Source organism: Kitasatospora sp. NPDC058046, from assembly GCF_042885595.1.
Classification (GTDB): Bacteria; Actinomycetota; Actinomycetes; order Streptomycetales; family Streptomycetaceae; genus Kitasatospora.
Map to the genome: position 1 here is coordinate 1 of NZ_JBHVRS010000008.1, position 55306 is coordinate 55306.

Here is a 55306-nt window from a genome sequence, read left to right on the forward strand (position 1 = left end):
CCACCCCGAAGGGCTTCACCGTTCGACTTGCATGTGTTAAGCACGCCGCCAGCGTTCGTCCTGAGCCAGGATCAAACTCTCCGTGAATGTTTACCCGTAATCGGGTCGACACCCGCGTTGAGCGGCACGGCAACCACCGGAATAAGGCGGCCCCGCGCACTGCGTCCTCGCTAGTGTTTGTTTCAAAAGGAATCTCCAACCCCAGGAAACCCTGAGGCCGGGGATGTCAACATATCTGGCGTTGACTTTTGGCACGCTGTTGAGTTCTCAAGGAACGGACGCTTCCTTCGGACCGCCTTCCAGCGGACCCTCCGGGCTTCGTTCTTTCGTGTTTCCAGCTTATCAGATGTTTTCCGCTCCGTTTTCCGGAGTTTCATTCATCCGATTTCCCGAACTGGCCGGGTCCGCTTTTCGCGACGTCCACCACATTACCGCATTCCGAGTGTCACTCGAAATTCACACTCACCCGTAGACGGCAATGCCGACGAACCCATTTTCATGGGAATCAGAGTGGGAGTGGGTCTTGCTGAGTGGGGTGGCCGCTCCAGCGACTCGTTCAACACTAGGCCACCTGGACGACATCGTCAAACGTCGAGGGCCGGATCTGTCCAGATCCGGCCCTCGGGGCTCGAAGCCGCAGCTCAGAGCAGGTGTGCTTTCAGCCAAGCCTCAACCGGCAGCCTCCGCCGGCCCGGCTGGCGACCGGCCGTCAGCCGGCGGCGACCAGCTCCGCCGCCGCCAGGTTCCGCTTGCCGCGCCGCAGCACCAGCCAGCGGCCGTGCAGCAGGTCGGCCTCGGTCGGCACCGCCTCCTCGTCCGTCACCTTGACGTTGTTGAGGTAGGCACCGCCCTCCTTGATCGTCCGACGGGCGGCCGAACGGCTGGGCGACAGCCCGACGGCGACCAGCAGGTCGACCACCGTCTGCAGTTCGGACACCTCGGCCTTCGGGACCTCGGCCAGGGCGGCGGCCAGGGTCGGGGCCTCCAGGTCGGCGAGGTCGCCCTGGCCGAACAGCGCCTTGGACGCGGCGACCGCGCGCTCGTACTGCTCCGCGCCGTGCACCAGCGTGGTGAGCTCCTCGGCGAGGGCGCGCTGGGCGAGGCGGGCGGCCGGGCGCTCGATGGTCTCGCGCTCCAGCTCCTCGACCTCCTCCTTCGAGCGGAAGCTGAAGATCCGCAGGAAGGTGGGGACGTCCCGGTCGTCCGCGTTCAGCCAGAACTGGTAGAAGGCGTACGGGGTGGTCAGCTCGGGGTCGAGCCAGACCGTGCCGGACTCCGTCTTGCCGAACTTGGTGCCGTCGGCCTTGACGATCAGCGGCGTGGCCAGCGCGTGGACGGACTTGCCGTCGGCCTTGCGGATCAGGTCCGTGCCGGCGGTCAGGTTGCCCCACTGGTCGCTGCCGCCGGTCTGCAGGGCGCAGCCGTAGCGGCGGTTCAGCTCCAGGTAGTCCATGCCCTGGAGGATCTGGTAGCTGAACTCGGTGTAGCTGATGCCCGCGTCGGAGTTGAGCCGTCGGGCGACGGCCTCCTTGGCGATCATGTTGTTGACCCGGAAGTACTTGCCCACGTCACGCAGCAGGCTGATCGCCGACATCCCGGACGTCCAGTCCAGGTTGTTGACCATGCGCGCCGCGTACGGGCCCTCGAAGTCGAGGAAGCGCGAGATCTGGCCGCGCAGGCGCTCGACCCAGCCGGCCACCGTCTCGGGGTCGTTGAGCACGCGCTCGGCGGTGGGCTTCGGGTCGCCGATCAGGCCCGTGGCGCCGCCGACCAGCCCGAGCGGGAGGTTCCCCGCCTGCTGGATGCGGCGCATGGTGAGGATCTGCACCAGGTTGCCGAGGTGCAGGCTGGGGGCCGTCGGGTCGAAGCCGCAATAGAACGTGACCGGGCCGTCCGCGAACGCCTTGCGCAGTGCGTCCTCGTCAGTGGAAAGGGCGATCAGCCCGCGCCACTGCAGCTCGTCGACGATGTCCGTCACGGTCACGCTTCTCCTTCGATCGGGCGTCCGACCAGTGCTGGCCCGGTTCGGTCGGGCTCCGGGTCGGTACGACTCCAGCCTGATAGAGCCTACGCGGTTCCGGCCAGCGAGTTTCCCCGAGGCACCCCTCCCGGTCGGCCGGTCCGCCGTCCCGGGCCCCTCCCCGATACCGGAAATTCCGTTGTTCGACGGCTACGGGCCCATTCAGAGTGGTTCCACCGCCGTGCGGCGGCAGTGACGTGTGTGGAGACGGTCGTGCCGCCGTGGCACGCCCGCGGGAAGGGTGTGCCGAGTGCGCAACACGCTGGTTCTGAACGCGAGCTACGAGCCCCTGACGACGGTGTCGCTCCAGCGCGCCGTCGTCCTGGTGCTCCAGGACAAGGCCGTGGTGGAGCAGGCGCATCCGCTGCGCTCGATCCGGGGGACGGGCATTGCCGTCCCGGTGCCGCGGGTGATCAGACTGCAACGGTACGTACGGGTGCCGTTCCGACAACAGGCTCCGTGGTCGCGGCGCGGCGTCCTGGCGCGGGACCGGCACCTGTGCGCGTACTGCGGCCGGCGGGCCACCACGGTGGACCACCTCCAGCCCAGGTCGCGCGGAGGTGCCGACAGCTGGATGAACACCGTGGCCGCGTGCGCGGAGGACAACCAGCACAAGGCGGACCGCACGCCGGAGCAGGCCGGGATGAAGCTGCTGCGCCGCCCGTTCGAGCCGACGCCGCAGGCCAGCCTGATGCTGGCGCTCGGTCTGCGCGGCTCGGAGGTCCGGGACCTCGCCGACTGGCTGCCGGCCGTACCGGGCCGGCCCGTCTCCGCGGCGTAAGGCGGCGTAAGGCGGCACAAGGAGGCCGGAAACCCGGGCGGAGGGCCTCAGTCCTTCGCCCGGTACCCCGCCGCCGTACCGTAGTTCGTCGAGTGCTCGGGCACCACGACCACCTGCCCGCCGCCGATGAGCACCCGTCCGGAGATCAGCAGCGAGCCGGTGCCGGCCGGGAAGTTGCCCCCGGTCGCCTCCCGGCCGCCCGCCAGCGGGAACCGGCTGAGGCGGGCGGGCTGGTCGCGGCGTTCGTCGGCGGCGAGCACCAGCGACCCGCCGTCGATGCCGACCGCCCGGACGGCGCCCTTGGCGGCGGTCGGCGTCTTCCAGCGCTGCTTGCCGGTGTCCAGGTCGTAGCCGACCGCGGCCACCGGCCCGCCGCCGTTCGGCGGGGCCAGGGTGGTGACCATCGTGCGGCCCTCGAAGTACACCTCGGGAGTGGCCGAAAACGTACCGTGGGCGACGTCCAGCCGGCCGCCGTCGACGGCCACCGGGATCTCGGCGGCCGGGTCGCCACCCGCGCCCCAGGCGAACACCCGGTCGTCCTCGGGCTTCCCGCCGGTGGTGAGGACCACGGACGGCTCGGCCGACAGCACGGTCACCGTCTTCGGCTGGTTGTTCAGGCCCCGCCACCAGCCGACCTTGCCGTCCGCGGTGTTCAGCGCGACGGCCTGGTCGGCGGGGGTCGAGTCGGCGCAGGAGGAGGCGACGAGCACGGTCTTGCCGCTGACGCCGCCGGACAGGGTGCAGAACTTGCCCTGCCCGGTGTACTGCCAGACGTCCTTCCCGTCGGCGGACTCCCAGGCCAGCACCCGGTCGTCGCCGACGGCGATCACCTTGTCCTCGGTGACACCGACCCGGGCCGAGTAGGCGCCCTTGGCGTCCGAGAGGCTCTTGGTCCAGACGGTCTTGCCGGTCTTGGTGTCCACGGCGGCCACCAGCGTGCAGGGGCTCTTCGGATCGGCCTGCGGACGGAACAGGGCCGCGCCCAGGCCTGCCGGGTTCACCCCCGCCGACAGCCCGCACGGGACGGCCCCGGCGGCCGGCGGCTCCACCGACCAGGTCGCCTTGCCGCCCGCCCGGTCGTACGCGTGCACCCCGGAGCCGTCGGCCCGGACCACCGCGTCGGCCAGCAGCCAGCCGCCGATCAGCGTGTCGTCACCCCCGGACGGACCGGCCGCGGCCGGCTGCGCGGCCCACACCCGGTCGTGCGCCACCGCGAAGCCCGGCTCGCCGCCGCTGCTCGCCGCCGCGCTGCCGCCGCCCTCGGCGCCGACCATCAGCCCGGCCGCCACCAGCACTCCCAGCGCGGCCACCCCGGCGCCGGTCCGCACCAGCAGGGCCTTGCGGCTGGGCATGTGCTCCCCGGTCAGCACCGCGTCGGCGGCCTTCCGGGCCTTGGCGGAGAGCGAGGAGCCGGAGCCCTCACCCGTGCCGGAACCGCCGCCGCCCCCTCGACGGGCCGCGGCCCTCGACCGCGGGGCCGGCTCGGCCTGCGGCTCGGGGGCCCGCACCGGAGTGGTCGCCGCGGGCTCCTCGGGGACGGGCGCCGGCCCGGCCTCCTCGATGTGCACGTAGCCGTCCGCCGAGTACTCCGCCCCCGCCGGGACGTACAGCCCCTCGTCGGCGGGCTGCTGCGGGGTGGCGTACGGCGCGTAGGGCTGGTGCGGCTGCGCGTGGTCCGGGTACTGCGGGTACGGCTGGTACTGCTCCTGGCCGCCGTACGGGTCCTGGACGTAACCGCCCTGGACGTAACCGCCCTCGACGTAGCCGGTCGGGCCGACACCGCTCTGCTCGTAACCGGCCTGGTCGTACCCGCTCCGGCCGTAACCGGCCTGGTCGTACCCGCTCTGGTCGTAGCCGGTGGGCCCGTAACCACCCTGGCCGGACTGCGGCTGCTGCTGCCCGTACTCGGCCGAGCCGTAGCCCTGCTGCGGCGGCCACTGCGACGGCTGCTGCTCGGCGTACCCGCCGTACCCGCCGCTCTGCCAGTCCGGGTGGCTCTGGGGCGGCCACGGCTGCCGGTCGTGGGCGTCTCCGAAGGGCTCCTGCGCCATCCGTTCCGTCCCTCCCGAGCCCCGCCCGCCTGCCGATGCGGCAGTCAGCATCTCACGCCCGCCCGGGGGCGCGGCCCGGGCCCTCGCCCGTACGGTCCCGGGCCGGCCGGTCCTGCGGCGGCGTCAGGAGGCCGACTCGGCGCGCAGGGCCTCGTCGATCCGGGCGGCGAGGGTGAAGTCCAGACCGGTGAGGCCGCCGGCGCTGTGGGTGGACAGGACGAAGCGCAGGGTGCGCCAGCGGATGTCGATGTCGGGGTGGTGGTCGAGCGCCTCGGCCTGCTCGGCGACGGCGACGACCACCCGGACCGCCGCCGGGAAGTCCGGGGCGTCGGCGGTACGGGCGATGCCGTCGCCCTCCCGCGTCCACCGGGGCAGCGCCGCCAGGGCCGCCGTGATCTCGTCCTCGTTCAGCCGTGCCCTGCTGCTCATCGCCGCGCTCCTGCTGGATGGTCGGTCCGGGGTGCCGGAGTTCCGGTGCGTCCGGGTTTCCGGGACGTCCGGGGTTCCGGTGTCAGGCGGCCTTCCGGCGCGGACGGGTCACCAGCTCGCCGCCGCAGTTGGGGCAGCCGCCGGCCATGGCCTCGGTGCAGTCCGGGCAGAAGGTGCACTCGTAGGAACATATCGAGGCGCCGCCGTCCGCGGTCAGCGACACCGCGCAGCGCTCGCAGCTCTCACGCATCTCCAGGGCCATGGCGTACTCCTCCGACGTTCCGATGTTCCGACGTTTCGATGCTCCGACACCCTGCCGGGCCCGACGGCCTGACGGCCCCTCAGCTCAACAGCAGCTTGGCGACGGCCACGAGGCCGACCACCACGATGACCCCGCGCAGCGCCGTCGGCGGGAGGCGGCGGCCGACCTTGGCGCCGACCAGGCCGCCGACCAGCGAGCCCGCCGCGATCAGACCGGCGGCGGTCCAGTTCACCGTCGAGGTGAAGAGGAAGAAGAGCGCGGCGACGGCGTTGACGATCATCGCCAGGGCGTTCTTCACCGCGTTGATCCGCTGGAGGTCCTCCTGGAGCAGCATGCCCATCAGGGCCATCAGCAGCACGCCCTGCGCGGCGCCGAAGTAGCCGCCGTAGACGCCGGTCAGGAACACCCCGACCAGCAGGACCGGGCTGCCGTCCGGATCGCCGCCGGGGCGGCGGCGGGCGGCGACGGCCTTGGCCACCCGGGGCTGGATCACCACCAGCACGAGCGCGAGCAGGATCAGCACCGGGACGATCGCGTCGAAGGCCCCGCTCGGCAGCCTGGTCAGCAGCAGCGCGCCGACCAGCCCGCCGAGCAGCGAGGCGGTGCCCAGGCGCAGCACCCGGCGGCCCTGGTCGGCCAGTTCGCGGCGGTACCCGATCACGCCGCTGAGCGAGCCGGGGACCAGGCCGAAGGTGTTGGAGACGTTGGCGGTGACCGGCGGGAGGCCCACGGCGAGCAGCACCGGGAAGGTGATCAGGGTGCCGGAGCCGACGATGACGTTGATCATCCCGGCGCCGACGCCGGCCACCAGGACGGCGATCGACTCCCAGAGCGTCATGGGTCACCTCTCCTCTCGGTCCTGTCCGAGGGGATCATGCCGGACGGCCCCGCGGCTCTACCAGACCCGCCCACGATTCGGGACGCACCTCACAACGTGCGCACGCTCCACCGCCGCCGCACAAGGCCGAGGGCCCGCCACCTCTCGGCAGCGGGCCCTCGACGGAACTCGGTCCGACCGGCCACTCCGGCTCGGTCACTCCGATCCGGTCATTCCGGGTCGGTCACTCCGGGTCGATCTTCGGGTACTCCCGGGCCGGGTCCACCCGGGGACGGGCGGCGCCCTTCTCGGTGTCCACCGGCCGCGGGCCGGAGGCCGGGTCCAGCGGCACCTGGGTGGCCGCCGGGGCCGCCTGCGGAACGGTGGGCGCCGCGACCGCGCCACCGTTCATCCCGCCGGTCAGGCCGCCGAAGGCGCCACCGAGGCCCTTGAGCGCGTCGCCGACCTCGCTGGGGATGATCCAGAGCTTGTTGGAGTCGCCCTTGGCCAGCTCGGGCAGCGTCTGGAGGTACTGGTAGGCGAGCAGCTTCTGGTCGGCGTCGCCGTCGTGGATGGCCTCGAAGACCGTCCGGATCGCGGCCGCCTCACCGTCGGCGCGCAGGACCGCGGCCTGTGCCTCACCCTCGGCGCGGAGCACGTCGGCCTGCTTCTCACCCTCGGCCTTGAGGATCTGGGCCTGGCGCTGGCCTTCGGCGGTGAGGATCGCGGCGCGCTTGTCACGGTCGGCGCGCATCTGCTTCTCCATCGAGTCCTGGATGGAGGTCGGCGGCTCGATCGCCTTCAGCTCGACGCGGTTGACCCGGATGCCCCACTTGCCGGTGGCCTCGTCCAGGACGCCGCGCAGACCGGCGTTGATGACCTCGCGCGAGGTCAGGGTGGACTCCAGGTCCATCGAGCCGATGATGTTGCGCAGCGTGGTGACGGTCAGCTGCTCGATCGCCTGGATGTAGCTGGCGACCTCGTACGTCGCGGCCCGGGGGTCGGTCACCTGGTAGTAGATGACGGTGTCGATGTTGACGACCAGGTTGTCCTGGGTGATCACCGGCTGCGGCGGGAACGGCACGACCTGCTCGCGCAGGTCGATCCGGTTGCGGACCCGGTCGATGAACGGGACGACGATGTTCAGCCCTGCGTTGAGCGTCCGGGTGTAGCGGCCGAAGCGCTCCACGATCGCGGCGCTGGCCTGCGGGATGACCTGGATCGTCTTGATCAGCGCGATGAAGGCCACCACGACCAGGACGACCAAAACGATAAGGACGGGTTCCACGGACTCTCCCCTAGACGACCAGGGCGGTCGCGCCCTGGATTTCGACGACGTCGACCTGTTGTCCAGGCTGGTACACCTGGCCCGGGTGGAGCGCGCGGGCCGACCAGATCTCGCCGTTCAGCTTGATCCTCCCGCCCTCCCCGTCGACGGTTTCCGCGACGACCGCGGTGGCGCCCTGGAGCGCCTCGATGCCCATCTTGACCTGCGGCCCGCTACGGAGCTGCCGGTAGGCGATCGGGCGGACGAAGACCACCAGGGCGACCGAGACGGCGACGAAGGTCACGGTCTCGAGGACCACTCCCCCGCCCAGCGCGGCCACGCCGGAGGCGGCCAGCGCCCCGACCGCGAACATGGCGAACTCCGGCATCGCGGTGAGCACCAGCGGTATGCCGAGCCCTGCGGCGGCCAGGAGCCACCAGATCCAGCTGTCCACATGTCCATCCTAGGGAGCGAAGGCCTTCGAAGCGGACAGTTCCCGCAGGTCGAGGGGCGGAAACCGGTCGCGCGTGCGACCGGTTCCCGACGGCCGTCCGGATGAACGACAGGAACGGGCGGACGGGGCCTCAGCCCAGCGGCAGACCCTGCGCCGACCAGCGGTCTCCGTGCCGCTCCAGGGTCAGCGGCAGGCCGAAGCACTTGGAGAGGTTGCGGGCGGTCAGCTCGGTGTCGATCGGGCCGGCCGTGAGCACCTTGCCCTGACGGATCATCAGGACGTGGGTGAAGCCGGGCGCGATCTCCTCGACGTGGTGGGTGACCATCGCCATCGCCGGGGCGAACTCGTCCTGGGCGAGCGCGCCGAGCCGGCGGACCAGGTCCTCGCGGCCGCCGAGGTCCAGGCCGGCGGCGGGCTCGTCGAGCAGCAGCAGCTCGGGGTCGGTCATCAGGGCGCGGGCGATCAGGGTGCGCTTGCGCTCGCCCTCGGAGAGGGTGCCGAACTTCCGGTCGGTGAGGTTGGCCATGCCGAGGCGGTCGAGCAGGGCCAGGGCGCGGGACTCGTCCGACTGCTCGTAGGTCTCCTGCCAGGTGACCGTCATGCCGTACGCGGCGGTGAGGACGGTCTGCAGCACGGTCTGCTCGGCCGGCAGCTTGTCGAACATGGCGGCGCCGGCCAGACCGATCCGGGAGCGCAGCTCGAAGACGTCGATCTCGCCGAGCTTCTCGCCCAGCACCGTGACCTTGCCCGAGGTCGGGAACAGGTACGAGGAGGCGATCTGCAACAGCGTGGTCTTGCCGGCGCCGTTCGGTCCCAGGATGACCCAGCGCTCGCCCTCGGAGATGGACCACGAGACCTGGTCGACCAGCGCGCGCCCCTCCCGGACCACGGATACGTCAACCAGCTCCAGCACGTCGCTCATGCCTATGCCTTCCCCAAAAAACAAGATTCTCGGCCGTCGGTGCGGGCGGCGAGCCTACTCCGGCAGCCGGTGGGCACGGGGTGGGTGCGCCGCACACGCATGGGCAAACCTACGCCACGCGGATGACCGGCGATTCCGTAGGCTGGCCGGATGCTCGTGACTCCAGCCGACAATCCGTACGAAGAGCCCCGTTCGGGGCGGCTCACCGCATGGGGCAACGCCCAGCTGGCGGGCCTGGTGCCGCCGGACGACGCCGCCGCGGCCGTCCTGGGCGCCGACGAGCGCCACCGGGTCACCGGCCTGCCCGGCGACGGGCCCGGCGAGCAGCACGGGCTGACCTGGGCGCTGGGGCGGCTGCGGGTGCTCGGCGTGAAGGGCCTGCGCCTCGCGCTGCCCTCGGCCGGGCACCCGCTCGGACTGACCGGCCCGAAGGCCTTCAACGAGCAGGCCATGCGGGCCGGCGAGGCCGTCCTGGCCGTCGGCGCACCGCTCGGGCTGGTGCCGGAGGTGGAGGTGTACGGGCCGGCCGGCGACCGCTCGGCCACCGTGCTGTGGCGCTGCCATGAGGTCAACGACACACCTCCGGCGGACGTCCCGTCGCTCCACGAGGCCGAGCGCGAGCTGGCCGAGGGGCTGCGGGAGGCGACCGTCCTGCTCACCCGCCTCGACGTGGCCGGTGCCGGGCCCGAGGCCCTGCGCGCCCTCGACGCCTACCGCCGGCGCGGCCACAGCGAGCCGCTGGCCCCCGGCTATCCGCCCCGGGCCGTCCGCGTCCTGGAGTCGGCCCGTCAGGTGTCCGCCCTGCTCGCCATCGCCTCGGGCGGGCACGGCGCCGCCGTCAGCGCCTCCGAGATGGCGGCCCGGCAGTCCGCCCTGGCCCCGCTGCGGCGCACCGCCCGGCGCGCCCAGGTGGCCGCCTACAACGCCCTCGTCGACGAGCGGGACGACCGCTGAGCGGAGGGGCACCCCCGGCGCGTTACGCCTCGCGGGTCTCGCCGTGGCGGACGGCCCAGAGTGCCGCCTGGGTGCGGTCGGCCAGGTCCAGCTTCATGAGGATGTTGGACACGTGGGTCTTCACGGTCTTCTCCGACAGGTGGAGGCTGCGGGCGATCTCCCGGTTGGAGCGGCCGTCGGCGATGTGGCCGAGCACCTCGCGCTCGCGCTCGGTGAGCGTGCCGCCGCGGCCCTGGGGGGCGCGCGGGCCGTCGTCGGAGAGCAGGGCGGCGGCCAGTTCGGGCTGGAGCAGGACGTGGCCGGCGTGCACCGAGCGGATCGCGCCGGCCAGCGCCTCCGGGTCCACGTCCTTGTAGACGTACCCGGCGGCGCCGGCCCGCAGCGCGGGGACCATCGTGCGGTGCTCGGTGAAGCTGGTGACGATCAGGATCCGGGCCCGGCTGCCCTCCCCCTTGAGGGTGCGCAGCGCCTCGATGCCGTCGACGCCGGGCATCTTGAGGTCCATCAGGACGACGTCGGGGTCGAGTTCACGGGCCCGTTCGACGCCCTCCGCCCCGTCGGCGGCCTCCCCGACCACCTCGATGTCGTCCTGGACCTCCAGGAAGGTGCGCAGCCCGCGCCGGACGACCTGGTGGTCGTCGACCAGCAGGACGCGGATCGACGGTGTGCTCTCAGGCACCGGGGACCTCCATCTCGACGAGCGTCCCCCGACCGGGGGCCGACTCCAGGGTGAGCGTGCCGCCGACGGCGGCCGCGCGGTCGCGCATCGAGGCCAGGCCGAGGTGGCGGCCGGCCCGTCGGACGGACTCCGGGTCGAAGCCGCGCCCGTCGTCGTGCACCCGCAGCACGGCGCCGCGCTCGGGCGTCCCGGCCAGGGTGACGGTGACCCGGCGGGCGCCGGAGTGGCGCAGCGCGTTGTGCAGCGCCTCCTGGGCGACCCTCAGCAGCGCGGCCTCCTGGGCGGGCGGCAGCGCCCGGACGCCGTCGGCGGCGAAGGCGACGTCGGCGGTGTGCGCCCGGTCGAGGACCTGCACCTGGGAGGCGAGGGTGGCGCTGAGCCCGTCCTCCTCCAGGGCGGCGGGGCGCAGTTCCACGACGACGGCGCGCAGTTCGTCGGCGGCCTCGGCGGCCAGCCGGGCGACCTCGGCGAGTTCGGCGCGGGCCCGGGCCGGGTCGCGGTCGACGAGCTTGGCGGCCGCCTTGGCCGTGAGGCGGAGCGAGAAGAGCTTCTGCGAGACGGCGTCGTGCAGGTCGTGGGCGATCCGGGCCCGCTCGCCGGCCAGCGTGAGCTCGCGGCTGCGCTCGTACAGCCGGGCGTTGGACAGGGCGAGGCCGGCGTGCGCGGCGAGGATCCGCAGCAGTTCCTCGTCGTGGTCGGTGAACTGGCCGCCGCCGCGCTTGTTGGCGAGGAAGATGACGCCCATCACCTGCGGCTCGTCCTCGGCCGCGTCGGTGTCCAGGATCGGCATGCCGAGGAAGGCGTCCATGTCGGGGTGGGCCTCGGGCCACCCCTCGAAGGCGGGCGCCTTGCGGACGTCCACCAGCCGGGTGGGGCCGGTCTCGTGCAGCATCGCGGCGAGCACGCCGTGCTGCCGGGGCAGCGGGCCGATCGCCCGCCACTGCTCGTCGGTGACGCCGTCGACGACGAACTGGGCGAAGCCGCCGTGGTCGTCGGGCACGCCGAGGGCGGCGTACTCGGCGCCGAGCAGGCCGCGGGCGGAGGCGGTGATGCGGCGCAGCACCTCGCGGACCTCCAGGTGCCGGCTCATGGCGAGCAGCGCCTGGCTGACGGCCTCGATCCCGGCCAGGCACGGTTCGCAGGCGGGCAGCGGGCCGTGGTGGGCCGCGTGGTCTCCGGTGGTGCTGGGCATACGGTCAAACTACCGCCGCCGTGACGGCCGCCGCGTCCGTCCCCGGCCGCCCCGGGCCCGGGTCCGGGGACCTAGGACCCGCGCCCCGGGAGGGCCCGTCCGGAAACGCGGAGGGGCGGCCCTCCCGGGTGGGAGGACCGCCCCTCGGACTGCCGTCCGCGACGTCGGGGGAGGGGTCAGCCCTTCTGCATGACCTCGGGCTCGTGCCGGCGCTGGAGCCGGGTGACGAGGACGCCGATGACGACCGAGATGGCCACCAGCACGCCCGCGTCGATCGCCCACTGGGCGACGCTGTGCTTCCAGAGCGGGTCGTAGTTGGGGTTCTGGAAGTCCTTGTTCCAGGGGCCCATGAGCGTGGACAGGTCCAGCGTGGTGGACACGATGCCGGTGCCCCAGCGGGCCGGCATCAGCCAGGCGACCTGCTCCAGGCCGGGCTTGCTGAAGATCTGGAAGAGGCAGCCGGTGAAGACGACCTGGACGATGGCGAACATGACCAGCAGCGGCATGGTCTTCTCGGCGGTCTTCACCAGCGCGGAGATCATCAGGCCGAACATCATCGCGGCGAAGCTGAGCAGGATCATGCCGACGGTCATCTCGACGATCGGCAGGTTCTTGACGAGCAGGCCGTGCTCGGGGAGCTTGCGCGGCAGGAAGCCGACGGCGGAGATGATCGCGCCCTGGATCACGCTGAAGAAGCCCAGCACGATGATCTTGGACATCATGTACGCCGAGCGGGAGAGCCCGGTGGCCCGTTCCCGTTCGTAGATCGCCCGTTCCTTGATCAGCTCGCGGACCGAGTTGGCCGCTCCGGAGAAGCAGGCGCCGATCGCCAGGATCAGCAGGATCGTCGCGGCCCCGTTGTTGAGGTGGAGCTGGGTGTTCGGGTTGGGCGCGAGCCCCGGTTCGTTGGGGATCAGCACGCTGACCGCGCCGATCACCGCGGGCAGCAGCACCGACAGCGCCAGGAAGCCGCGGTCCGAGGCGAGCACCGACATGTAGCGGCGCATCAGGGTCCACAGCTGCGAGCCCCAGCTCTGCGGCTTGGGCGGCTTGACGGCCTCCTGGGCGACCTGGACGTGCTGCACCTCGCCCGCCTCGACGGTCGGGGCGGAGTACTGCTGGTAGTGCACCGAACCGCGGTAGCGGCCGGCCCAGTCGTGGTCCGGGTAGTTCTCGAAGGCCTGGAAGACGTCCGCCCAGGTCTCGTACCCGAAGAAGTGCAGCGCCTCGTCCGGCGGGCCGAAATAGGCCACCGAGCCGCCCGGCGCCATCACCAGCAGCCGGTCGCAGAGCGCGAGTTCGGCCACCGAGTGGGTGACGACCAGGATCGTGCGGCCGTCGTCGGCCAGGCCGCGCAGCATCTGCATGACCTCGCGGTCCATGCCCGGGTCGAGGCCCGAGGTGGGCTCGTCCAGGAAGATCAGCGAGGGCTTGGTGAGCAGCTCCAGGGCGACCGAGACGCGCTTCTGCTGGCCGCCGGAGAGCGCGGTGATCTTGTTGTCGGCGCGCTTGTCGAGGCGCAGCTCGTACAGCACCTCGTCGATCCGGGCCTCGCGCTCCTTCGCCTCGGTGTCCCCGGGGAAGCGCAGCCGGGCCGCGTACTTGAGGCCCTTCCGGACGGTGAGCTCGCGGTGCAGGATCTCGGACTGCGGCACCAGGCCGATGCGCGAGCGGAGTTCGGCGAACTGCTTGTAGAGGTTGCGGCCGTCGTACAGCACCTCGCCGCGGTCGGCCGGGCGGTAGCCGGTGAGGGCGCGCAGCAGGGTCGACTTGCCTGAGCCGGACGGGCCGATGACGGCCACCAGGGACTTCTCCGGGACGCCGAAGCTGACGTCGTCGAGCAGGACCTTCTTGCCGCCCTTGTGGTCGACCTCGACGGTCAGGTGGCGGGCGGAGAAGGAGACGGCGCCGGTGTCGACGAACTCCTGCAGCTGGTCGCCGACCAGGACGAAGCCGGAGTGGCCGACCGTCAGCCGGTCCTGCGGGCCCATCAGCTGACGCTGCACCCGCTGGCCGTTGAGGAAGATGCCGTTGTGGCTGCCGAGGTCGACGATCTCGTAGCGGCCGTCCGGGAGCTGGCGCAGCTCGGCGTGGTGGCGGGAGACCTGGAGGTCGGACACCACGATGTCGTTGTCGAGCGCGCGGCCGATCCGGACGGTGCGCATCGCCGAGGTCAGGTTGCGGATGATGGTCGGCTGCGGCCCGCCGTCGTGCGGCGGGGGCGGGAAGCCCTGCTGCGGGAAGCCGCCGTGCTGGGGCTGGGGCTGCTGCTGTGGGGCCGGCCGGTCCTGTGGCGGCGCGTACTGCTGCTGCGGGAACGGCGGCTGGGCCTGCTGCTGGCCGGGCCAGGCCTGCTGCGGCTGCTGCTGGTACGGGTCGTGCTGCGGCCAGCCCTGCTGCGGGGCGGGCTGCTGGGGCGTGGGCACCGGGCCGCGGCTGGTGGCGGCCTCGTGCATCGGGGTGGCCTGCGGAGCCGCGGCGTGCGGGGCGGCGGCCTGCGCGGGCGCGGAGAAGCCGAGCCGGGGGCCGTTCTCCGGGTTGCCCAGGTTCACCACCGCACCGGGGAACAGCTGGGCCTGGAGGGTGCGGGCGCCGGCCACGTACGTTCCGTTGGTGCTGCCGTGGTCGTCCAGCTGCCAACCGCTGCCGTTGAAGCCGATGGTCCCGTGCTGCCAGGAGACCCTCGCGTCGTCGAACGTGAAGTCCGACTGCGGGTTTCGCCCGATGGTGTAGGACCGCCCGGGCTCCAGAGTCCGCTGCTGTCCGTTGATCTCGATGACGAGTTGCGGCACTGCTCGCCTGCCCCGCTCTCTCGGTTCCCCCGAATTGTGGCCCCGGCCGGGGCCGCGATGTTCCTGTGACTGCCGGGGGAATCATTCCAGCCCGCCGACCGCCGGTGAAAGTCGGCCCGGGCGACTGTGACCAGGCTGCTACCGAGCCCGGACCTGCGGCGTCCCGCGAGGTGGGACGGGTGCTCCCGGGCCCTCGGGCGCCCGGTAGCGTGGGAGGCACCATGAACGCATCGCCCCTGGCCGCTGAGCCCCTCCCCGCCGCCCAGCACCGGACCGCGGACGAGCGCACCCTGCTCGTCAAGGTGTTCGGCAAGGACCGTCCCGGCATCACCGCCGGCCTCTTCACGACGCTGGCCGGTTTCGGCGTCGACGTCATCGACATCGAGCAGGTCGTCACCCGTGGGCGCATCACGCTGTGCGCCCTGGTCACCCCGCCCACCGCACCCGGCGCCGAGGGCGGGCTGCGGGCCACCGTCCACCGCTGGGCCGACGAGCAGAAGCTCCAGGCCGAGATCCTCTCCGGCATCGGTGACAACCGGCCGCGCCGTGAGGGCCGTTCGCACGTCACGGTGCTCGGCAACCCGCTGACCGCCGCCGCCGTCTCCGCGCTCACCTCCCGGATCACCGCCTCGGACGGCAACATCGACCGTGTCTTCCGGCTCGCCAAGTACCCGGTGACGGCGGTCGAGCTGGCCGTCTCCGGTGTGGCCACCGACGAGCTGCGGGCCGCGCTGGCCCAGGAGGCGGCCACCCAGCGGGTGGACGTCGCGGTGGTCGCCGCCGGTCTAGAGCGCCGGGCCAAGCGCCTGGTGGTCATGGACGTCGACTCCACGCTGATCCAGGACGAGGTGATCGAGCTGTTCGCCGCCCACGCGGGCTGCGAGGAGGAGGTCGCCGCGGTGACGGCGGCGGCGATGCGCGGGGAGCTGGACTTCGCCGAGTCGCTGCGGGCCCGGGTGGCGCTGCTGGCCGGGCTGGACGCCTCGGTGACCGAGAAGGTCCGCGCCGAGGTCCGCTTCACGCCGGGCGCGCGCACCCTGATCCGTACGCTCCAGCGCCTCGGCTACCAGGTCGCGGTGGTGTCCGGCGGCTTCACCCAGGTCACCGACCACCTGGTGGAGCAGCTGGGGCTGGACTTCGCGGCCGCGAACACCCTGGAGGTGGTGGACGGCCGGTTCACCGGCCGGGTGGTCGGCGAGATCGTGGACCGGGCGGGCAAGGCCCGCTGGCTGGCCCGCTTCGCCGAGCAGGCGAAGGTGCCGCTGGAGCAGACGGTGGCGATCGGCGACGGCGCCAACGACCTGGACATGCTGAACGCGGCCGGCCTCGGGGTGGCGTTCAACGCCAAGCCGGTGGTGCGGGAGGCCGCCGACACCGCGGTGAACGTGCCGTTCCTGGACACCGTGCTGTACCTGCTGGGCATCACCCGCGAGGAGGTCGAGGCCGCCGACGCGCTGCACGGCACCCCGACCGAGTAGGGCCCGCCCGGCGGCCGATGGAGTGAGGCGGCCGCCCGGAGAGGGCCTGTGGACGTACCAGAGGGGCGCGCGGATTCGATCCGCGCGCCCCTCGTGTACGGTCCCGCGGTCAGTCCTGCGGCGTGTGGTACGAGACCAGCTGGGCCACGCCCGGCTCGACGCCCTTCCAGGAGCCGCTGAAGCTGAGCACCGCGACCGCCGCCGTCGGGAAGCCCCCGAGGCGCAGCCGCTCCAGCGCGTCCGGATCGCCCGCGTCCCCGGCCAGCACCTGGGTCAGCCCCAGCACGCCCGGGTTGTGGCCGACCAGCACCACGTCCGCGTACTCCTCCGGGGTCTCCTGGAGGACGGCGATGATCTCCCCGGGGCTGGCCTCGTAGACCCGCTCCTCGTACACCGTCCGGAGCGGCCGCTGCGGCAGCTCGTGCACCGCCAGCTTCCAGGTCTCACGGGCGCGCAGCGCGGTCGAGCAGAGCACGTAGTCGGGGCTGATGCCGGAGTCGACCAGCCAGCGGCCGGCGTCCGGGGCCTGGTGACGGCCCCGGTCGGCCAGCGGCCGGTCGTGGTCGTCCACGCCGTTCGGCCAGTCGGCCTTGGCATGGCGGAGAACGATGATCCTGCGGGGCGTGTCGGCGCTCATACCCAGCAAGCTTGGCAGAAAAGCGGCCCGGCGGCGCGATGCCCCGGGATGCCGCCACTCCGAGGGACGACCCGTGTCACCATGCCCCGTTCACCGGGGCGTCAGCCGGCGTACGGCCGTCCGTCAGCCCATCGTGGCGGCGACGGTGGCGATGATCGACACCAGCACCGCGATGGCGGCGAAGGCGAGGGCGATGCGGCCGAGCTGCTTGCGGCCGTCGGTGGGGTTGGGATCGAGAACGGGCATGTCCGGAAGTCTCCCACTCCGAACACGCCCGCCGTCCGCCGACCCCGCCCCCTTGGCCGGGTCTTGACCCGCCCGTCGGGGCCCGGCCCTCCCCGCGCGTCCTCACACCCCCGGCGGGGGCGTCACGCCGCGGCCCGCTCCACCGGGTGCACCGCCTCGTCCTCGATGTGCCGGGCCCGCGCCGCGCGCAGGCCGAACAGCATCTGCGGCACCAGCAGCAGCGACAGGAAGCCCAGCGGCCAGTACCACTCGCCGGTGGCCCCGTAGAGCCAGCCGACCAGGATCGGGCCCGGGATGGACACCAGGTAGCCGATGCCCTGGGCGAAGGCGGAGAGCTGCGCGACCCCGCCCGCGGACCGGGCCCGCAGTCCGATCATGGTCAGCACCAGCGGGAAGGCGCAGTTGGACAGGCCCAGCAGGACCGCCCAGAGCCAGGCGCCCCCGGCCGGGGCGATCGCCAGGCCGGCGTACCCGGCGATGCCGCAGCAGGCCAGCAGCACCACGAACAGCCGCTGGTCGCCGCGGCGGGCGGCCAGGTTGGGCAGCACGAAGGAGACCGGCACGCCGATCACCATGGTGACCGCGAGCAGCACGCCGGTGGTGCCCTCGCCGATGCCGGCGTCCTGGAAGATCTGCGACATCCAGCCCATGACCACGTACGCGCCGGTGGCCTGGAGGCCGAAGTACCCGGCCAGCGCCCAGGCGGTCCGGCTGCGGGTGATCGGCAGCCGGACGGGGGCGGTGGCGCCGCCGGCCCGCTCGCCGCGCTCCCGCTTGGCGATCAGCACGAACAGCCAGAGCACCAGGGCGAGCGCCCCCAGGACGGCCCAGACGCCCAGGCCGTAGCGCCAGTCGCCGCCGAGCGACTTGGTCAGCGGCACGGTGACGGCGGCGGCCAGCGCGGTGCCGGCGGACAGCGCCATCGAGTAGAGGCCGATCATCGGCCCGACCCGGTCCGGGAAGTACCGCTTGATCACCACCGGCAGCAGCACGTTGGAGACCGCCACCCCGGCCAGGGCGAGGGCGGTGAGCAGCAGGAACACGGCGGTGCCGCCGGCGAACGAGCGGGCCAGCACGCCCGCCGTGATGGCGCCCATGCCCGCCGTGACGACCGCGATCGGGCCGATCCGACGGGCCGCCGCGGGCGCGGCGAAGCCGAACAGCCCGAAGCAGAGCGACGGGACGGCGGTGAGCAGCCCGGCGAGCGTCGGGTTCATCCCGAGGTCGTCGCGGACCTGCTTGAGCAGCGGCCCGAGGCTGGTGACCACGGGGCGCAGGTTGAAGGCGGCGGCGGCGATCGCGACGGCGAACAGCACGCCGAGGTACTTGGCGGAGCCGGAGGCGGCGGGCCGCTCTTCGGTCGGCGGCCGGCTCTCGGTCCGGGAGGAAGCGGTGGTGTCTGCTGCGGGCATAGAGAGCATCATAGAATGATGGGATGAATTGATGCACCTTGGAATTGGCATGATGTGCCGACCGTTCATCCACCGGCCACCTCCCACCCAGGCCCCACCCGAGCCGTAGCCGCAAGGAGTCCCCCGTGGCGCTGTCCTCGCCGAGGCGCACCCCGCTGTCCGACCAGGTGATCGCACAGCTGCGTGCCCAGATCACTTCCGGGGAGTGGCCGGTCGGCTCGCGCATCCCCACCGAGGCCGCCCTGGTCGAACAGCTCGGCGTCGCCCGCAACACCGTCCGCGAGGCCGTCCGCGCCCTCGCCCACAACGGGCTGCTCGACATCCGCCAGGGCTCCGGCACGTACGTGCTGGCCACCAGCGAGCTGGCCGGCGTGATGCACCGCCGCTTCGCCGACGCCGGCCAGGACCAGGTCGCCGAGCTGCGGGCGGCCCTGGAGACCTCGGCCGCGGGCCTCGCCGCCCACCGCCGCACCCCGCGCGACCTGGAGCTCCTGGACGGCGCCCTGGCCCGCCGGGAGGCCGCCTGGCACTCCGGCGACGCCGAGGACTTCGTCCAGGCCGACGCCGCCTTCCACCAGGCCGTGGTGGCCGCCGCCCACAACGACGTCCTGCTCGCCGTCTACGCCGACCTCGGCGAGGTCACCCGCGAGCACCTGCGGCACGACGTCGGCCCCGAGCTGATCGCCGAGCGCTACATCGGCCACCACACCATCCTGGAGGCCATCCGGGACGGCGACGCCCAGCGCGCCTCCGTCGAGGCCGGCCGCGCCATCGGCGCCTGCGGCACCGCGGACGTCTGACCGCGCCGGCGTCCACCCGGAACGCCGCTGCCCGGCACCCCCCGCGAGGGAGGGCCGGGCAGCGGCGTACGGGCGGAGCGTCAGGCGCCGATGGCGTGCAGACCACCGTCGACGTGGATGATCTCGCCGGTGGTCTTCGGGAACCAGTCCGACAGCAGCGCGACGATGCCGCGGCCGGCCGGCTCCGGGTCGCTCAGGTCCCACTTCAGCGGGGAGCGGTGGTTCCAGGTGTCGGCCAGGTCGCCGAAGCCCGGGATGGACTTGGCGGCCATCGAGCCGATCGGACCGGCCGAGATCAGGTTGCAGCGGATGTCCCGGTCGCCCAGGTAGCGCGCCAGGTAGCGGTTGGTCGACTCCAGGGCGGCCTTGGCCGGGCCCATCCAGTCGTACTGCGGCCAGGCGTACTGCGCGTCGAAGGTCAGGCCGACCACCGAACCGCCGTCCTGCATCAGCGGCAGCAGCGCCGTGGTCAGCGACTTCAGCGAGTACGCCGAGACGTGCATCGCGGTGGCCACGGACTCCCACGGGGTGTCCAGGAAGTTGCCGCCCAGCGCGTCCTGCGGGGCGAAGCCGATCGAGTGGACGATGCCGTCCAGGGTCGGCAGGTGCTCGCGGACCTGGTCGGCGATGCCGGCCAGCTGCTCCGGGTTGGAGACGTCCAGCTCCAGCACCTTGACCGGCTTCGGCAGCTTCCGGGCGATCCGCTCGGTCAGGCTCGGGCGCGGGAAGGCGGTGAGGATGATCTCCGCGCCCTGCTCCTGCGCGAGCTTGGCGGTGTGGAAGGCGATGGAGGACTCCATCAGCACACCGGTGATCAGGATCCGCTTGCCTTCGAGGATTCCACTCATGATCAGTGACCCATGCCCAATCCGCCGTCGACGGGAATGACGGCTCCAGTGATGTACGCGGCCTCGTCCGACCCGAGGAACCGCACGGTGGAGGCGACCTCGGCGGGCGCCGCGTAGCGGCCCAGCGGCACGCCCGCGACGATCTCCGCGCGGCGCTCGTCACTGAGCACGGCGGTCATGTCGGTGTCGACGAAGCCGGGGGCGACCACGTTGACGGTGATGTTGCGCGGGCCGAGCTCGCGCGCCAGCGACCGGGCGAAGCCGACCAGGCCGGCCTTGGAGGCGGCGTAGTTGGCCTGGCCCGGGGAGCCGGACAGGCCCACCACGGACGAGATCAGCACGACGCGGCCCTTCCTGGCGCGCATCATCAGCTTGGACGCGCGCTTGACCACCCGGAAGGTGCCGGTCAGGTTGGTGTCCACGACGGAGGTGAAGTCCTCCTCGGACATGCGCAGCATCAGCGTGTCCTTGGTGATGCCCGCGTTGGCGACCAGCACCTCGACCGCGCCGTGCTTCTGCTCGATCTCGGTGAAGGCGGCGTCGACCTGCCCGGCGTCCGTGATGTCGCAGCGCACCGCGAGGACGTCGTACTTGGCCAGCGCCTCGGGCACCTCGCCCGAGCGGCTGGTGATGGCCACCTTGTCGCCCGCTTCGGCGAAGGCCTGGGCGATCGCGAGGCCGATGCCCCGGTTTCCTCCGGTGACGAGAACCGAGCGGCTCAACGATCCACCTCTCTCCGTGAGTGAGCGCGTACGTCGGAATGCGTACGCAGTGTGACGCTATCGGGCGGTCGGCGACGGCGGCGCATCGGTCTCCCACAGCGCCGCCCCGGCGGATCTGTCGCAATCCGACAATCCGTACCCGTCCGTGCCGTCCCGGCGACGGAGACCGCCCAGGCCCGGGCGCTGCCCGGATCGGGGCGACTGTACGGGAACAACACGGGCGGGCGCACCCGTTGCCCCCGTGGTGCAGGGCCGGCCCGGGACCGGCCGTACCGATCCCCGACCATCCCGGCGAGCGACGAAGGCAGAGCGGATGACCAAGGCACGGCCCGGGAGCACCCACCGACGCGGACGACTGCTGGCCCTCACCGCCCTGGCGGCCGGCCTGGGCGCGACCGCCTGGTCGCTGCGCGACCTGCCGGCGGCGTTCGGGCGACGGCCGGACGGCGAGCGCGAGGAGCGGGTGCGCAACTCCCCGCAGTACCGCGACGGCGTCTTCCACAACGCGCCCTCCGCGCTCGCCCGCGCCACCGGCGCCCCCGGCTTCGACGGCGCCACCGCCCGCCGGATGCTGTTCGAGCGGGCCGGCCGCGTCCCCGCCCACCCGGTGCCGACCGTCCGCCCCGCCACCCCGCCCGGGCCGGCCGCCGAGGGCGTGGAGGTCACCTGGTACGGGCACGCCTCCGCGCTGGTGGAGATCGAGGGCTTCCGGGTGCTGCTCGACCCGGTCTGGAGCGACCGCTGCTCCCCCGCCGCGCACGTCGGCCCCAAGCGGCTGCACCCGGTGCCGGTCGGGCTGGAGGAGCTGCCCCAGGTCGACGCGGTGCTGATCTCGCACGACCACTACGACCACCTGGACATGGCGACGGTCAAGCGCCTGGTGCGCAGCCAGTCCGCGCCCTTCGCGGTGCCGCTCGGCATCGGCGCCCACCTGCGCCGCTGGGGCGTCCCCGAGCACCGGATCATCGAGCTGGACTGGGACGAGACCTGCACCCTGGGCGACCTGGTGCTCACCCTGACCGCGGCGCACCACTTCTCCGGCCGCGGGCTGACCCGCAACACCACCCTGTGGGGCTCCTGGGTGATCGCCGGCCCGAACCGCAAGGTCTTCTACACCGGCGACTCCGGCTACTTCGAGGGCTACGCCCGGATCGGCGCGCAGCACGGCCCCTTCGACGCCGCGCTGGTCCAGATCGGCGCCTACGACGCGGCCTGGGCGGACATCCACATGACCCCCGAGGACGCCGTCCTCGCGCACCGGGACCTGACCGCCGGCCTGCTGGTGCCGGTCCACTGGTGCACCTTCAACCTGGGCCTGCACCCGTGGGCCGAGCCGATCGAACGGCTGGTGAAGGCCGCCAAGGAGCAGGCCGTCCCGCTGGCCGTGCCGCGCCCCGGCGAGCGGGTCGACGTCGACAACCCGCCGGAGCTGGACGGCTGGTGGGAGACCGTCGGCTGACGGCCCGGGCCCGAGGGCCGCGGAGCCGGGCGCCGGAGGCCCGACCGGACGGTCCCTCACTGCGGCGCACCGGTCGAAATGCGCTGGCCGGAAACCCGGTGGACGGGAAATGATGCGGTGCGGGCGCCCCTGTGGCGCCGCACCGCCACCCTCCGCGACCTGGGAGCCCGATTGCCTCCGATCCCTCCGGCCGATCGCTCCGGTGCCCCGCACGGGCGCGCCGTCGACCCGGCGTTCCTCGCCCTGCCGCTGCGGCCCCTCGCCGACGCCGCCCTCGCCCGCGCCCGCGAACTGGGCGCGAGCCACGCCGACTTCCGCCTGGAGCGGATCCGCAGCGCCTCCTGGCGGCTGCGCGACGCGCGTCCGGCCGGCACCTCCGACAGCGTGCAGCTCGGTTTCGCCGTCCGGGTGGTGCTGGACGGCGCCTGGGGCTTCGCCGCCGGTGTCGACCTCACCCCCGACGCGGCGGCCCGGGTCGCCGAGCAGGCCGTCGCGGTGGCCCGCCTCTCCGGCGGGATCAGCCGGGCGGCCGGCTCCACCGAGCGGGTCGAGCTGGCCGGCGAGCCGGTCCACCGGGACGTCACCTGGGTCTCCGCGTACGAGGTCAACCCCTTCGAGGTGCCGGACGCCGAGAAGACCGCGCTGCTCGCCAAGCGCAGCTCCCGGCTGCTGGCCGCCGAGGGCGTCTCGCACGTCCAGGCGGCCCTGCGGACCGTCCAGGAGAACAAGTTCTACGCGGACACCGCCGGCACGGTGACCACCCAGCAGCGGATCCGGGTGCACTCCGACCTGGAGGCCACCTCGGTCGACGAGCGCACCGGCGCCTTCGACTCGATGACGACCCTGGCCCCGCCGGTCGGCCGCGGCTACGAGTACGTCACCGGCACCGGCTGGGACTGGGACGCCGAACTCGCCGAACTGCCCGTCCTGCTGGCCGAGAAGATGCGGGCCCCGAGCGTCGAGGCCGGCCGCTACGACCTGGTGATCGACCCGACCAACCTCTGGCTGACCATCCACGAGTCGATCGGCCACGCCACCGAACTGGACCGCGCGCTCGGCTACGAGGCCGCCTACGCCGGCACCTCCTTCGCCACCTTCGACCAGCTCGGCTCGCTGAAGTACGGCTCCGAGCTGATGCACGTCACCGGCGACCGCACCGCCGAGCACGGCCTGTCCACCATCGGCTACGACGACGAGGGCGTGGCCACCCAGTCCTGGGACCTGGTCAGGGACGGCGTCCTGGTCGGCTACCAGCTCGACCGCCGCATCGCCGCGCTGAAGGGCTTCGAGCGCTCCAACGGCTGCGCCTTCGCCGACTCCCCCGCACACGTCCCGGTGCAGCGGATGGCCAACGTCTCGCTCCGGCCGGCCGCCGACGGCCCGGACACCGCGGGCCTGGTCGGCCAGGTCGAGAACGGCCTCTACATCGTCGGCGACCGTTCCTGGTCGATCGACCAGCAGAGGTACAACTTCCAGTTCACCGGGCAGCGCGCCTACGCCATCAAGGACGGCGAACTCGCGGGCCAGGTCAAGGACTTCGCCTACCAGGCCACCACCACCGACTTCTGGGGCTCGATGGCGGCGGTCGGCGGCCCGCAGACCTACTTCCTCGGCGGCGCCTTCAACTGCGGCAAGGCGCAGCCCGGTCAGATCGCGGCGGTCAGCCACGGCTGCCCGTCGGCGCTGTTCCGCAACGTCAACGTGCTCAACACCCAGCAGGAGGCGGGTCACTGATGACCGCGAAGCAGCCCCACGAACTCGTCGAGCTGGCGCTCGGCCTCTCCCGCGCCGACGGCTGCGTGGTGATCGCCGACGAGGAGTCCACCGCCAACCTGCGCTGGGCCGGCAACGCCCTGACCACCAACGGCGTCACCCGCGGCCGCCGCCTCACCGTGATCGCCACCGTGGCCGGCGCCGAGGGCACCGCCTCCGGCGTGGTCTCCCGCGAGGCCGTCACCGCGGCGGAGGTGGAGGGCCTGGTACGGGCCGCCGAGGAGGCCGCCCGCGCGGCCGGCCCGGCCGAGGACGCCCAGCCGCTGATCGCCGGCGGGCCCTCCTCGCCGGACTTCACCGAGCCGCCCGCGCTGACCTCCATCGAGGTGTTCGACGCCTTCGGCCCGGCCCTCGGCGAGGCCTTCGCCCGCGCCGCGGCCCAGGGCCAGCTCCTGTACGGGTTCGCCCGGCACGAGATGACCTCCAGCTACCTGGGCAGCTCCACCGGCCTGCGGCTGCGCCACGACCAGCCCACCGGCATGGTCGAGATCAACGCCAAGACCGCCGACCTCTCCAGCTCCGCCTGGGTGGGCGCCTCCACCCGGGACTTCGCCGACGTCGACGTCGCCGGCCTGCACACCGAGCTGACCAGGCGGCTCGGCTGGGGCGCCCGCAAGGTGGACCTGCCCGCCGGGCGGTACGAGGCGCTGCTGCCGCCCTCGGCCGTCGCCGACCTGCTGATCGTCCTCAACTGGTCCTCCGGCGGCCGGGACGCCCAGGAGGGCCGGACGGTCTTCTCCAAGCCCGGCGGAGGCACCCGGATCGGCGACAAGCTCAGCGCCCTGCCGCTGACCCTGCGCTCCGACCCGCGCGAACCCGGCCTGGAGGCCGCGCCGTTCGTGCTCACCCACTCCTCCGGCGGGGACTACTCGGTCTTCGACAACGGCCAGCCGATCACCGCCACCGAGTGGATCCGCGAGGGCGTGCTGAACGACCTGGTCACCACCCGCCACGCGGCCGCCCTCACCGGCCTGCCGGTGCGCCCGGCGATCGACAACCTCGTGCTGGAGACGGCCGACCAGGAGTCCGCGCCGACCCTGGACGAGATGATCGCCCGCACCGAGCGCGGCCTGCTGCTCACCTGCCTCTGGTACATCCGCGAGGTGGACCCGGCGACGCTGCTGCTCACCGGGCTCACCCGGGACGGCGTCTACCTGGTGGAGAACGGCGAGGTCGTCGGCGAGGTCAACAACTTCCGGTTCAACGAGTCCCCGGTGGACCTGCTGAACCGGATCACCGAGGTGGGCCGCACCGAACGCTGCCTGCCCCGCGAGTGGAGCGACAACGTCACCCGCACCGCGATGCCACCCGTGCGTGTCACGGACTTCAACATGAGTTCGGTCAGCCAGGCCTCTTAGCCGCTGACCGACGGGGGATACGAGAGACATGATGGACGAGAAGCGCCTGGTCAGGTCGAGCAAGATGCTGTCGCGGATCCTGCGGCACGAGCCCGGGCTGGCGGGGGTCGCGCTGGACGCGTCCGGCTGGGTCCGGGTCGACGAGCTGCTCGCCGGGCTCGCCGCCCGGGGCCGGCCGCTCACCCGCGCCGAGCTGGACCACGTCGTGGCGACCAACAACAAGCGCCGCTTCGGCTACTCGCCGGACGGTCTCTCGATCCGCGCCAACCAGGGCCACACGGTGGCGGTCGACCTCGGCCTGACCGCCACCGTGCCGCCGCCCGTGCTCTACCACGGCACCGCCGACCGGCACCTGGCGGCGATCTTCCGCGAGGGCCTGCGCCCGATGGCCCGCCAGGACGTCCACCTCTCGGCGGACACCGGGACGGCCACCGGGGTCGGCGCCCGGCACGGCCGTCCGGTGGTGCTGACCGTGAACGCGGCGGCGATGACGGCGGCCGGCCACGAGTTCCGGCTGAGCGAGAACGGCGTCTGGCTCACCGACGCCGTGCCCCCGCAGTACCTCTCCCGCCGCTCCTAGCGCCGCACCGCACCGCCGAGGGCCTGTCCGCTCCGCCGGACAGGCCCTTCGCGTACCCGACCGGGTGGGTGCGGCCCACCCGGTCTCGTCGCCGGGTGCGCCCGGGCGTACCGTGAGGAGGCCGCGCGGCCAGGCGCGCGGGTGCGCGACGAGGGCGGTAGGACACATGGGCAAGAGCGCCGACGACGGGCAGGTCTTCCGGATCACGGGGGCGCGCAGCAGCCTCACCGAGGACGTCCGGGGACGCCAGCGCCGCTACGTCATCTCGATGCTGCTCCGCACGGTCTGCGTGCTGCTCGCGGTGGTGCTGTGGGACGTCCAGCGCTGGCTGGCGTTCGCGGCGCTGGCGGGCGCCGTCCTGCTGCCGTACTTCGCGGTGCTGATCGCCAACGCGGGCCGGGAGCGGGCCCCGGGGCTGCCGAGCACCTTCGACATCCCGCTGGACACCCCGCTGATGCTCGGCCCCGGTGGGACGGGTGGGGCTGGTGCGAAGGCTGGTACAGGAGAGGCAAAGGCCGTTCCCACCGATCCTTCACAGGACGTGGACTGACCGTCCGTTTCATGCCGCTTCACCCCCGTCCGGCTCAGCGAAAGCTCAAAAGAAGCTCAGATTAATCATGCAAGACCTCCCCATCCGAGGGTCTTGGCGTGACATACTGCGTACGCGCTCCGCATCCCCCGTCGGAGCGACGGACCGACGCCGGGCGGCTCCCCCCGTGGCTGCCCGGCGTCGCCATGCCCGGATCCGGTCGGCCCGGACGGGCGTGACAGACTGGCGGTGCAGACCCACCCGCCAATCGCTGAGGACGGCCCGATGGACACCCCGCAGACGCCGATCTGCTCCGCCAAGGGCTGCCGGACGGACGCCGGCTGGGTGCTGGTGTGGAACAACCCCAAGCTGCACACCCCGGACCGCCGCAAGACCTGGCTCGCCTGCGACGGGCACCGCGAGCACCTGTCCCAGTTCCTCTCGGTGCGCGGCTTCCTCAAGGAGGTCGTCGCCTTCGCCGACTGGACCCCCGAGCCCGCCGAGGGCTCCGGGAAGCCGGCCTAGCGCCTGCCCGACCGGCCCGACCGGCCCAACCCGCTCGGCCCGCTCAGCCGCCGATCGCGGACATCGGCCGCTCGGGCTGGAGGAACTCCGGGTCGTCGATCCCGGCCCCGGCCTTCTTGCCCCACATCGCCGCCCGCCACAGCGCGGCCAGTTCGGCGTCGTCCGCGCCCGAGCGCAGCGCGGTGCGCAGGTCGGTCTCGCCGGTCGCGAACAGGCAGTTGCGCACCTGGCCGTCGGCGGTCAGCCGGGTGCGGTCGCAGGCCCGGCAGAACGGCCGGGTGACCGAGGCGATCACGCCCACCCGGCCCGGGCCGCCGTCCACCAGCCAGCGCTCGGCGGGTGCCGCGCCCCGGCTCGCGGACGGCTCCGGGGTGAGTGTGAAGCGGGTGCGCAGCAGGTCCAGGATCTCCGTCGCGGTGACCATCGACGTACGGTCCCAGCCGTGCTGGGCGTCCAGCGGCATCTGCTCGATGAAGCGCAGCTCGTAGCCCCGCTCCAGGCACCAGGCCAGCAGGTCGGCCGCCTCGTGGTCGTTGACCCCGCGCATCAGCACCGCGTTCAGCTTCACCGGTGCCAGCCCGGCGGCCTCGGCGGCGGCCAGCCCGTCCAAGACGTCCTGGTGGCGGTGGCGGCGGGTGAGGGTGTGGAACACCTCGGGGTCGAGGGTGTCCAGCGAGACGTTGACCCGGTCCAGGCCGGCCTCGCGCAGCGCCGTCGCGGTGCGGGCCAGTCCGATGCCGTTGGTGGTCAGCGAGAGCTCCGGGCGCGGCTCCAGCTCCGAACAGGCGGCGACGACGGCGATCAGTCCGGGACGCAGCAGCGGCTCGCCGCCGGTGAAGCGGACCTCGCGCACGCCCAGGTCGCGCACGGCCACGGTGACCAGCCGGACGATCTCCTCGTCGGTCAGCAGCTCGGGCTTGGCCAGCCACCGCAGGCCCTCCTCGGGCATGCAGTAGGTGCAGCGCAGGTTGCAGCGGTCCGTGAGGGAGACCCTCAGGTCGACGGCCTGGCGTCCGAAGGTGTCGAGCAGCACGTTCGTCCTTCCCCGAGATGCGGCCGGCCCGGCCACCGTCACGGCGGGCCGGGCCAGCATAGTCATCGCGGGACGATCAGTGGGCGCCCAGCCCGGTCAGCGAGCGGACCTCCAGTTCAGCGTACTTCGCCGCGTCGGGGCGTTCCCTGGACAGCAGCGTGCCGAGCCAGCCGGCCAGGAAGCCGACCGGGATGGAGACCAGGCCGGGGTTCTCCAGCGGGAACCAGTGGAAGTCGGAGTGCGGGAAGAGCGAGGTCTTCGCGCCGGAGACCACCGGGGAGAAGACCACCAGCGTCACCGAGGTGAGCAGTCCGGCGTAGACCGAGCTGACCGCGCCGACGGTGGTGAAGCGCTTCCAGAACAGCGAGTAGAGCAGGGTGGGCAGGTTCGCCGAGGCGGCGACGGCGAAGGCCAGCGCGACCAGGGCGGCGGTGTTGAGCTTGTCCGCGAAGAGGCTGAGCACGATCGCCACCGCCCCGATCGCGACCGCGGCCCACTTCGCCGACCGCACCTCCTCCTTCTCGCTCGCCTTCCCGCGCCGGATCACGTTGGCGTAGAGGTCGTGGGCGAAGGAGGCCGAGGAGGCGAGCGTGAGCCCGGCGACCACGGCCAGGATGGTGGCGAAGGCGACCGCCGAGATCACCGCGAGCAGGATCGCGCCGCCGGTGCTCCCGGCGCCCCCGCCGAGCGCCTCGGCCAGCTGCGGGGCCGCGGTGTTGCCCGCCGCGTTCGCCGCCTTGATCGCCTTGGAGCCGACCAACGCGGCCGCGCCGAAGCCGAGCGCCAGGGTCATCAGGTAGAAGACGCCGATGATGCCGATCGCCCAGAGCACCGACTTCCGGGCCGCCTTGGCGGTGGGCACGGTGTAGAAGCGGACCAGGATGTGCGGCAGGCCGGCGGTGCCGAGCACCAGCGCGATGCCGAGGCTGATGAAGTCGAGCTTGGCGGTGCCGCTGCCGTACTTCTGCCCCGGTTGGAGGAAGGCCTCGCCCTTGCCGCTCGCGCTCGCCGCCGCGCCGAGCAGTTCGGAGGGGTTGAAGTGGTACTTGGCCAGCACCAGGACGGTCATCAGCGCGGCGCCGGCGATCAGCAGCACCGCCTTGACGATCTGCACCCAGGTGGTGCCCTTCATCCCTCCTATCACCACGTAGACGATCATCAGCGCGCCGACCCCGACGATGGTCCAGCGCTTGGCGGCGCCCCCCTCGGCCCCCAGCAGCAGGGCCACCAGGGTGCCGGCGCCGACCATCTGGGCGAGCAGGTAGAAGATCGACACCACGATGGTGGAGACGCCCGCCGCGGTGCGCACCGGGCGCTGGCGCATCCGGAACGCGAGCACGTCCGCCATCGTGAAGCGGCCGGAGTTGCGCAGCGGTTCGGCGATCAGCAGCAGGGCGACCAGCCAGGCGACCAGGAAGCCGATCGAGTAGAGGAAGCCGTCGTAGCCGCTGAGCGCGATGGTCCCGGCGATGCCGAGGAAGGAGGCGGCGGACATGTAGTCGCCGGAGATGGCCAGGCCGTTCTGGAAGCCGGTGAAGCCGCGGCCGCCGGCGTAGAAGTCGGCGGCGCTCCTGGTCTGCCGCCCGGCCCAGACGGTGATGCCGAGGGTGGCGAGGACGAACACGCCGAACAGGGCCATCGTCAGGCCGCGGTGCTCGGTGGCGGAGCTGGCGAGCAGGCTCATTCGGCGGACTCCCGGGGAGCGTGGACGACGGCGCCGTGCGCCTCGCGGATCGCCGCGGCTGGCGGGTCGATCCGCCGGTCCGCGTAGCGGGCGTACCAGGCGGCGATGGCGAAGGTGGTCACGAACTGCAGCAGCCCGAGGACCAGGGCCACGTTGACGTGCCCGAGGACCTTGGTGCGCATCAGTCCCGGGGCGTAGCAGGAGAGCAGGACGTAGAACAGGTACCAGAGCACGAAGCCGATGGTGACCGGGAAGGCGAAGCTCCGGAACGAGCGCCGCAGCGTACGGAACTCCTCGCTGTCGTCGATGAGTTGGGCTTCCGTGGCGGCGGTGGTGGTGAGCGGCGGCGAATCCACGCTGTCTCACTCCTTCGGCGTATTTGTCACACGGGGGGAACGATCGAACGTGAGGGGCATCACATGTCTGGTGTGCGCCGCGCAATGCTAGGAGCGTCCTGCCCGCCCCGGAAGGGGTTGACCGCGATCAGTCGACCGTTCACCCCCTCGCACCATCCGATTGGCCGAAAAACAGCCCATCCCAGCGACCGCACCGCCCACGATCGGCCCCCGGAACCTCCCCGGAGAACGGCTCCGGCCCGTGCCGCGCCCCGAACGGGGCGGCACGGGCCGGAGCCGGGAGGCCGACGCCTCAGAAGGCGATCCGCACCTTCAGGGCCGAGCGGTCGTCCATCGCGCGGTAGCCGTCCGGAACGCCGTCCAGGGCGACGGTCCGGTCGAAGACCAGGCCCGGCTCGATGGCGCCCGAGAGGACGTCCGGCAGCAGCTCGGGGATGTACGCGCGGGCCGGGGCGACGCCGCCGTTCAGCGAAACGTTCCGGCCGAACATCTGACCGATGTCGACGCCCGCGCTGCCGCCGTGCGGCACCCCGACGTAGCCCACCGCGCCGCCGTCCCGGGCTATCGAGACGGCCGTCCGCATCGACTCCTCGGTGCCGACCGCCTCCAGCACCGCGTGCGCGCCCTGCCCGCCGGTCAGCTCCTTCACCGCCTCGACCGCGGCCTCGCCGCGCTCCGCCACCACGTCCGTCGCACCGAAGCGGCGGGCCAGCTCGGTGCGGGCCGTGTGCCGGCCCAGCGCGATGATCCGGCCCGCGCCCAGCCGGTGCGCCGCCAGGACGCCGCACAGGCCCACCGCGCCGTCGCCGACCACCGCGACCGTCGCCCCGGGCCGCACCCGCGCCGAGACCGCCGCGTGGTGCCCGGTGGACATCACGTCGGACAGCGCCAGCAGCCCGGGCAGCAGCTTCTCGTCGCCCGCCGCCTCCTTCGGCAGCTTCACCAGCGTCCCGTCCGCGAACGGCACCCGCACCGCCTCGCCCTGGCCGCCGTCCGAACCGACCTGCCCCCAGAACCCGCCGTGCGGGCAGGAGGTCTGGAGGCCTTCGAGACAGAAGTCACACACGCCGTCCGACCAGACGAACGGCGCCACCACGAAGTCGCCCTTGGCGAAGCCGCGCACCTCGGCGCCGACCTCCTCGACCACGCCGAGGAACTCGTGCCCGATCCGCTGCCCGGCCACCCGCTGCGCGACCCCGCGGTACGCCCACAGGTCGCTGCCGCAGATACAGGCGTTCACCACCCGGAGCACCACGTCCGTCGGGTACTGGATCACCGGGTCCGGGACTTCTTCGATCCGGATGTCGTTGGGGCCGTGAATCACGGTGGCACGCATGCGCTGTTCCTTAGCTGAACGGTCTCGACCAGGTGTACGACACCCCCGCTGACCACTCTATTCCGGCCGGTCGGTCGGAACATTCCGGCCGGAGCCCCCCGCCCGGCCCCTTATCCTGTTGGACCATGCAACCGATCCAGCCCGAGACGTACGGAGCGCCGCGGACCGCCCCGGTCCCCGCGCAGCGCTCCGCCGCCCCCGCCGGGGGCTTCGCGGTCGTCGACGTCGAGACCACCGGTCTCGGCCGCTCGGACCGCGTCATCTCGGCGGGCGTCTACCAGCTGGACCCGGACGGCGAGGTCGTCGACCACTGGTACACCCTGGTCAACCCCGAGCGGGACCCCGGCCCGGTCTGGATCCACGGCCTCACCGCCGAGCTGCTCGCCACCGCCCCGACCTTCCCGCAGATCGCCGAGGAGTTCGCCGCGCGCCTGCACGACCGCGTCCTGGTCGCGCACAACGCGCTCTTCGACTGGAACATGATCTCCCGCGAGTTCTCCCGGGCCGGCCTGCGCGCCCCGGTCGAGCAGCGGCTGTGCACCATGGTCCTCTCCCGCGACCTGCGCCTGCCGCTGCCCAACGGCAAGCTGTCCTCGCTCGCCGCCCACTTCGGCGTCCGGCAGCGCCACGCCCACAACGCCCTGGACGACGCCCGGGTGCTCGCCGAGGCCTTCCGCCCCAGCCTGCACCTCGCCCGCGACGGCGGCGTGCCGCTGCCGCTGCAGAACTGCGTCGCGGTCACCGACCTCGGTGAGGAGGAGCCCGCCGCCCCCGGCCGCGGCAACTGGACCGGCGCCTCGTACCGCCAGGCCAAGAAGCGCCCGCCCTGCCCGTACCCCAACCCGGGGCGCTGGCAGGACGGCAAGCCGCTGGTCCAGGGCATGCGGGTGGCCATCACCGGCGACACCGCCACCGACCGCGAGGTCCTGGAGGACCGCGCGGTCGAGGCCGGCCTGCACATCGCCACCTCGGTGAGCCGCCTCACCAGCCTGCTGGTCACCAACGAGCCGGACAGCTGGAGCGGCAAGGCCCGCAAGGCCCGCGAGGTCGGCACCCCCGTCGTCGGCGAGGACGCCTTCCTCCAACTGCTGCGCGAGGTCGCCCCGCACCCCGGTGCGTGAGCCCGTTGTGAGGTCGGCGTACCGTTCCCATGTGTACCGTTTTCTGCTGACCCGACAGTGGCTGATCACCATGCTGGTCGCGCTGCTGCTGATCCCCGCGACGATCAAGCTGGGCTTCTGGCAGCTTCACCGCCACGAGGCACGGGTGGCCCGGAACGAGCTGATCGGCCAGGCCCTCACGGCCGCGCCGGTCCCCTTCGACACCCTGTCGCCGACCCCCGGCTTCGCGGTCCCCAAGGACCTCACCTGGCGCACGGTGACCGCCACCGGACAGTACGACCCGGCACACGAGTTCGTGGTCCGCAAGCGGACCGACTCCAGCGGGACCATCGGCTACTTCGTCGTGACCCCGTTCCGGCTCGCCGACGGCAAGGGCACCCTCCTGGTCAACCGCGGCTGGGTCGCCTCCGGCAACGGCGCCACCGAGTACCCGCCCGTCCCGGCCACCCCCGCCGGCGAGGTCGCCCTCACCGGCCGCCTGCGCGCCGAGGAGACCTACGGCGCCAGCGGCATCAAGGACCGCACCGGCCTGCCCGACCGCCAGTTCAACCTGATCAACACCGACGAGCAGGCCAAGCGGACCGGCGCCCCCCTCCTCGGCGGCTACCTCGAACTCGCCGGCACCACCCCGGCCCCGGCCGACCAGCCCCAGCTGGTCCCCGAGCCCAACCACTCCGACATCGGCCCGCACATGGCCTACGCCATCCAGTGGTGGCTGTTCACCGCGATGATCCCGGTCGGCGTCTGGGTCCTCGCCCGCCGCGAGGCCAAGGACCGCGCCAAGCAGGCCGCCGAGGCCGAGGTCGCGCTCGACGCCGTCCCCGCCTAGAGGACGTCCTCCAGCTCCCGCAGCAGCCGCGCCTTCGCCCGCGCCCCCACCACCGACCGCACCGGCTGTCCGCCCCGGAACACCATCAGCGTCGGCATCGACAGCACCCCGTACGCCGCCTGGGTCCGCGGGTTGTGGTCCACGTCCAGGCTCACCACCCGCACCCGGTGCGCCTCCTCCCGCGCGATGTCCGCCAGCACCGGCGCCATCATCCGGCAGGGCGGGCACCAGTCCGCCGTGAAGTCCACCAGCACCGGACCCTCGGCCGCCAGCACCTCCGCGGCGAACGTCTCGTCCGTCACCGCCGGCACACCCGCGATCTCCACCACCGTCTACTCCTTCGCCAGTTCACAATGGGGCGGTTCCTCGACGGCGGCCAGCTCGTCCCGCGCCCGTACGGCCCGGTCGAACTGCCCCGCCACCTGCGCCCTTACGTCCTGGAGCCGGGCGATGCACTCGTCCAGCTCCCCCAGCTTCCGCCGGTACACCTCCAGCGAGGCCGGACACGAGTCCCCCTCCGGGTGCCCCGCCCGCAGGCACTCCACGAACGGCCTGGTCTCCTCCAGCCCGAACCCGAAGTCCTGCAGCATCCGGATCTCGCGCAGCAGCCTGAGGTCCGCCTCGTCGTACGCCCGGTACCCGTTGCCCGCCCGCCGGGCCGGCAACAACCCCAACTGCTCGTAGTACCGCAACGCCCGCGTGGTCGTCCCCGCCCGCTCCGCCAACTCCCCGATCCGCATGCCGAACCACTCCTCCCGCACTTCCGACGACGACCGTAAACCTTCCCCCCGGCGTCAACGCCAGCCCCCTCGACCCGCTCCCCACCCTCCACACCGGGCACTATGTCCCCATGGATCTCGGACTGAAGGACAAGGCCTACATCGTCACCGGCGCCACCCGGGGCCTCGGCCTCGCGAGCGCCCGCGAACTCGTCGCCGACGGCGCCCGCGTGCTCGTCAGCGGCCGCACCCGGCAAGCCGTCGACACCGCCGTCGCCGGGCTCGAGACCCTCGGCACCGCCCACGGCCTCGTCGCCGACAACGCCGACCCCGACACCCCCGAGCGCCTCATCGCCGAGGCCCGGCACCGCTTCGGCCGGCTCGACGGCATCCTGATCAGCGTCGGCGGCCCCCAGGCCGGCCCCGTGGAGACCACCCCCGAGGAGGCCTGGCGGGACGCCTTCGAGTCCGTCTTCCTCGGCGCCCTCCGCCTCGCCCGCGCCACCGCCGCCGCGCTCCCCGACGGCGGGGTGATCGCCTTCGTGCTCTCCAGCTCGGTCCGCCAGCCGATCCCCGGCCTGGGCATCTCCAACGGTCTGCGCCCGGGTCTCGCCATGGCCGCCAAGGCCCTCGCCGACGAGCTCGGCCCGCGCGGCATCCGGGTGCTCGGCCTGCTCCCGGCCCGGATCGACACCGACCGGGTCCGCGAACTCGACGGCCTCGCCGCCGACTCCGACGCAGCCCGCGCCCAGGCCACCGCCTCGATCCCGCTGGGCCGCTACGGCACCCCCGAGGAGTTCGGCAAGGTCGCCGCCTTCCTGCTCTCCCCCGCCGCCTCCTACCTGACCGGCATCATGGTCCCCGTCGACGGCGGCGCCCTCCGCGGCCTCTGAGCCCGACCCGCCTACTCCACCCGCGCCTGCCCGCGCCCCCGCCGACCGCGCCGCCCCCGCCCGGGCCGCGGCTCGGCGTGGGCCGCCTGGAGGACCCGGATCCGCAGGTCGGCCGGCAGCTCCGCCAGCCGCAGGCTCCCGCACGCGTCCGTCCGGGGCCCGTCCTCGAAGTGCTCCACCAGCGCGGCCGGATCCCCGCCCGGCCGCAGCCGCACCGCCCCGCGCAGCCTCGGGTGCCCCGGCGCCCGCACCAGCCGCACCCCGGCCCGTTCGACGTCCGGCAGCACCGCCGTCCCGTTCTCCAGCGCCTCCTCCAACGCCCGCGCACCGACCCGCAGCCGCAGCCCGCTCACCCCCGGCGTCGGCACCGCGATGCTCGACAGCCCGCTGCGCCGCAGCTGCGCCACCAGCCACCACGCCATCCCCGCCACCAGGGCGGTCAGTCCGCCGATCACCGTCGGCCACCACCACGACGACGCCACCCACCGCCCCCGGGACCGCGCGCTCACCACCGGCTGGTCGGGTGAGGTGAGCGGCCACCACTGCGGCGGGTCGACGCCCAGCCGCCGGTACAGGTCGAGCCCGCCCGCCAGCACCAGCACCCCGGCCGCCAGCAGCGCCGCCCCCACCACCCCCAGCACCACCCGGTTGACGACCGTCCTCCTCACCCGGCCGCCCCCTCGCCGCCGGCCGCCCCGGCCCCCGTCCCGGACCCGGTGGTCCCCGCCCCCGGGTCCTCCCCCAGCACGCCCCCGGCCCCCCGCCCCGTCCGCACGTCCAACCGCAGCGGCCGCCCCAGCCCCACCCGCTCCAGCTCGTCCCGCAACTGCCGCTGCACCAGCGCCGGGTCCGCCACCCCCTCCAGCGAGATCCGGACCCGCCGCCGCCCGACCCGGATCCGCAGGCGGTCGATCCCGTCCAGGCCCGCCGCCCGGTCCGCCAGCAGGTGTCCGACCCCGGCCCGGTCGACGGCCGCGGTCGTCCCCCCGTAGGGCCGCAGCACGAGCCACCGTCGCAGCCCGGGCGCGACGGCGAGCCACAGCAGCCACCCGCCGAGCGCGGTCGCCGCCCCGGCCCCCACCAGCACCGCCAGGTCGTCGAGGTGGCGGGTCGCCAGCTCGTCCGCGATCTGCGCCCGCCACCGCCGCGCCGGCTGCCCCACCCGTACGGCGACCACGTCGTACAGCAGCGCCCCCGCCACCACCAGCACCGCCGTCGCCACCAGGGCCGCCGCGGCCGTACGGGGCGCCCGCAGCCACCTGACCTTCTCCGGCCGGGCCCCCGGCACCGCCTCCGTTCCGGGCACCTCCTCGGTCACGAGGCGCCCCCCGTCACCAACTTCTCGACCACGACGACGACTTCCGACACCCTCGTCCCGGTCAGCCCCACCACCCGCTCCGCGATCCGCTTCCGAACGGCCCCGGCCAGCGCCGCGATGTCCGAGGGGAACGGCAGCTCGACCGCCACCCGGACCGTCACCGTGCTCCCCGGTACGGTCACCGAGACGTGCGGCGGCGCCCCCTTCGCCCGCCCGGCGGGCCAGGCCTCGGTCAGCACCTCCCGGACGGCCCGGGCCGCGATCCGCGCGTACACCCGGTCGGCGACCCGGAGCCGCCCCCGGCGCCCCGGCACGGAACCGGAACCGGAACCAGAACCGGAACCCGGGCCGGGGCCCGGCACGGCACCCGACCCGGAGAGCGCGGCCGGAGCCGACGCGGGGCCCGCCATCAGCGGCGCCGGTCGCGGCCGCGGAGCAGGTCCCCGAGTTCGCCCAGCTCGATGTCGCCCTCCAGCAGGCGCCCGAGCACGAATCCGACCAGCCCGAGCGCGGCCACCAGCAGGAAGGCCGCGAACCCGCCGAAGTACCCGGCGAAGCCGAGGGCCATGCCCACCACCAGGCCGACGATGGCCAGGTTCATCCGCTACTCCCTCGTGTCCCGCTGCCTCGTCGGGTCCGCCGTCGGCCCGCCGCCGAACGCGCTACTTGAGCTTCGGCCGCTGCCCGGAGGGCGCCACCGGCTCCTCTTCCTCCTCGAACTCCGGTTCGTCCGGGAGGTGGACGTCGTTGACCGCGATGTTGACCTCGACGACCTCCAGGCCGGTCATCCGTTCCACCGCGTTGATGATGTTCTCCCGCACCTGGCGGGCGAGTTCGGGAATGACCACGCCGTACTCCACCACCAGGGCGATGTCGATCGCGGTCTGCTTCTCGCCGACCTCCGCCTTGATGCCCCGCCCGACGCTGGGCTTGCCGCCGGGCACCCGGTCCCGCATCGCGCCGAAGGTGCGGGCGAGCCCGGAGCCGAGCGCGTGGATCCCGGCGACCTCGCGGGCCGCCATCCCGGCGATCTTCTCCACCACGCCGACGGCCAGCGCGGTGCGGCCACGCTCCCCCACCGGCTTGGCACCGCCGCCGGCCCCCGGCGGACCGGGGTTCGGGGCGCTGCCGCTGCCGGTGTGCTTGGGCATGGTCGCGGGCGTCGGAGTGTCAGGCATGGGTGCTTCTCCCGTCGTACGGCACCAGCTATATCGCAAACCTCCCCAACTCTGGCATTTCGCCACGATCCCCGCCCGGCGAGCACCGGCGGCCCGCCGGGGGCACGGGAAAGGGCCCGGCCCGGGGGAATCTCCCCGGGCCGGGCCCCGCGTCATCACCGTGCGGTCAGTCGCCGATCCCGGCGAGCTCCCGCAGCCGACGGGCCTGCGCCGCCCGTTCGGCCGAACGCTGCTCGTCGAAGGAGCGCCCGGCGGCGCCCTGCAGCAGCGCCTTGGTCTCGATCACCGCGCCGCGCGGAGCGGCCAGCAGCGCCGCCGCGAGGTCCCGGGCGGCGGCGTCCAGCTCCTCGCCCGGCACCACCAGGTTGGCCAGTCCGATCGCGGCGGCCTCCTCGGCCCCCACCCAGCGGCCGGTTGCGCAGATCTCCAGCGCCCGCGCGTAGCCGACGAGTTCGGTGAGCGGCTTGGTGCCGGCCAGGTCCGGGACGAGGCCCAGCGAGGTCTCCTTCATCGCGAACCGGACGTCCTCGGCGACCACCCGCAGGTCGCAGCCGAGGGCCAGCTGGAAGCCCGCGCCGACGGCGTGACCCTGGACCGCCGCGATGGAGACCAGGTCCGGGCGGCGCCACCAGGTGAAGGCCTCCTGGTACGAGGCGATGGCGGCGTCCAGCTCCTGGTCGGTGGAGGCGGCGAGCTGGAGGAAGGTGGGCTCGCCCGGGATGCCCTCGGGGGTGAACATGGCCCGGTCCAGCCCGGCGGAGAAGGAGACCCCCTCCGCGCGCAGCAGCACCACCCGGACGCTGCCGGGAAGGTCGCTCCCGGCGGCGGCGAGGGCGCGCCAGAGCGCGGGCGACTGGGCGTTGCGCCGCTTGGGTCGGCACAGGGTGACGACGGCGAGTTCACCGTCGATCTCCAGGCGGACGCCGTCCCGCTCCCAGCTCGGGGCCTGCGGGTCGGTGGCGGGAGCGGTCATGCGGGGAACCTCCGGTGGCGAGGGACGTGGCTACCGGAGAGTAACAAACCTCGACGCGCAAGGGCAGGGGCCCCGACCGGGAAGGATCGACGGGGCCCGGGGCACTCGGCGGGGGAGCGAAGGAGACGGTCCCGGGAGAAATGAACGGACTTCGGAAAACGGGGGACGGACGACACCCCGGACATGACGATCGGCGGCCGGTCCACACGACCCGAGGGCGGACGCCCGGCTGAATGGTCAACCGTCGTCTCCTCGGTCGGCGTCCTGCCGCCGCGTCATCCAGCCAATGGCTGACGAACCGTCAGGAACTGGCCCCGGCAGTCGCTTTGTTCTTGCCCCGCGTGGCACCGCCGCGGCCCCGGAGAATGACTCCGGATTCGCTCAGCATCCGGTGCACGAAGCCGTACGAACGACCGGTCTCCTCCGCGAGAGCGCGAATGCTCGCCCCGGAGTCGTACTTCTTCTTGAGATCGGCCGCGAGCTTCTCACGCGCGGCACCGGTCACCCGGCTGCCCTTTTTCAGAGTCTCGGCCACCCGTGCCTCCTCGTAGCGTTGCTCGGTCAGATTCCCATGATCACCCATCCACCGCGTCCTGGCCACCCATTCGACAAGGTCGATGTCGGAATTGCGTGGTCCACCGGTGGTGATCCGAGCGCAGCAGGGCGCTCACACAGAGTGCGCGCCCCCGGACTGATGCCGCCGTTTGCCGAAAAAGAGCTGATCAGCAGCGTCGGCCCGACCACGATCGAGTGGCGGGCCGACGGAAAGTCCTTAAACGGAATCCAGGTCTACTTCATTCCCGGACACGCCGAAAGGACTAGATATTCTCATCCAAAAAGCGGATCTCGCGTCTACTTCCGGTCAGGCCAGCGAGACCAGATCGGCGTAGCCCGGGTTCCACAGGTCCTCCACGCCGTCCGGCAGCAGGATGATCCGCTCCGGGTCGAGCGCCTCGACCGCGCCCTCGTCGTGGGTGACCAGCACGACGGCGCCGGAGAACTCGCGCAGCGCGCCCAGGATCTCCTCGCGGCTGGCCGGGTCGAGGTTGTTGGTGGGCTCGTCGAGCAACAGCACGTTGGCGGAGGAGACCACCAGGGTGGCCAGCGCCAGACGGGTCTTCTCACCACCGGAGAGCACCCCGGCCGGCTTGTCCACGTCGTCCCCGGAGAACAGGAAGGAGCCGAGGATCTTGCGGATCTGCACCAGGTCCGTGTCCGGCGCGGCCGAGCGCATGTTCTCCAGGACGCTGCGGTCCGGGTCGAGCGTCTCGTGCTCCTGGGCGTAGTAGCCGATCTTCAGGCCGTGGCCCGGGATCACCTCGCCGGTGTCCGGCGCCTCCACCCCGGCCAGCATCCGCAGCAGGGTGGTCTTGCCGGCACCGTTGAAGCCCAGCACGACGACCCGGGAGCCCCGGTCGATCGCCAGGTCGACGTCGGTGAAGATCTCCAGCGAGCCGTAGGACTTGGACAGGCCGCTGGCGGTCAGCGGGGTCTTGCCGCAGGGGGCCGGGTCGGGGAAGCGCAGCTTGGCGACCTTGTCGTTCACCCGGACCTGCTCCAGGCCGGAGAGCAGCTTGTCGGCGCGGCGGGCCATGTTCTGCGCGGCCACCGTCTTGGTCGCCTTGGCGCGCATCTTGTCGGCCTGCGCGTTCAGGGTCGCGGCCTTCTTCTCGGCGTTGGCGCGCTCGCGCTTGCGGCGCTTCTCGTCGTCCTCACGCTGCTGCTGGTACTGCTTCCAGCCCATGTTGTAGACGTCGATGGCGGAGCGGTTGGCGTCCAGGTAGAAGACCTTGTTGACGACCGTCTCGACCAGGTCGACGTCGTGCGAGATGACGATGAAGCCGCCCTTGTACGTCTTCAGGAAGTCCCGCAGCCAGACGATCGAGTCCGCGTCCAGGTGGTTGGTGGGCTCGTCGAGCAGCAGCACGTCGGAGTCCGAGAAGAGGATCCGGGCGAGCTCGACGCGGCGGCGCTGACCACCGGAGAGGGTGTGCAGCGGCTGGGCGAGGATGCGGTCCGGCAGACCCAGCGCGGCGGCGATGGTGGCGGCCTCGGCCTCGGCGGCGTACCCGCCCTTGGTGAGGAACTCGGTCTCCAGCCGGGCGTACTTCTTCATCGCGTTGTCCCGGGTGGCGCCCTGGCCGTTGGCCATCCGGTCCTCGTTCTCGCGCATCTTCTTCAGCACGGTGTCGAGGCCGCGGGCGGACAGGATGCGGTCCTTGGCGAGGACGTCCAGGTCGCCGGTGCGCGGGTCCTGCGGGAGGTAGCCGACCTCGCCCGAACGGGTGACGGTTCCGGCGGCCGGCAGGCCCTCGCCGGCCAGCACCTTGGTGAGCGTCGTCTTGCCGGCGCCGTTGCGGCCGACCAGGCCGATCCGGTCACCGGCGGCGACCTTGAAGCTCGCGGACTCGATCAGGATCCGGGCACCGGCACGCAGTTCGAGGGCGTTGGCGGAAATCATGGCTGGGGACTACTCCTGGGACGTGGGCGGGCGGCCGGGTGCGACGGACCCGGGGCCGGGTTGGCATGAGGGGGGCTTCATCGGCGGTCGGCGCGGCCCTCGCGGCGCCGCCGCCCGCTATTGCCCGGAGAAGATAGCCATGACGGCAAGTCTACCGGGCCCCGTACCGCCCCCGGGGAAGTACCGCCCAGGGGTATCCACCGGCCCGCCGGCCCACCGACCGGAGGCCGTCCCGGCTACTGGGGCTGCCCGGCCGGCTGGTCCCCCGCGGGGGCTCCGGCGGCCGCCGGGGCGTCCGGGGCCGGGTTCCCGGCCGGGTCCTGGCCGGCGGCCGGGTCCGCCGCGCAGCCGCCCTGCGGCCGGACCGCCGCGAACGGCGCCCCCACACTGCCGCAGGCCGTCTCGGGCGCGGCCGCCTTGGTGTCGAACACCCGGGGCGGGACGACCGGGCCGTCGGTGATCTCCACCCGGCTGCGGTCCAGCACCTTGACCGTGGCCGTCGGGCCGGTGCTCGTCGACCAGCCGTTGCTGTCCAGCCGGTAGCCGGTGATGCCGCCGGAGACGGCCTGCCCGCCGCTGTTGGTGCAGGTGCGCGGGATCAGCACGGCGTAGTCGGTGTGGACGGCGCGCAGCGGGTCGTAGACGCAGCCGCCGGAGGGCTTGTCGTTGTAGCGCAGGTCGCCGTCGGCGTCGCGCAGGCCCATGGTGAGGTTCGGGGTGACCAGGGCCAGCCAGGGCGAGCCGTCCCGCTGGACGGTGTGCAGCGCGGCCGCGGCCCGCTGCTTGGCGAGCGCCTTGCGCTGGGCGTCGGTCCGCTTGTCGGCGCCGGGCTCGCCGTCGCCGTGCAGCCAGTCGGCCAGGCCGGGCACCACCCGGTGCCAGCGCACCTCGTGGTCGCCGGGGCGCACCGAGGTGACCATGCCGTCGTCCCAGACCACGATCGCGTTGTCGCCGGCCATCGCCAGGTAGAGCGCCTCGACGCCCTCGCGGCGGTAGGACCAGGCCTGCTCGCCGGTCTGCTGGTGGAAGGCCTCCAGGCCCGGGCCCACCCGCAGGTCGAGGTCGGCCGAGCCGAGCGACTCGGAGTTCACCGGCGTCGCCCCCGCGTCGCCCGGTCCCGCGACCCGGTCGCCGAACGGCACCGGCTTGTTCGCGTGCGCCGCCGCCCCGGCCGCAAGGACCAGCACCACCGCCGAGGCAGGCAGGATCGAGCGGGGGGTCAGTACACGCAGAGGCTTCCAGGACACGGCCGGAGCGTACCTTTCACCGGGTACGCGAGTCAGCCCGGTTCCGCCGCCGCCGGGCCCCGCCGGGCGTCCACCGGGCCCCGCGCGCCCTCCCCGCGCGCCCGCCCGCCCACCTGCGCCGTCGGGGCCGTGGCCGCTCCGCCGGGTCCGCCGGAGCGGGCCGGACGGGCCCGGCCGGACCGTTACAGATCTGATACCTGAGCACCGGCCACCGGTCGTTGCGGCAGACGGCGTTCGAATGGCGCCCACTTTAGGGTGACATTCGGCTTTTTCGTCCCCCTTCGGGCCTACTGTCGGCCAGCGGGGCGTCACGGTCCGTCCACGCCGAGACCGTGCGCCCCGCCCACGCGACGTCCGGAGGAGAGCACCATGCGAATCGGCCGCCTGACGCTGGCCGCCGCCACCCTGCTGCTGATGGCCACGGCCAGCGTCCCGGCGGGGACGCCGTTCAGCCAGACCGAACGGCACACCCTCTCCTCGGACGCCGTCGAGCCGCGCGGCGCGGCCCCCCGCCCTCCGGTCCAGCGGCCGAACCACGAGCCGCCGTTCGGCGCCTTCGTCGGCTCCTGGGACAACCACATCCCGCAGATCCGCCAGTACGCGCAGTGGCTCGGCGACGCGAACATGCAGGTCGGCCACACCTATCTGGCGGGCAACGACTGGAGCGACATCGAGGGCGAGGCGATGGTGCTCGGCCTCTGGTCGCAGTGGCGGCAGGCCGACCCGTCCCGGCTGCTGGTGCTCGGCGTGCCGATGCTGGTGCCCAACGAGGCGAACGTGCCGGACGGCGAGGTCGCCAGACTGCTCGGCCAGGGGGAGCGCGGGGACTTCGACGCGCACTTCCTCAAGCTCGCGCGCCGGCTGGTCGCGCTGGGCGGCGCGGACACCGTGCTCACGCTCGGCTGGGAGATGAACGGCACCACCTACACCCACCGCTGCAAGCCCGACCCGTCCGCGTGGAAGGCGTACTGGCGGCGGATCGTCGGGGTGATGCGCTCGGTGCCCGGCCAGCGCTTCCGCTTCGACTTCGCCCCCAGCCGGGGCCTGGACGCCGTCCCGTGGACCAAGTGCTACCCCGGCGACGACGTGGTCGACATCATCGGCATGGACAGCTACGACCAGCCCGCCGGCGGCACCTTCGACGACTACGTGCGCGAGCCGTACGGCCTCCAGGACCAGGTGGAGTTCGCCGCCAAGCGCGGCAAGCCGGTCTCGTACCCGGAGTGGGGGCTGTTCCGCAACGGCGACAACCCCGAGTACGTGCGCCGGATGGTCGACTGGATCCGCACCCACGACACCGCCTACCAGACCGTCACCGACTACTGTCCGCACGGCTTCTTCGAGTGCGACCGCAATCCCCGCTCGGCGACGACGTTCAAGCAGCTGATGTCCGGTTCGAAGGGGGCCCCGGCGCCGGAAGGGGTGCCGGCGCCGCCCACCGCCCCGGCACCGGCTCCGGAGGACCCGCCGGACGCGCCCGCCGTACCCGCCGCCCCCGCCGTGCCCGGGGGTGGCGCCACCCCGAGCCGGGCGGCGAGCCCGTCGACCCGTCCGACGGCCCCCAAGCCGACGCACAAGCCGACGGGCGGCGCGCGGCACGCCCGGCACTGAGCGGTCAGCTGCGGCGGCGGGCCAGCAGCGCCTCCTTGAGGCGGGGGAAGCGGGTGCGCAGCTGGTGCGCCGCCGCCTGCCGGGCGCGCACCGCCCCGGCCCGGACGGCGGCCGCCGGTGCCGCCCCCGCCGGGCCGAGCAGCAGCCGCTGGTTGGCCAGCTGGTCCGGCCGCCAGCGCTGCTTGTACGGCTCCTGGCCGCGCAGCAGGCCGAGCAGCGGGACACCGGCGCCGACCGTCTCGTCCAGCGCCGCGCTGAACAGCAGGCCGGCGATGTCCAGCCGCTCGCGCAGCACCGGGTGCGCCCCGTACATGTACAGCCCGCCGAAGGACGGGCAGAGCAGCAGCAGGTTGACCGCGACCAGCTGGCCGTCCAGGTGGAACTGGTGGACGGCGGCCCGGCCGGCGGCGACCAGTCCGGTGCTGGACTCGGCCAAGTGCCGGGCGAACCGCTCGGTGCGGTGCTCGGGCGTGACGCCGCGCGCCTGCCACTGCAGGAAGTGCAGCCGCAGCATCGCGTCCAGCGCCTGCGGCACCTCCGCCACCGGGGTCGAGCGGACCTCCACCCCGGCCTCGGCGATCTTGCGGAGCTTCACCCGGCTGCGCTGGGCGGTCTTGCCGGGCACCCGCTTGAGCAGCCGGTCCATCGGGACGGCCGGCAGGTACTGGCAGAGCGAGTCCTGGTAGCGGCGGCGGCTGCCGCGCCAGTGCCCGTACACCCGGTGCACCGCCGCCTCGGGGTGCACCTCGCGCAGCTCCAGCCAGTGCCAGGGGCGGGTGAGCGGGAGCGCGGCGGCGAACTCGGCGGCGGCCCGGTCGGCGCACTCGTCGTCGAGCAGGACGTCGGTGTAGTCGACCAGCCCGCCGCCGAGGCCGGTCAGGCCGCCGAGCGGCCCGCCGCGGCGCACGAAGGCGCCCGCGCCGACCAGCCGGCCGTCCCGGCGGACCAGCACCACGAGCAGGCCGCCGGGACGGCCGTAGTGGCGCCACCAGGAGCGCTGCCAGTCGGCGGCCTGGAAGAAGGTGGCGGTCCGGCAGCGGGCGGCCAGGTCGTCCCACTCCTCGGCGAGGGCGTCCAGGGCGTCGTCCTCGCAGCGCAGCTCGGTGGTCCAGGCCGGCGCCGTCGCCTGGGCGGGCAGGCCGCCTCTGCGGGTCTCGGTGCTCATCGACCGCCCCCGACCGGGGCGTGCTCAGCGGTGGCCGGGGCCGGCGCCTCGGCCGGGGGCTGCTCCGCCGCCGGGGGCTCGGCGGCGGCCTGCGTGTCGGCCTTCGCGGCGGGCTTCCCGGCGGGCTTCTTCTCGGCCTTCTCCGGGGCCTTCACCGGGGCCTTCACCGGGGCCTTCACGCTCTTGGTCCCGGCCTTGGGCTCGGTCTTGGGCTCGACCGCGGCCTTGGGCTCGGCCTTGGGACCCGCGGCGGGCTTGGGCTCGGTCCCGGCCCCGGCCGGCTCCTCGCGGCGCGGGCGCGGGGTCGTCGGGACGGCCACCGGCGCGGACGCGGCGGGGGCCTGCGGCACCCGCGCGGCCCGCGGCACCTGCGGCTCCTGCGGCGTCGCGGGGCTCTCGACGGCCTCCGGCGCCGCCGGGGCACCCCGGCGCCGGGTCATCATCACCAGCGCGCCCAGCAGCAGCCCGGTCGCGCCGCCGACCGCGACGTCCAGCTTCCCGGACGGCGTGGTCGGCCTGTCCGGCGCGGCGGCCGGGGAGAGCGTCACCAGCCGGACGTTGGTGTCCTTGCTGCTGGTGTTGGCGAAGGCGACCAGCGAGCGGGCCACCGCGTCGGCCGTCCGGGCGGCCTCCTGGGGGCGCTCCCCGGTCCCGGTGATCTCGATCATCGGGGCGTCCGGGGAGGTCGTCCCGTGCACCAGGGACTCCAGCTCGGACCGGGTGTGGCCGGTCTCGGCGGCTGCCACCCCGAGCACCTGCGGCTGCCCGGCCAGCCGGCCGTACGCCTGGGCGAAGTTGGTCGCGATCGCGGCCTCCCCGGGGTTCTGCGCGACCACGAGGACGTAGGCGTTCGCGGCGTACGACGGGGACGCGGCGACGGCGTACCCGGCGCCGACCGCGGCGCCCAGCGGAACCGCGAGCACCACCGGCCACCAGCGGCGGACCAGGCGGCGGGCGCTTCGGCGCGGTGTGGTCATGGGTGTTGCTCCTTGGGTCTGGTACGGCGGTTCCGGCGGTGGCGGGCGGTCAGACGCGGGCCAGCCGGTCGTAGAGGGCGCCCAGGTCGGCGGCGACCCGGACGATGTCGTAGTGGCCGACGGCCGGGGGGTGCGGCAGCGGGTCGGCGGTGTGCCCGCTGAGCGGCCGCAGGTCGCGCAGCGCGGCGGCGTAGGCGGCGGGCTCGGAGGGGACGCGGCGGGCCTGCGGGGCGGCCCTGGGCGGCAGTTCGTCGAGCGCCGGGCAGGCGCTGTAGCGCACCGGCAGCCCGGCCGCGAGGCCCTCCAGGACGCCGAGGCCGAAGGTCTCCGCGGTGGAGGGGGCGGCCAGCACGTCCAGGGCGGCCAGCAGTTCGGGGACGTCGTCGCGCTCCCCGGTGAGCACCAGCCGGTCCCGCACGCCGAGTTCGTCGGCCCGGCGCTCCAGCGCGGCGCGCTCCGGACCCTCGCCGACCAGCACCAGCCGGGTGGCCGGGTCGAGCTCGGCGAGCGCCTCGACCAGCACCTCGAAGCGCTTGCCGGGTACCAGCCGGCCCACCCCGCCGACCACCCAGCCCCCGTACGGCAGCCCGAGCTCGGCCCGCAGCCGGCGGCGGACGGCGGCCCGTTCGGCGGGCGGGAGGCGGTAGCGGGAGGTGTCGATGCCGTTCGGGATCAGCTCGATCCGGGTCGGCGGGACGCCCCAGGAACGCAGTGTCTGGGCGACCTGGCGGGAGACCGCGACGGTGGTGCTGCCGAGCCGTTCGGCCGCCAGGTAGAGGCCCTTGACGCCCCGGGTGACCGGGCGGCCCTCGATCACCCCGGCGTGCAGCGAGTGCTCGGTGGAGACCACCGCGCGCACCCCGGCCAGCCGGGCGGCCGTCCGGCCGTACAGCTGGGCCCGGTACAGGTGGGTGTGCACCAGGTCGTAGCGGCCGGCCCGGACCAGCCGGACCAGCCGGGGCAGCGCGCCGAGGTCCCGGTTGCCGCGCATGCCGAGGTGGTGGACGGTGACGCCGTCGGCGCGCAGCGCCTCGGCGACCGTGCCGGGGTTGGTCAGGGCGAGCACCTCGCACTGCTGGTGCGCCGGCAGGTGCCGCAGCAGCAGGTGCAGTTGGCGCTCGGCGCCGCCGGCGGCCAGGCCGGTGACGATGTGCAGCACCCTCATGGCCGGGGCTCCCGGCGGGCGTGGCGCAGCCCGGTGACGGCGTCCCGCAACCGGTGCCGGCCCTGCTTGGCGCGCAGCCGCCAGGCGCCGTCGCGGTCGCCGACGTAGCAGCGGGGCAGGGCGAAGCGGCCGGTGAGCGGGGAGTGCGCGATGGCGCAGGCGTGGTCGTACCCGGCGTCGCGCACGGCCAGGGCGGCGGGCAGGTCGACGGCGCCGTACGGGTAGCAGAACCCGGTGACCGGGCCGCCGACGGCCTCCTCCAGCAGGCGCCGGCTCTCCCGGGCCTGGACGGCGAGGGCCTCGGGCGGCAGGCCGGGCAGCGCCCGGTGGCCGAGGCCGTGCGAGCCGATCTCCCAGCCGGCGCCGGCGAGCCCGGTGACCTCCTGGACGGTGAGCAGCCGCTTGCGCGGGCCCTCGGTGTCCCAGCCGTTGTCCCGGCCGAGCAGGTCGGCGACCACGTACGCGGTGGCGGTGAAGCCGTACGCCTGGAGGGTCGGCACCGCGTACCGGGCGATGTCGGCGTAGCCGTCGTCGAAGGTCAGGCCGACCAGCCTGTCGTCCCGGCCGAGGGCGTGGGCCCGCATCAGCTCGCGGACGGAGACGCCGCGCCGGCCGCTCCGGTACAGCCAGCCGATCTGTTCGGCGAACCGCTCGGGGCTGACGGTGAGCCGGTAGGGGTCCTCCTGCTCGACCGCCACCGAGTGGTACATCAGGATCCACGGCGAGGCGGAGCCGGGGACCGGCGGTGCGCCGAGCGGGTGGCGGCTCCTGGGCGGTCGTGCCCGGTCCGGCGGTGCGCTGTGGAGGCCGGCCCGGGCCGAACGGACGGTTCCCCGTTCATTGTCCATCGGGACGCTTCCCTTCTTCGGCGGCGGTTGGCGGGTTCCGGACGGGCCCCAGGGCCCGGGCGAGGGCGAGGACCGGGCCGCGCACCTCGCGGGCGCCGAGCCCGGTGCCGAGGGCCGCGAAGGCCAGCGCCACGGTGAGGCCCCCGAGGAGGGTCGACAGCAGGGGGTCGGCGGCCAGCCCGGCGGCGGCGGTGCCGAGCACGGTGGCCCCGGCGGCGGCGGCCACCAGCCGGCCGTGGCCGCCGAGCACCCGGTGCAGCCGCAGCGGGATGCCGCGCAGCACCAGGCCGTGCAGCAGCAGTGCGGCGGCGGCGGTGATGCCGGCCGCGTTTCCGGCGGCCAGTCCCAGGGCGCCGAAGCGGGGCGTGGCGAGCAGGCCGGTGGCGACGGTGACGCCGAGGCCGAGCACCATCGCGGCGGCCGGGTACCAGTCCAGCAGCCGGCGGCCGTCCTCGGCGCCCGGGTCGTCGGCCCGGCGGACCACCGGGCGCAGCGAGAAGTACGGACGGACCATCACGCCGATCAGCGCCTGGGCGGGCAGGCCGAAGCTGTACACCCGGATGACGTCGGCGGTGGCGGCGGTGTCGTGCGGGCCGAAGGCGCCGCGCTCGAACAGCAGCGAGACCACCGAGGGGGCGCAGGCCATCAGGAAGGCGGTGCCGAACAGGACGACGGCCGCCGCCTGGCCGAGGTCCTTCTCCACCCGGTCGCGGGCGGCGGTGAGGTCCCCGGCGGCCAGCGCCCGGGCGACCAGCGGGAAGGTGACGGTGCAGATCAGCAGGCCCGCCGTCATGGCGAGCTGGGAGACCTTGGCGGCGTAGTTGAGGTGCGAGATGGTGCCGGGCGGCAGGGCCGAGCCGAGGTAGCGCTCGACGAAGACCTGGGACTGCCGGGTGAGCGTGAAGGCGGCCACCGGCAGCAGGGCGAGCGGCATCAGCACCAGGGCCCGGCGCGAGCGGCGGCCCCGGCCGGTGCCGGGCGGGCCCTGGCGCAGCCGGCGCAGGAACGGGCCGACCAGCAGACCGGCCATCAGCAGGCTGCCGCCCGCGACGCCGAGGGCGGCGGAGCGCACGCCGAGGTAGGAGTGGAGGCAGAGCAGGACGGCGAGGATGCCGAGGTTGTAGGCGACGTAGATGCCGGCCGGGGCGGTGAAGCGGTGGTGGGCGCGCAGCGCGGCGGCCAGGTAGCCGGCCACCCCGAAGGGCAGCACGGTGACCGCGGTGATCCGGGTGCAGGTGACGGCCAGGCCGGGGTCGGTGAGGCCGGGGGCGAGCAGGTCGACCAGTTCCGGGGCGCCCAGGGCGACGGCCAGGGCGAGGCCGCTGAGCGCGAGCAGCAGCCAGGGCAGGGTGGCGCGGACCAGTTGGCGGACCGGGTCGGGGGCGTCCGGGTCCTCCTCGCGCAGCACCAGGGCGAGGGCGAACGCGGGCACCATGAGGAAGGACATGGCGTCCTCGATCAGCAGCGGCGCGGCGGTCTCCGGGACGGTCCAGGCGACCAGGAAGGCGTCGGTGCCCTGGTTGGCGCCGAAGTAGCGGGCCAGCAGGAGGTCGCGCAGCAGGCCGAGGCCGGAGCCGGCGGCGCTGAGCACGGCGGTGATGCCGAAGGCCTTGGCGAGGAAGCCGCGCCGGGGGGCCGGGTGGGGCCCGGCGGACGGGTCCCCGCCGGGGGCGCCGCGGGGGGCGGGGAGGGGGGAGGCGACGGCGGCGGGCCGGTCGGTGGTCACCGGGCCGCTCCGGTGGTCGCCGGACCGGCGGCGGGGTGCCCGGGGTGCTGTGCGGCCGCGCGGGCGGCGAGGCCGAGGACGACGGAGGTCAGCACGGTGGTGGTGCCGCCGATGTCGGAGTACAGGAAGTCGACGAGGACCCAGGTGAGCAGGGCGAGGGCGGCGAGCCCGGGGCCGCGGCGGTGGCGCAGGCAGCCGATCAGCAGGGCGAGGAAGAGCGCGGCGTAGGCGGTGATGCCGATCAGGCCCTGCTCGCTGAGCACCAGGAAGTACATGTTGTGCGGGGAGAGCAGGGGTTCGCGCTGGAAGCCGATGGTGGCGTCGGCGGCGTCGCTGCCGGAGGACAGCCGCAGCGGGGCGTGGCTGTCGCGCAGTTGCTGGAAGGCCTTGGGGCCGGCGCCGTGCACGGGGTGGTCCTGCCAGATCCGTCCGGCGGTGGACCACAGGTCGTACCGGTCGGAGACGGACTGGTCGGGGGCGGCGGAGACGGAGCCGATCGAGCTGAGCCGCTTGGTGACGCCGGAGCCGCCGAGGCCGAGGCCGCCGACCAGGACGACCGCGGCGGCCAGGCCGAGGACGGCTCCGCGCAGCAGCAGCCGGGCGTCGACGCGCAGCAGCAGGACGGTGGCGGCGAGGCCGGTGGCGATCCAGCTGCCGCGGCTGAAGGAGACGGCCAGCGGGAAGGCGAGGAAGGCGGCGGCGGCGAACATCGCGCGGCGCAGCCGGGCGTTTCCCCCGGGGCCTCGCTCGCCGAGGGCCAGGGCGAGGGCGGCGAGCAGGCCGAAGCTGACCACGCTGGACATCGCCATGATGTCGAGCGCGCCGAAGGTGCCGACGGCCCGGATCGGCTGGCCGGTGTAGGAGGCGCCGGTGTGGGTGAGGTACTGCTTCGCGCCGACCACGCCCTGGATCAGCGCGGCGAGCACGAAGGAGCCGAGCACCAGGCGCTGGTCGGTGCGGTCGCGCAGGGCGCAGAGGACGGCGGCGGGGACCAGGACGAACACCTGGGCGAGCCGGACGAAGCCGGTGACGCTGGCGGCCGGGTCGGTCGAGCCGAGGGTGGCGACGGCGGCGGCGACCACGATCCCGCCGAACAGCGCGCAGGTGGTACGGCTGACCGCGGGCAGCCGCCCGCGCAGCAGGTTGAGCGCGGTGAGGGCGACCAGGGCCAGCGAGGCGAGGTCGGCGGCGGTGACGTGGACGGCGGCGGCGACGTCCTTCTCCCCGGTGGGCACGCAGACCAGCAGGACGGTGGCGGCGGCCAGCGGGCTGGTGCGCTCGGTGAGCGCGGGTAGGGCCGCCCGTAAGGCCGGGCGGGGGAAGGCGGGGAGGGTCAGGGCCACGAAGGGGTCAGCTCCCGTCCGGGTGGAGCATCAGGGCCGCGGTGCGGCACAGGATCTTGACGTCCTGCCAGAGGCTCCAGCTCTCGATGTAGCGGTTGTCGAAGCGGGCCCGGTCCTCGATGGAGGTGTCCCCGCGCAGGCCGTTGACCTGGGCCAGGCCGGTGAGGCCGACCGGGACGCGGTGGCGGTCCGCGTACTCGGGGTAGGCCTGGCCGAACCGCATGACGAAGTACGGCCGTTCGGGGCGGGGGCCGACCAGGCTCATGTCGCCGCGCAGGACGTTCCACAGCTGGGGCAGCTCGTCCAGCGAGCTCTTGCGCAGCAGCCGGCCGACGGCGCCCATCCGGTGGTCCTGGGAGATGTTCCAGCGGGTGGCGGACTCGTGTTCGTTGCTCGGGCGCAGGGTGCGGAACTTGAGGACGGTGAAGACCCGGCCGTCCAGGCCGGTGCGCTGCTGGCGGAAGAGCACGCCGGGGCCGGTGTCGAAGCGGACGGCGAGGGCGCAGAGCACCAGGACGGGGGCGAGCAGCAGCAGGCCGACCGCGGCGGCGGTGACGTCCAGGGCGCGCTTGGCGGCCCAGCCGGGGCGGCGCATCGCGGGGCTGCCGAGCCGCAGGCAGGGGAAGCCCCACAGGTGGTCGCCGCCGGTGATCGGGGCGGCGGGCAGCGAGCCGTACTCGCGCAGCGCGGGCACCAGCCAGACCTGGCAGCCGAGCCGGGCGGCGTCGCGCAGGGTGGCGGCGGTCTCGGCCTCGTCGGCGGCGCCGGCGGTGGCGATCACGTGCTGGACGCCGTGCCGGCGCACCTCGCGCTCCAGTGCCTCGCGGCCGCCGAGCACGGGCAGGTCGGTGTCGCCGGGCAGCAGCGGCGGGTCCGCGTCGAGGAAGCCGACCGGGCGCATCCCGTACTCGCCGTGCGCGCGGAGGGCGGCGGCGACCCGGCGGCCGAGCCGGCCGGCGCCGAGCACCAGGACGGGGCTGGGGCGGCTGCGGCGGATCCGCCGGACCAGGTGGTAGAGGACGGCGCGGCCGACGGCCACGATCAGCAGCTGGGCGCCGAGCAGGACGGTGAGCCGGGCCGGGCTGGCCGGGCCGCAGTCGGGCCAGTGGCCGCCGAGGCCGCCGGACAGGGTGACGGCGAAGGCGGTGGCGACCACGGCCCGGGCGGACAGCGCGGGCAGTTCGTCCAGGACGGACAGGGTGAGCCGGGGGCGGTAGAGGCCGCCGGCCAGGTTGAGCAGGAGCAGCAGCGGCAGGACGGCGGGGACGCCGAGCAGCGGGTCGAGCGGGGCGGCCGGGTCGAAGGCGCGGTTGGCGATGCCGCCGGCGGAGCACAGCGCGATGACGTCGGCCTGGACCAGGGCGAGTGACAGGGCCAGCCGGGAGCGGACCGTCCCACGGGACCGGTGCTGCGGCGGGACCGTCCGGAGGTGCGCCGCCCCCGCCGGCCGGTCGAGCAGCCCGGTGCCGGGCCGGCGGGGGCCGGACAGGGGTCCGCTCGATCGCGGCACACTCTCGTGGTCAATGGTCATCAGCGCACGATCTCCCCTGCTGTGTGCCCGGGGTGACGGTGCCCCGGCACCGGTTGGCGCGGGGCGGCCGTCCCGGCCCGGTGGGCGCGGTCCTGACAGCACCTGCTGCCGCTCGCGGCTTCCGGATGTCCGGCGGCGGGGCCGATCGCAAAGGAACTGGTCACGAAGAAGTCGGTCGCGAGGGGCCCAGCCGTGAATTCCCGACATGAAATCCGAACGAAGCAGGCAAAATCCGACAATACAGAACCGGGCGGTACAGGCCGGAAGTTGACTTGCCGATTCATTCCAGCCGCCCATTAATAGGTATTTCGGATTTGACGCCTCGCCTCCCTATCCGGCCGAGGGTGCGAATACGACAACGCCGGAAACGGCGGGCATTCACGGCATGTGAAACGATCAGATCCGCTCTGGGACACGGGCCCGGCGCCGCCCCGCCGCCGGTCCCGCGCCCAACAGGTGGCGGTAGAGGACGTCAACCTGTTCGACCACGGTGCGCACGTCGTGCCGGCCCACCACGTGCTCGCGCAACCGGGCGCCGCGCCGCTCGCATTCGATCGGATCTGACAGCGCGTCCCCCATACGGGTGGCGAGGGCCCCCGCGTCCTCGGGCGGGACCACCGCGTGCGCCAGCTCGGACGGCGGCAGGCACTCCCGGGCGCCGGGCACGTCGGTCAGCAGCACCGGACGGGCGGCCGCCATCGCCTCCAGCGGGGCCAGCGCCATCCCCTCCCAGCGTGAGGGCAGCACCACCAGGTCGGCCGCCGCCAGCCACGGGCGCGGGTCCGGCACGTCCCCGACCAGCCGGATCCGGGCGGGCTCGGCGGTCTGCCGGACCAGCTCCGCGACCCGCTGCTCCTCCGGCCCGCCGCCGACCAGGGCCAGCCGGGCCCGCGGCACCCGGCGCAGCACCTCCGGCCAGGCGGCCAGCAGCACGTCCTGGCCCTTCTGCCGGCACAGCCGCCCGACGCACACCGCGAGCGGGGCCTCCAGGTCCAGGCCGAGCGCGATCCGGGCGGCGCGGCGGTCGGCGGGCGCGTAGTGGCGCACGTCCACGCCGTTGGGCACCACCGCCCAGTCGGCGTGCAGCCCGGCCGCCACGCCGTCGGCCCGCTCCTGGACGCTGACGCACAGCAGCCGGTGCGACCAGCGGGTGGCGAAGCGCTCCCAGCGCAGCGTGGCGGCGGCCAGCGCGCCGTCGACGGCGGCGAAGGACCAGGCGTGCGGCTGGAAGACGGTCGGCACCGTGCCGTGCACCGCGAGCCGCCCGGCCAACCCGGCCTTGGCGCTGTGCAGGTGGACCACGTCGGGGGCGGCCGCCCGGACGATCCGGCGCAGCCGCCAGGCCTCGGCGGGGGTGCCCGGGCCGGGCGGGCGCCGGGCCGGCCAGTCCTGGACCAGCGCGCCCACCGCGGCGGCCTCCGCGGCCAGCCGCCCGCCGCGCGGGCAGGCGACCAGCACCCGGTGGCCGGCCTCCCGCTGGCCCCGGACCAGATCGGCGACGACGCGGGCGACCCCGCCGTCCACCGGTTGGGAAATGTGAAGGATCGTCATATGCACGGCGGCGAGCCTAGGGTGGCCCACCGGTGCCGGGCGGCCCCCGTCACCCGCAGGTGGCGGTTCGGCCACCCGTACGGCTTTCGGCTCGTACGGGAGACCGAACCGCTCGAATCCCCGGGCGATTCGAGCGGTTCGATGGATCTACGCGCGCGAATCGCGCGGTTGGCGAATCCGCGGGGCCGGCGGACCGTGGCGGTCCCGGCGGCCCCGCGTGGACCTCGGTGGGCCTCAGCGGACCTCGGCGGCCAGGTTGGCCAGCACCTGGTCGTGGATCCGGTTCAGGCCCTTCGGGGCGAAGGTGCGCTCGAAGAAGCCGCCGATGCCGGTGGCGCCCTGCCAGGTGGCGGTCACGGTGACCTTGGCGCGGCCCTCGCCGACGGCCGAGACGGTCCAGGTGATCACCATGCTGGAGTTGGCGTCCTTCTCGACCAGCTGGTCGGGCTCGGGCGCGGAGACGGTGAAGAGGCAGTCGCGCACCCGCTTCTCGGTGGCCTGGAGCTTCCAGTGCACCTGGGTGCCGGCACCGGTGCCGCCGACCCGCACCTCGTACTCGCTGTACTGCGCGGGCAGCAGCTTCGGGCGGGTCACCTGGTAGTCGGCCAGCGCCTCGTACACCCGCTCGGGCGCGGCGTCGTAGACCCGCTCGGTGGTGGCCTGCACCTGTCCCATGACCTTGCTCTCCTCATGTGGTGGGAACCGCTCTGTCCGGCAAGCCAATCACAGGGTCCCGCCCGCGACGCGGCGGGATAGGGTGGCCGGTGTGCTCGATCTGGTGACTGCTGTGCGCTACGTCGACCCGCTGCGGGCCGGCGGCTCCGTTCCGGGCGTGGTGGAGACCGACGACCTAGGCACGTACGTGGTCAAGTTCACCGGGGCCGCGCAGGGCCGCAAGGCACTGATCGCCGAGGTCATCGTCGGTGAGCTGGCCCGGCGGCTGGGCCTGCGGGTGCCGGAGCTGCGGCTGGTGGACTTCGACCCGGCCGTCGCCGCGGACGAACCGGACGCCGAGATCCAGGACATGCTCAAGGCCAGCGCCGGGGTCAACCTCGGGATGGACCTGCTGCCCGGCGCGCGGGACTTCCGGCCGGGGATGATCACCGTGGACTCGGCCGAGGCCGGCCGGGTGGTCTGGCTGGACGCCCTGACCGGCAACGTCGACCGCACCGTGCACAACCCCAACCTGGTGGTCTGGCACGGGCGGCTCTGGCTGATCGACAACGGCGCCGCGCTGATCTTCCACCACCGCTG

At 73.8% G+C, this 55306-nt stretch carries 55 protein-coding genes and 1 rRNA gene (1 of these 56 cut by a window edge); 15 read left to right on the top strand and 41 right to left on the bottom strand.

From position 1 onward, the window contains the following. Together ACFVU7_RS17905 and tyrS are read right to left on the bottom strand one after the other, a co-directional pair. Positions 1-87: ribosomal RNA gene (locus ACFVU7_RS17905) — 16S ribosomal RNA — on the bottom strand; the annotation flags it as partial. 622 nt (positions 88-709) lie between these two features. Continuing rightward, complete coding sequence (gene tyrS / locus ACFVU7_RS17910) at positions 710-1978, bottom strand: tyrosine--tRNA ligase (RefSeq protein ID WP_387831214.1); 1269 nt, start codon at positions 1976-1978, stop codon at positions 710-712. Between the two features lie 292 nt (positions 1979-2270). Between tyrS and ACFVU7_RS17915 the strand changes: the two genes are divergently transcribed. Next, positions 2271-2801 carry an HNH endonuclease gene (locus ACFVU7_RS17915; RefSeq protein ID WP_049659779.1) on the top strand — a complete coding sequence of 177 codons (531 nt, stop codon included), beginning with the start codon at positions 2271-2273 and terminating at the stop codon, positions 2799-2801. A gap of 47 nt (positions 2802-2848) precedes the next feature. On the opposite strand, the gene ACFVU7_RS17920 is transcribed toward ACFVU7_RS17915, so the two are convergent. The 7 genes from ACFVU7_RS17920 to ACFVU7_RS17950 all read right to left on the bottom strand — a co-directional run bounded on the left by ACFVU7_RS17920 (position 2849) and on the right by ACFVU7_RS17950 (position 9003). Next, positions 2849-4852, bottom strand: coding sequence for a PQQ-binding-like beta-propeller repeat protein (locus ACFVU7_RS17920; RefSeq protein ID WP_388045909.1), 2004 nt, complete (start codon positions 4850-4852; stop codon positions 2849-2851). 123 nt (positions 4853-4975) lie between these two features. Further along, positions 4976-5281 (bottom strand): 4a-hydroxytetrahydrobiopterin dehydratase, encoded by a 306-nt coding sequence (locus ACFVU7_RS17925; RefSeq protein WP_049652108.1) that lies wholly within the window; start codon positions 5279-5281, stop codon positions 4976-4978. A gap of 82 nt (positions 5282-5363) precedes the next feature. Beyond that, complete coding sequence (locus tag ACFVU7_RS17930; protein ID WP_049652107.1) at positions 5364-5543, bottom strand: DUF1272 domain-containing protein; 180 nt, start codon at positions 5541-5543, stop codon at positions 5364-5366. Positions 5544-5622: 79 nt separating this feature from the next. Further along, positions 5623-6381 carry a sulfite exporter TauE/SafE family protein gene (locus tag ACFVU7_RS17935; protein WP_388045910.1) on the bottom strand — a complete coding sequence of 253 codons (759 nt, stop codon included), beginning with the start codon at positions 6379-6381 and terminating at the stop codon, positions 5623-5625. Between the two features lie 223 nt (positions 6382-6604). After that, positions 6605-7648, bottom strand: coding sequence for an SPFH domain-containing protein (locus ACFVU7_RS17940; RefSeq protein WP_074001593.1), 1044 nt, complete (start codon positions 7646-7648; stop codon positions 6605-6607). 10 nt (positions 7649-7658) lie between these two features. Next, entirely contained in the window at positions 7659-8081 is a 423-nt protein-coding gene (locus ACFVU7_RS17945) for an NfeD family protein (protein WP_049652104.1), read from the bottom strand. 130 nt (positions 8082-8211) lie between these two features. Continuing rightward, complete coding sequence (locus tag ACFVU7_RS17950) at positions 8212-9003, bottom strand: ABC transporter ATP-binding protein (RefSeq protein ID WP_049652103.1); 792 nt, start codon at positions 9001-9003, stop codon at positions 8212-8214. Between the two features lie 150 nt (positions 9004-9153). On the opposite strand from ACFVU7_RS17950, the gene ACFVU7_RS17955 reads away from it, so the two are divergent. Further along, complete coding sequence (locus ACFVU7_RS17955) at positions 9154-9957, top strand: hypothetical protein (protein WP_388045912.1); 804 nt, start codon at positions 9154-9156, stop codon at positions 9955-9957. Between the two features lie 22 nt (positions 9958-9979). On the opposite strand, the gene ACFVU7_RS17960 is transcribed toward ACFVU7_RS17955, so the two are convergent. The 3 genes from ACFVU7_RS17960 to ACFVU7_RS17970 all read right to left on the bottom strand — a co-directional run bounded on the left by ACFVU7_RS17960 (position 9980) and on the right by ACFVU7_RS17970 (position 14620). After that, positions 9980-10636: a response regulator transcription factor gene (locus ACFVU7_RS17960; protein ID WP_074001595.1), complete on the bottom strand. Its 657-nt coding sequence runs from the start codon at positions 10634-10636 to the stop codon at positions 9980-9982. Further along, positions 10629-11726, bottom strand: coding sequence for a GAF domain-containing sensor histidine kinase (locus ACFVU7_RS17965; protein ID WP_375877727.1), 1098 nt, complete (start codon positions 11724-11726; stop codon positions 10629-10631). The genes ACFVU7_RS17960 and ACFVU7_RS17965 overlap by 8 nt, the downstream gene beginning before the upstream one ends. Before the next feature lie 278 nt (positions 11727-12004). Next, positions 12005-14620 (bottom strand): FHA domain-containing protein, encoded by a 2616-nt coding sequence (locus tag ACFVU7_RS17970; RefSeq protein WP_380778759.1) that lies wholly within the window; start codon positions 14618-14620, stop codon positions 12005-12007. 221 nt (positions 14621-14841) lie between these two features. Between ACFVU7_RS17970 and serB the strand changes: the two genes are divergently transcribed. Continuing rightward, positions 14842-16098: a phosphoserine phosphatase SerB gene (serB, locus tag ACFVU7_RS17975; RefSeq protein ID WP_049652099.1), complete on the top strand. Its 1257-nt coding sequence runs from the start codon at positions 14842-14844 to the stop codon at positions 16096-16098. A gap of 109 nt (positions 16099-16207) precedes the next feature. Here the strand turns inward: serB and ACFVU7_RS17980 are convergent, their stop codons facing one another. The 3 genes from ACFVU7_RS17980 to ACFVU7_RS17990 all read right to left on the bottom strand — a co-directional run bounded on the left by ACFVU7_RS17980 (position 16208) and on the right by ACFVU7_RS17990 (position 18402). Next, positions 16208-16735: a histidine phosphatase family protein gene (locus ACFVU7_RS17980; RefSeq protein WP_049652098.1), complete on the bottom strand. Its 528-nt coding sequence runs from the start codon at positions 16733-16735 to the stop codon at positions 16208-16210. Between the two features lie 123 nt (positions 16736-16858). Beyond that, on the bottom strand, positions 16859-16981 hold the full coding sequence (locus tag ACFVU7_RS17985; RefSeq protein WP_255357429.1) for an SGM_5486 family transporter-associated protein: 123 nt from the start codon (positions 16979-16981) through the stop codon (positions 16859-16861). Positions 16982-17103: 122 nt separating this feature from the next. Then, a complete protein-coding gene (locus tag ACFVU7_RS17990; protein ID WP_380737386.1) occupies positions 17104-18402 on the bottom strand; it encodes a CynX/NimT family MFS transporter in 1299 nt (432 codons plus the stop codon). A 116-nt stretch (positions 18403-18518) separates the two neighbouring features. Here ACFVU7_RS17990 and ACFVU7_RS17995 point away from each other — a divergent pair, with 116 nt between their 5' ends. Further along, positions 18519-19193, top strand: a complete 675-nt coding sequence (locus ACFVU7_RS17995; RefSeq protein ID WP_074001597.1) for a FadR/GntR family transcriptional regulator — start codon at positions 18519-18521, stop codon at positions 19191-19193. A gap of 80 nt (positions 19194-19273) precedes the next feature. Here ACFVU7_RS17995 and fabI read toward each other — a convergent pair whose 3' ends face one another. Next, positions 19274-20041 (bottom strand): enoyl-ACP reductase FabI, encoded by a 768-nt coding sequence (gene fabI, locus ACFVU7_RS18000; protein ID WP_049652095.1) that lies wholly within the window; start codon positions 20039-20041, stop codon positions 19274-19276. Positions 20042-20043: 2 nt separating this feature from the next. Continuing rightward, positions 20044-20763 (bottom strand): 3-oxoacyl-[acyl-carrier-protein] reductase, encoded by a 720-nt coding sequence (gene fabG, locus ACFVU7_RS18005; RefSeq protein WP_049652094.1) that lies wholly within the window; start codon positions 20761-20763, stop codon positions 20044-20046. A gap of 313 nt (positions 20764-21076) precedes the next feature. On the opposite strand from fabG, the gene ACFVU7_RS18010 reads away from it, so the two are divergent. The 6 genes from ACFVU7_RS18010 to ACFVU7_RS18035 all read left to right on the top strand — a co-directional run bounded on the left by ACFVU7_RS18010 (position 21077) and on the right by ACFVU7_RS18035 (position 26987). Next, a complete protein-coding gene (locus ACFVU7_RS18010) occupies positions 21077-22222 on the top strand; it encodes an MBL fold metallo-hydrolase (protein WP_117490081.1) in 1146 nt (381 codons plus the stop codon). A 180-nt stretch (positions 22223-22402) separates the two neighbouring features. Further along, positions 22403-23956 carry a TldD/PmbA family protein gene (locus tag ACFVU7_RS18015; protein ID WP_388046129.1) on the top strand — a complete coding sequence of 518 codons (1554 nt, stop codon included), beginning with the start codon at positions 22403-22405 and terminating at the stop codon, positions 23954-23956. Continuing rightward, positions 23956-25353, top strand: a complete 1398-nt coding sequence (locus ACFVU7_RS18020) for a metallopeptidase TldD-related protein (protein ID WP_380777731.1) — start codon at positions 23956-23958, stop codon at positions 25351-25353. The genes ACFVU7_RS18015 and ACFVU7_RS18020 overlap by 1 nt, the downstream gene beginning before the upstream one ends. 31 nt (positions 25354-25384) lie before the next feature. Beyond that, positions 25385-25933, top strand: a complete 549-nt coding sequence (locus ACFVU7_RS18025; RefSeq protein WP_375873315.1) for an RNA 2'-phosphotransferase — start codon at positions 25385-25387, stop codon at positions 25931-25933. A gap of 166 nt (positions 25934-26099) precedes the next feature. Continuing rightward, entirely contained in the window at positions 26100-26483 is a 384-nt protein-coding gene (locus tag ACFVU7_RS18030; RefSeq protein ID WP_049653522.1) for a DUF3099 domain-containing protein, read from the top strand. A gap of 264 nt (positions 26484-26747) precedes the next feature. Continuing rightward, the gene (locus ACFVU7_RS18035) at positions 26748-26987 is read left to right on the top strand and encodes a hypothetical protein (RefSeq protein ID WP_049653520.1); all 240 of its coding nucleotides are present in this window, start codon (positions 26748-26750) and stop codon (positions 26985-26987) included. A gap of 43 nt (positions 26988-27030) precedes the next feature. Here ACFVU7_RS18035 and moaA read toward each other — a convergent pair whose 3' ends face one another. The 4 genes from moaA to ACFVU7_RS18055 all read right to left on the bottom strand — a co-directional run bounded on the left by moaA (position 27031) and on the right by ACFVU7_RS18055 (position 31396). Beyond that, complete coding sequence (moaA, locus tag ACFVU7_RS18040; RefSeq protein WP_380737380.1) at positions 27031-28020, bottom strand: GTP 3',8-cyclase MoaA; 990 nt, start codon at positions 28018-28020, stop codon at positions 27031-27033. A 76-nt stretch (positions 28021-28096) separates the two neighbouring features. Continuing rightward, positions 28097-29704: a cation acetate symporter gene (locus ACFVU7_RS18045; protein ID WP_049653517.1), complete on the bottom strand. Its 1608-nt coding sequence runs from the start codon at positions 29702-29704 to the stop codon at positions 28097-28099. Further along, positions 29701-30060 carry a DUF485 domain-containing protein gene (locus ACFVU7_RS18050; RefSeq protein WP_049653515.1) on the bottom strand — a complete coding sequence of 120 codons (360 nt, stop codon included), beginning with the start codon at positions 30058-30060 and terminating at the stop codon, positions 29701-29703. The genes ACFVU7_RS18045 and ACFVU7_RS18050 overlap by 4 nt, the downstream gene beginning before the upstream one ends. A gap of 292 nt (positions 30061-30352) precedes the next feature. Beyond that, a complete protein-coding gene (locus ACFVU7_RS18055) occupies positions 30353-31396 on the bottom strand; it encodes a zinc-dependent alcohol dehydrogenase family protein (RefSeq protein WP_388045914.1) in 1044 nt (347 codons plus the stop codon). 125 nt (positions 31397-31521) lie between these two features. Here ACFVU7_RS18055 and ACFVU7_RS18060 point away from each other — a divergent pair, with 125 nt between their 5' ends. Further along, positions 31522-32517 carry a DEDDh family exonuclease gene (locus ACFVU7_RS18060; protein ID WP_074001603.1) on the top strand — a complete coding sequence of 332 codons (996 nt, stop codon included), beginning with the start codon at positions 31522-31524 and terminating at the stop codon, positions 32515-32517. Positions 32518-32548: 31 nt separating this feature from the next. Beyond that, positions 32549-33346 (top strand): SURF1 family protein, encoded by a 798-nt coding sequence (locus tag ACFVU7_RS18065; RefSeq protein ID WP_049653507.1) that lies wholly within the window; start codon positions 32549-32551, stop codon positions 33344-33346. Here the strand turns inward: ACFVU7_RS18065 and trxA are convergent. Together trxA and ACFVU7_RS18075 are read right to left on the bottom strand one after the other, a co-directional pair. Beyond that, entirely contained in the window at positions 33343-33675 is a 333-nt protein-coding gene (gene trxA, locus ACFVU7_RS18070; RefSeq protein ID WP_049653505.1) for a thioredoxin, read from the bottom strand. The genes ACFVU7_RS18065 and trxA overlap by 4 nt on opposite strands. A gap of 3 nt (positions 33676-33678) precedes the next feature. Beyond that, positions 33679-34086, bottom strand: a complete 408-nt coding sequence (locus ACFVU7_RS18075) for a MerR family transcriptional regulator (protein WP_049653502.1) — start codon at positions 34084-34086, stop codon at positions 33679-33681. Between the two features lie 110 nt (positions 34087-34196). Here ACFVU7_RS18075 and ACFVU7_RS18080 point away from each other — a divergent pair, with 110 nt between their 5' ends. Then, positions 34197-34958, top strand: coding sequence for an SDR family oxidoreductase (locus tag ACFVU7_RS18080; RefSeq protein ID WP_388045916.1), 762 nt, complete (start codon positions 34197-34199; stop codon positions 34956-34958). Between the two features lie 11 nt (positions 34959-34969). On the opposite strand, the gene ACFVU7_RS18085 is transcribed toward ACFVU7_RS18080, so the two are convergent. The 9 genes from ACFVU7_RS18085 to ACFVU7_RS18125 form a co-directional block, all read right to left on the bottom strand. Continuing rightward, positions 34970-35626 carry an alkaline shock response membrane anchor protein AmaP gene (locus ACFVU7_RS18085; protein WP_388045917.1) on the bottom strand — a complete coding sequence of 219 codons (657 nt, stop codon included), beginning with the start codon at positions 35624-35626 and terminating at the stop codon, positions 34970-34972. Next, on the bottom strand, positions 35623-36276 hold the full coding sequence (locus ACFVU7_RS18090; protein WP_388045918.1) for a DUF6286 domain-containing protein: 654 nt from the start codon (positions 36274-36276) through the stop codon (positions 35623-35625). Before ACFVU7_RS18090 ends, ACFVU7_RS18085 begins: the two co-directional genes overlap by 4 nt. Continuing rightward, entirely contained in the window at positions 36273-36590 is a 318-nt protein-coding gene (locus ACFVU7_RS18095; protein ID WP_388045920.1) for a hypothetical protein, read from the bottom strand. The genes ACFVU7_RS18090 and ACFVU7_RS18095 overlap by 4 nt, the downstream gene beginning before the upstream one ends. Before the next feature lie 95 nt (positions 36591-36685). Continuing rightward, the gene (locus tag ACFVU7_RS18100; RefSeq protein WP_049658455.1) at positions 36686-36877 is read right to left on the bottom strand and encodes a hypothetical protein; all 192 of its coding nucleotides are present in this window, start codon (positions 36875-36877) and stop codon (positions 36686-36688) included. 61 nt (positions 36878-36938) lie between these two features. After that, a complete protein-coding gene (locus tag ACFVU7_RS18105; RefSeq protein WP_074001607.1) occupies positions 36939-37427 on the bottom strand; it encodes an Asp23/Gls24 family envelope stress response protein in 489 nt (162 codons plus the stop codon). A 193-nt stretch (positions 37428-37620) separates the two neighbouring features. Then, positions 37621-38427 carry an enoyl-CoA hydratase/isomerase family protein gene (locus tag ACFVU7_RS18110; RefSeq protein WP_388045922.1) on the bottom strand — a complete coding sequence of 269 codons (807 nt, stop codon included), beginning with the start codon at positions 38425-38427 and terminating at the stop codon, positions 37621-37623. Between the two features lie 301 nt (positions 38428-38728). Then, on the bottom strand, positions 38729-38962 hold the full coding sequence (locus ACFVU7_RS18115; RefSeq protein ID WP_049658450.1) for a helix-turn-helix domain-containing protein: 234 nt from the start codon (positions 38960-38962) through the stop codon (positions 38729-38731). Positions 38963-39289: 327 nt separating this feature from the next. Beyond that, positions 39290-40888 carry an ABC-F family ATP-binding cassette domain-containing protein gene (locus ACFVU7_RS18120; protein ID WP_049658446.1) on the bottom strand — a complete coding sequence of 533 codons (1599 nt, stop codon included), beginning with the start codon at positions 40886-40888 and terminating at the stop codon, positions 39290-39292. 236 nt (positions 40889-41124) lie between these two features. Then, positions 41125-42135 (bottom strand): hypothetical protein, encoded by a 1011-nt coding sequence (locus tag ACFVU7_RS18125; RefSeq protein ID WP_117490068.1) that lies wholly within the window; start codon positions 42133-42135, stop codon positions 41125-41127. Between the two features lie 369 nt (positions 42136-42504). Between ACFVU7_RS18125 and ACFVU7_RS18130 the strand changes: the two genes are divergently transcribed. Beyond that, positions 42505-43746 carry a glycoside hydrolase family 26 protein gene (locus tag ACFVU7_RS18130; protein WP_388045924.1) on the top strand — a complete coding sequence of 414 codons (1242 nt, stop codon included), beginning with the start codon at positions 42505-42507 and terminating at the stop codon, positions 43744-43746. 4 nt (positions 43747-43750) lie between these two features. Here the strand turns inward: ACFVU7_RS18130 and ACFVU7_RS18135 are convergent, their stop codons facing one another. The 9 genes from ACFVU7_RS18135 to ACFVU7_RS18175 form a co-directional block, all read right to left on the bottom strand. Then, positions 43751-44911 carry a GNAT family N-acetyltransferase gene (locus ACFVU7_RS18135; RefSeq protein ID WP_079271932.1) on the bottom strand — a complete coding sequence of 387 codons (1161 nt, stop codon included), beginning with the start codon at positions 44909-44911 and terminating at the stop codon, positions 43751-43753. After that, entirely contained in the window at positions 44908-45888 is a 981-nt protein-coding gene (locus tag ACFVU7_RS18140; protein ID WP_388045926.1) for a Wzz/FepE/Etk N-terminal domain-containing protein, read from the bottom strand. The genes ACFVU7_RS18135 and ACFVU7_RS18140 overlap by 4 nt, the downstream gene beginning before the upstream one ends. A 49-nt stretch (positions 45889-45937) precedes the next feature. Beyond that, positions 45938-47053 (bottom strand): glycosyltransferase, encoded by a 1116-nt coding sequence (locus tag ACFVU7_RS18145; protein WP_388045928.1) that lies wholly within the window; start codon positions 47051-47053, stop codon positions 45938-45940. Beyond that, positions 47050-47901 (bottom strand): polysaccharide deacetylase family protein, encoded by an 852-nt coding sequence (locus ACFVU7_RS18150; RefSeq protein WP_380777209.1) that lies wholly within the window; start codon positions 47899-47901, stop codon positions 47050-47052. Before ACFVU7_RS18150 ends, ACFVU7_RS18145 begins: the two co-directional genes overlap by 4 nt. Then, positions 47891-49627, bottom strand: coding sequence for a lipid II flippase MurJ (locus ACFVU7_RS18155; protein WP_074001613.1), 1737 nt, complete (start codon positions 49625-49627; stop codon positions 47891-47893). The genes ACFVU7_RS18150 and ACFVU7_RS18155 overlap by 11 nt, the downstream gene beginning before the upstream one ends. Continuing rightward, entirely contained in the window at positions 49624-50970 is a 1347-nt protein-coding gene (locus tag ACFVU7_RS18160) for an O-antigen ligase family protein (protein ID WP_387825710.1), read from the bottom strand. Before ACFVU7_RS18160 ends, ACFVU7_RS18155 begins: the two co-directional genes overlap by 4 nt. A gap of 7 nt (positions 50971-50977) precedes the next feature. Further along, positions 50978-52501 (bottom strand): sugar transferase, encoded by a 1524-nt coding sequence (locus ACFVU7_RS18165; protein ID WP_074001615.1) that lies wholly within the window; start codon positions 52499-52501, stop codon positions 50978-50980. Positions 52502-52897: 396 nt separating this feature from the next. Further along, positions 52898-54052, bottom strand: a complete 1155-nt coding sequence (locus ACFVU7_RS18170) for a glycosyltransferase (protein WP_388045930.1) — start codon at positions 54050-54052, stop codon at positions 52898-52900. A gap of 234 nt (positions 54053-54286) precedes the next feature. Beyond that, positions 54287-54727, bottom strand: a complete 441-nt coding sequence (locus ACFVU7_RS18175) for an SRPBCC family protein (RefSeq protein WP_074001617.1) — start codon at positions 54725-54727, stop codon at positions 54287-54289. Positions 54728-54818: 91 nt separating this feature from the next. On the opposite strand from ACFVU7_RS18175, the gene ACFVU7_RS18180 reads away from it, so the two are divergent. Continuing rightward, on the top strand, positions 54819-55306 hold the 5' portion of the coding sequence (locus ACFVU7_RS18180) for a HipA family kinase (protein ID WP_388045932.1). 412 nt of this gene lie beyond the right edge of the window; only the first 488 of its 900 coding nucleotides appear in the window; its start codon is at positions 54819-54821; its stop codon lies beyond the right edge, outside the window.

Coding starts and splice junctions, on each gene's coding strand:
- ACFVU7_RS17920 (WP_388045909.1), bottom strand. CDS start 4,852: ATGGCGCAGGAGCCCTTCGGAGACGCCCACGACCGGCAGCCGTGGCCG.
- ACFVU7_RS17925 (WP_049652108.1), bottom strand. CDS start 5,281: ATGAGCAGCAGGGCACGGCTGAACGAGGACGAGATCACGGCGGCCCTG.
- ACFVU7_RS17930 (WP_049652107.1), bottom strand. CDS start 5,543: ATGGCCCTGGAGATGCGTGAGAGCTGCGAGCGCTGCGCGGTGTCGCTG.
- ACFVU7_RS17935 (WP_388045910.1), bottom strand. CDS start 6,381: ATGACGCTCTGGGAGTCGATCGCCGTCCTGGTGGCCGGCGTCGGCGCC.
- ACFVU7_RS17950 (WP_049652103.1), bottom strand. CDS start 9,003: ATGAGCGACGTGCTGGAGCTGGTTGACGTATCCGTGGTCCGGGAGGGG.
- ACFVU7_RS17955 (WP_388045912.1), top strand. CDS start 9,154: ATGCTCGTGACTCCAGCCGACAATCCGTACGAAGAGCCCCGTTCGGGG.
- ACFVU7_RS17965 (WP_375877727.1), bottom strand. CDS start 11,726: ATGAGCCGGCACCTGGAGGTCCGCGAGGTGCTGCGCCGCATCACCGCC.
- serB (WP_049652099.1), top strand. CDS start 14,842: ATGAACGCATCGCCCCTGGCCGCTGAGCCCCTCCCCGCCGCCCAGCAC.
- ACFVU7_RS17980 (WP_049652098.1), bottom strand. CDS start 16,735: ATGAGCGCCGACACGCCCCGCAGGATCATCGTTCTCCGCCATGCCAAG.
- ACFVU7_RS17985 (WP_255357429.1), bottom strand. CDS start 16,981: ATGCCCGTTCTCGATCCCAACCCCACCGACGGCCGCAAGCAGCTCGGC.
- ACFVU7_RS17990 (WP_380737386.1), bottom strand. CDS start 18,402: ATGCTCTCTATGCCCGCAGCAGACACCACCGCTTCCTCCCGGACCGAG.
- fabI (WP_049652095.1), bottom strand. CDS start 20,041: ATGAGTGGAATCCTCGAAGGCAAGCGGATCCTGATCACCGGTGTGCTG.
- ACFVU7_RS18010 (WP_117490081.1), top strand. CDS start 21,077: ATGACCAAGGCACGGCCCGGGAGCACCCACCGACGCGGACGACTGCTG.
- ACFVU7_RS18020 (WP_380777731.1), top strand. CDS start 23,956: ATGACCGCGAAGCAGCCCCACGAACTCGTCGAGCTGGCGCTCGGCCTC.
- ACFVU7_RS18025 (WP_375873315.1), top strand. CDS start 25,385: ATGGACGAGAAGCGCCTGGTCAGGTCGAGCAAGATGCTGTCGCGGATC.
- ACFVU7_RS18030 (WP_049653522.1), top strand. CDS start 26,100: ATGGGCAAGAGCGCCGACGACGGGCAGGTCTTCCGGATCACGGGGGCG.
- ACFVU7_RS18035 (WP_049653520.1), top strand. CDS start 26,748: ATGGACACCCCGCAGACGCCGATCTGCTCCGCCAAGGGCTGCCGGACG.
- ACFVU7_RS18045 (WP_049653517.1), bottom strand. CDS start 29,704: ATGAGCCTGCTCGCCAGCTCCGCCACCGAGCACCGCGGCCTGACGATG.
- ACFVU7_RS18055 (WP_388045914.1), bottom strand. CDS start 31,396: ATGCGTGCCACCGTGATTCACGGCCCCAACGACATCCGGATCGAAGAA.
- ACFVU7_RS18060 (WP_074001603.1), top strand. CDS start 31,522: ATGCAACCGATCCAGCCCGAGACGTACGGAGCGCCGCGGACCGCCCCG.
- ACFVU7_RS18075 (WP_049653502.1), bottom strand. CDS start 34,086: ATGCGGATCGGGGAGTTGGCGGAGCGGGCGGGGACGACCACGCGGGCG.
- ACFVU7_RS18080 (WP_388045916.1), top strand. CDS start 34,197: ATGGATCTCGGACTGAAGGACAAGGCCTACATCGTCACCGGCGCCACC.
- ACFVU7_RS18100 (WP_049658455.1), bottom strand. CDS start 36,877: ATGAACCTGGCCATCGTCGGCCTGGTGGTGGGCATGGCCCTCGGCTTC.
- ACFVU7_RS18105 (WP_074001607.1), bottom strand. CDS start 37,427: ATGCCCAAGCACACCGGCAGCGGCAGCGCCCCGAACCCCGGTCCGCCG.
- ACFVU7_RS18110 (WP_388045922.1), bottom strand. CDS start 38,427: ATGACCGCTCCCGCCACCGACCCGCAGGCCCCGAGCTGGGAGCGGGAC.
- ACFVU7_RS18120 (WP_049658446.1), bottom strand. CDS start 40,888: ATGATTTCCGCCAACGCCCTCGAACTGCGTGCCGGTGCCCGGATCCTG.
- ACFVU7_RS18130 (WP_388045924.1), top strand. CDS start 42,505: ATGCGAATCGGCCGCCTGACGCTGGCCGCCGCCACCCTGCTGCTGATG.
- ACFVU7_RS18135 (WP_079271932.1), bottom strand. CDS start 44,911: ATGAGCACCGAGACCCGCAGAGGCGGCCTGCCCGCCCAGGCGACGGCG.
- ACFVU7_RS18140 (WP_388045926.1), bottom strand. CDS start 45,888: ATGACCACACCGCGCCGAAGCGCCCGCCGCCTGGTCCGCCGCTGGTGG.
- ACFVU7_RS18145 (WP_388045928.1), bottom strand. CDS start 47,053: ATGAGGGTGCTGCACATCGTCACCGGCCTGGCCGCCGGCGGCGCCGAG.
- ACFVU7_RS18150 (WP_380777209.1), bottom strand. CDS start 47,901: ATGGACAATGAACGGGGAACCGTCCGTTCGGCCCGGGCCGGCCTCCAC.
- ACFVU7_RS18165 (WP_074001615.1), bottom strand. CDS start 52,501: ATGACCATTGACCACGAGAGTGTGCCGCGATCGAGCGGACCCCTGTCC.
- ACFVU7_RS18170 (WP_388045930.1), bottom strand. CDS start 54,052: ATGACGATCCTTCACATTTCCCAACCGGTGGACGGCGGGGTCGCCCGC.
- ACFVU7_RS18175 (WP_074001617.1), bottom strand. CDS start 54,727: ATGGGACAGGTGCAGGCCACCACCGAGCGGGTCTACGACGCCGCGCCC.